General features: G+C 38.3%; 54 protein-coding genes and 3 riboswitches (2 of these 57 only partly in view). Of the genes, 11 read left to right on the top strand and 43 right to left on the bottom strand.

Annotation, left to right across the window (positions count from 1 at the left end; all coding sequences use genetic code 11):
• The 3 genes in view from BN6559_RS15055 to BN6559_RS15045 are tightly spaced (at most 18 nt apart) and all read right to left on the bottom strand, a layout consistent with a single transcriptional unit that may run on beyond the window.
• On the bottom strand, positions 1 to 134 hold the 5' end (the start) of the coding sequence (locus BN6559_RS15055) for an ExbD/TolR family protein (protein ID WP_110955487.1). The gene continues 271 nt to the left of window position 1, outside the view; the window shows 134 of its 405 coding nt (coding positions 1-134); its start codon is at positions 132 to 134; its stop codon lies off the left edge, out of view.
• Entirely contained in the window at positions 124 to 738 is a 615-nt protein-coding gene (locus tag BN6559_RS15050; protein ID WP_110955486.1) for a MotA/TolQ/ExbB proton channel family protein, read from the bottom strand. Before BN6559_RS15050 ends, BN6559_RS15055 begins: the two co-directional genes overlap by 11 nt.
• An 18-nt stretch (positions 739 to 756) precedes the next feature.
• On the bottom strand, positions 757 to 2883 hold the full coding sequence (locus tag BN6559_RS15045; RefSeq protein WP_110955485.1) for a TonB-dependent receptor: 2127 nt from the start codon (positions 2881 to 2883) through the stop codon (positions 757 to 759).
• A gap of 461 nt (positions 2884 to 3344) precedes the next feature.
• Here BN6559_RS15045 and BN6559_RS15040 point away from each other — a divergent pair, with 461 nt between their 5' ends.
• Positions 3345 to 3533, top strand: coding sequence for a hypothetical protein (locus tag BN6559_RS15040; RefSeq protein ID WP_110955484.1), 189 nt, complete (start codon positions 3345 to 3347; stop codon positions 3531 to 3533).
• Between the two features lie 90 nt (positions 3534 to 3623).
• Here BN6559_RS15040 and BN6559_RS15035 read toward each other — a convergent pair whose 3' ends face one another.
• From BN6559_RS15035 to BN6559_RS15020, 4 genes are all read right to left on the bottom strand, one after another.
• Complete coding sequence (locus BN6559_RS15035; RefSeq protein WP_199884048.1) at positions 3624 to 4895, bottom strand: MFS transporter; 1272 nt, start codon at positions 4893 to 4895, stop codon at positions 3624 to 3626.
• Between the two features lie 314 nt (positions 4896 to 5209).
• Entirely contained in the window at positions 5210 to 6196 is a 987-nt protein-coding gene (locus BN6559_RS15030) for a hydroxyacid dehydrogenase (RefSeq protein ID WP_110955483.1), read from the bottom strand.
• 47 nt (positions 6197 to 6243) lie between these two features.
• Positions 6244 to 7158 (bottom strand): dihydrodipicolinate synthase family protein, encoded by a 915-nt coding sequence (locus tag BN6559_RS15025; RefSeq protein WP_199884047.1) that lies wholly within the window; start codon positions 7156 to 7158, stop codon positions 6244 to 6246.
• Between the two features lie 19 nt (positions 7159 to 7177).
• Positions 7178 to 7564 carry a hypothetical protein gene (locus BN6559_RS15020; protein WP_110955481.1) on the bottom strand — a complete coding sequence of 129 codons (387 nt, stop codon included), beginning with the start codon at positions 7562 to 7564 and terminating at the stop codon, positions 7178 to 7180.
• A 383-nt stretch (positions 7565 to 7947) separates the two neighbouring features.
• Between BN6559_RS15020 and BN6559_RS15015 the strand changes: the two genes are divergently transcribed.
• Complete coding sequence (locus BN6559_RS15015; RefSeq protein WP_110955480.1) at positions 7948 to 8865, top strand: AraC family transcriptional regulator; 918 nt, start codon at positions 7948 to 7950, stop codon at positions 8863 to 8865.
• 346 nt (positions 8866 to 9211) lie between these two features.
• Here BN6559_RS15015 and BN6559_RS15010 read toward each other — a convergent pair whose 3' ends face one another.
• From BN6559_RS15010 to BN6559_RS14990, 5 genes are all read right to left on the bottom strand, one after another.
• Positions 9212 to 10183, bottom strand: a complete 972-nt coding sequence (locus BN6559_RS15010; RefSeq protein ID WP_110955479.1) for a D-2-hydroxyacid dehydrogenase — start codon at positions 10181 to 10183, stop codon at positions 9212 to 9214.
• A 125-nt stretch (positions 10184 to 10308) separates the two neighbouring features.
• Positions 10309 to 11058, bottom strand: coding sequence for a FadR/GntR family transcriptional regulator (locus BN6559_RS15005; RefSeq protein WP_110955478.1), 750 nt, complete (start codon positions 11056 to 11058; stop codon positions 10309 to 10311).
• Between the two features lie 124 nt (positions 11059 to 11182).
• Positions 11183 to 12037 carry a phosphogluconate dehydrogenase C-terminal domain-containing protein gene (locus tag BN6559_RS15000; RefSeq protein WP_110955477.1) on the bottom strand — a complete coding sequence of 285 codons (855 nt, stop codon included), beginning with the start codon at positions 12035 to 12037 and terminating at the stop codon, positions 11183 to 11185.
• Positions 12030 to 12986: a transketolase family protein gene (locus tag BN6559_RS14995; protein ID WP_110955476.1), complete on the bottom strand. Its 957-nt coding sequence runs from the start codon at positions 12984 to 12986 to the stop codon at positions 12030 to 12032. Before BN6559_RS14995 ends, BN6559_RS15000 begins: the two co-directional genes overlap by 8 nt.
• Before the next feature lies 1 nt (position 12987).
• Positions 12988 to 13815, bottom strand: coding sequence for a transketolase (locus tag BN6559_RS14990; protein WP_110955475.1), 828 nt, complete (start codon positions 13813 to 13815; stop codon positions 12988 to 12990).
• A gap of 310 nt (positions 13816 to 14125) precedes the next feature.
• Here BN6559_RS14990 and BN6559_RS14985 point away from each other — a divergent pair, with 310 nt between their 5' ends.
• Positions 14126 to 15481 (top strand): MFS transporter, encoded by a 1356-nt coding sequence (locus tag BN6559_RS14985; protein ID WP_110955474.1) that lies wholly within the window; start codon positions 14126 to 14128, stop codon positions 15479 to 15481.
• A gap of 348 nt (positions 15482 to 15829) precedes the next feature.
• On the opposite strand, the gene hcp is transcribed toward BN6559_RS14985, so the two are convergent.
• The 6 genes from hcp to BN6559_RS14955 form a co-directional block, all read right to left on the bottom strand.
• A complete protein-coding gene (gene hcp / locus BN6559_RS14980; RefSeq protein WP_110955473.1) occupies positions 15830 to 17548 on the bottom strand; it encodes a hydroxylamine reductase in 1719 nt (572 codons plus the stop codon).
• A 128-nt stretch (positions 17549 to 17676) separates the two neighbouring features.
• Entirely contained in the window at positions 17677 to 17868 is a 192-nt protein-coding gene (locus BN6559_RS14975; RefSeq protein WP_110955472.1) for a ferredoxin, read from the bottom strand.
• Positions 17869 to 17965: 97 nt separating this feature from the next.
• Positions 17966 to 18625, bottom strand: a complete 660-nt coding sequence (locus tag BN6559_RS14970; protein WP_110955471.1) for a hypothetical protein — start codon at positions 18623 to 18625, stop codon at positions 17966 to 17968.
• Positions 18622 to 19590, bottom strand: coding sequence for a DUF1858 domain-containing protein (locus BN6559_RS14965; RefSeq protein ID WP_110955470.1), 969 nt, complete (start codon positions 19588 to 19590; stop codon positions 18622 to 18624). Before BN6559_RS14965 ends, BN6559_RS14970 begins: the two co-directional genes overlap by 4 nt.
• A 184-nt stretch (positions 19591 to 19774) precedes the next feature.
• The gene (locus BN6559_RS14960) at positions 19775 to 20455 is read right to left on the bottom strand and encodes a Crp/Fnr family transcriptional regulator (protein WP_110955469.1); all 681 of its coding nucleotides are present in this window, start codon (positions 20453 to 20455) and stop codon (positions 19775 to 19777) included.
• Positions 20456 to 20613: 158 nt separating this feature from the next.
• Positions 20614 to 21837: a DUF438 domain-containing protein gene (locus tag BN6559_RS14955; protein ID WP_110955468.1), complete on the bottom strand. Its 1224-nt coding sequence runs from the start codon at positions 21835 to 21837 to the stop codon at positions 20614 to 20616.
• 242 nt (positions 21838 to 22079) lie between these two features.
• Here BN6559_RS14955 and BN6559_RS19680 point away from each other — a divergent pair, with 242 nt between their 5' ends.
• Positions 22080 to 22214, top strand: coding sequence for a hypothetical protein (locus BN6559_RS19680; protein WP_267886711.1), 135 nt, complete (start codon positions 22080 to 22082; stop codon positions 22212 to 22214).
• Positions 22215 to 22295: 81 nt separating this feature from the next.
• On the opposite strand, the gene BN6559_RS14950 is transcribed toward BN6559_RS19680, so the two are convergent.
• Positions 22296 to 23705 (bottom strand): DUF3748 domain-containing protein, encoded by a 1410-nt coding sequence (locus BN6559_RS14950; protein WP_110955467.1) that lies wholly within the window; start codon positions 23703 to 23705, stop codon positions 22296 to 22298.
• A 328-nt stretch (positions 23706 to 24033) separates the two neighbouring features.
• Positions 24034 to 24582 carry a site-specific integrase gene (locus BN6559_RS14945; protein ID WP_110955466.1) on the bottom strand — a complete coding sequence of 183 codons (549 nt, stop codon included), beginning with the start codon at positions 24580 to 24582 and terminating at the stop codon, positions 24034 to 24036.
• Positions 24583 to 24779: 197 nt separating this feature from the next.
• Between BN6559_RS14945 and BN6559_RS14940 the strand changes: the two genes are divergently transcribed.
• Positions 24780 to 25655: an HD-GYP domain-containing protein gene (locus BN6559_RS14940; protein WP_110955465.1), complete on the top strand. Its 876-nt coding sequence runs from the start codon at positions 24780 to 24782 to the stop codon at positions 25653 to 25655.
• A gap of 188 nt (positions 25656 to 25843) precedes the next feature.
• On the opposite strand, the gene BN6559_RS14935 is transcribed toward BN6559_RS14940, so the two are convergent.
• From BN6559_RS14935 to BN6559_RS14925, 3 genes are all read right to left on the bottom strand, one after another.
• Complete coding sequence (locus tag BN6559_RS14935) at positions 25844 to 26062, bottom strand: alpha/beta-type small acid-soluble spore protein (protein WP_110955464.1); 219 nt, start codon at positions 26060 to 26062, stop codon at positions 25844 to 25846.
• Positions 26063 to 26220: 158 nt separating this feature from the next.
• Positions 26221 to 27171 carry an alpha/beta hydrolase gene (locus BN6559_RS14930; protein ID WP_110955463.1) on the bottom strand — a complete coding sequence of 317 codons (951 nt, stop codon included), beginning with the start codon at positions 27169 to 27171 and terminating at the stop codon, positions 26221 to 26223.
• A 298-nt stretch (positions 27172 to 27469) separates the two neighbouring features.
• Positions 27470 to 28852, bottom strand: a complete 1383-nt coding sequence (locus tag BN6559_RS14925) for an amino acid permease (protein ID WP_110955462.1) — start codon at positions 28850 to 28852, stop codon at positions 27470 to 27472.
• A gap of 230 nt (positions 28853 to 29082) precedes the next feature.
• A riboswitch (glycine riboswitch) is annotated at positions 29083 to 29163 on the bottom strand.
• 3 nt (positions 29164 to 29166) lie between these two features.
• Positions 29167 to 29242, bottom strand: a riboswitch (glycine riboswitch).
• Between the two features lie 200 nt (positions 29243 to 29442).
• Here BN6559_RS14925 and BN6559_RS14920 point away from each other — a divergent pair.
• Positions 29443 to 30459: a methyltransferase gene (locus BN6559_RS14920; RefSeq protein ID WP_110955461.1), complete on the top strand. Its 1017-nt coding sequence runs from the start codon at positions 29443 to 29445 to the stop codon at positions 30457 to 30459.
• Positions 30456 to 30908 (top strand): MarR family winged helix-turn-helix transcriptional regulator, encoded by a 453-nt coding sequence (locus BN6559_RS14915; protein ID WP_110955460.1) that lies wholly within the window; start codon positions 30456 to 30458, stop codon positions 30906 to 30908. Before BN6559_RS14920 ends, BN6559_RS14915 begins: the two co-directional genes overlap by 4 nt.
• Before the next feature lie 43 nt (positions 30909 to 30951).
• Here BN6559_RS14915 and BN6559_RS14910 read toward each other — a convergent pair whose 3' ends face one another.
• The 14 genes from BN6559_RS14910 to BN6559_RS14845 form a co-directional block, all read right to left on the bottom strand.
• Positions 30952 to 32022, bottom strand: coding sequence for an HD-GYP domain-containing protein (locus BN6559_RS14910; protein WP_110955459.1), 1071 nt, complete (start codon positions 32020 to 32022; stop codon positions 30952 to 30954).
• 503 nt (positions 32023 to 32525) lie between these two features.
• Positions 32526 to 33140 (bottom strand): HAD family hydrolase, encoded by a 615-nt coding sequence (locus tag BN6559_RS14905; protein WP_456060969.1) that lies wholly within the window; start codon positions 33138 to 33140, stop codon positions 32526 to 32528.
• Positions 33141 to 33310: 170 nt separating this feature from the next.
• Complete coding sequence (locus BN6559_RS14900) at positions 33311 to 35413, bottom strand: amino acid permease (RefSeq protein ID WP_110955457.1); 2103 nt, start codon at positions 35411 to 35413, stop codon at positions 33311 to 33313.
• 544 nt (positions 35414 to 35957) lie between these two features.
• On the bottom strand, positions 35958 to 36185 hold the full coding sequence (locus BN6559_RS14895; protein ID WP_110955456.1) for an alpha/beta-type small acid-soluble spore protein: 228 nt from the start codon (positions 36183 to 36185) through the stop codon (positions 35958 to 35960).
• Positions 36186 to 36385: 200 nt separating this feature from the next.
• Entirely contained in the window at positions 36386 to 36811 is a 426-nt protein-coding gene (locus BN6559_RS14890) for a desulfoferrodoxin family protein (RefSeq protein ID WP_110955455.1), read from the bottom strand.
• 129 nt (positions 36812 to 36940) lie between these two features.
• Complete coding sequence (gene gpmA, locus BN6559_RS14885; protein WP_110955454.1) at positions 36941 to 37642, bottom strand: 2,3-diphosphoglycerate-dependent phosphoglycerate mutase; 702 nt, start codon at positions 37640 to 37642, stop codon at positions 36941 to 36943.
• Between the two features lie 246 nt (positions 37643 to 37888).
• Entirely contained in the window at positions 37889 to 38578 is a 690-nt protein-coding gene (locus BN6559_RS14880) for an ABC transporter ATP-binding protein (protein WP_110955453.1), read from the bottom strand.
• A complete protein-coding gene (locus tag BN6559_RS14875) occupies positions 38571 to 39518 on the bottom strand; it encodes an ABC transporter ATP-binding protein (RefSeq protein WP_110955452.1) in 948 nt (315 codons plus the stop codon). Before BN6559_RS14875 ends, BN6559_RS14880 begins: the two co-directional genes overlap by 8 nt.
• Complete coding sequence (locus tag BN6559_RS14870; protein ID WP_199884045.1) at positions 39512 to 40345, bottom strand: ABC transporter permease; 834 nt, start codon at positions 40343 to 40345, stop codon at positions 39512 to 39514. Before BN6559_RS14870 ends, BN6559_RS14875 begins: the two co-directional genes overlap by 7 nt.
• Positions 40342 to 41289: an ABC transporter permease gene (locus BN6559_RS14865; RefSeq protein ID WP_199884044.1), complete on the bottom strand. Its 948-nt coding sequence runs from the start codon at positions 41287 to 41289 to the stop codon at positions 40342 to 40344. Before BN6559_RS14865 ends, BN6559_RS14870 begins: the two co-directional genes overlap by 4 nt.
• Complete coding sequence (locus BN6559_RS14860; RefSeq protein ID WP_199884043.1) at positions 41286 to 42866, bottom strand: ABC transporter substrate-binding protein; 1581 nt, start codon at positions 42864 to 42866, stop codon at positions 41286 to 41288. The genes BN6559_RS14865 and BN6559_RS14860 overlap by 4 nt, the downstream gene beginning before the upstream one ends.
• Before the next feature lie 14 nt (positions 42867 to 42880).
• Entirely contained in the window at positions 42881 to 45070 is a 2190-nt protein-coding gene (locus tag BN6559_RS14855) for a TonB-dependent receptor (protein WP_199884042.1), read from the bottom strand.
• A 270-nt stretch (positions 45071 to 45340) separates the two neighbouring features.
• A riboswitch (cobalamin riboswitch) is annotated at positions 45341 to 45523 on the bottom strand.
• Positions 45524 to 45736: 213 nt separating this feature from the next.
• A complete protein-coding gene (gene yddG / locus BN6559_RS14850; protein WP_199884041.1) occupies positions 45737 to 46651 on the bottom strand; it encodes an aromatic amino acid DMT transporter YddG in 915 nt (304 codons plus the stop codon).
• Between the two features lie 156 nt (positions 46652 to 46807).
• Positions 46808 to 47734, bottom strand: coding sequence for a DMT family transporter (locus tag BN6559_RS14845; RefSeq protein ID WP_110955449.1), 927 nt, complete (start codon positions 47732 to 47734; stop codon positions 46808 to 46810).
• Between the two features lie 315 nt (positions 47735 to 48049).
• On the opposite strand from BN6559_RS14845, the gene BN6559_RS14840 reads away from it, so the two are divergent.
• A complete protein-coding gene (locus BN6559_RS14840) occupies positions 48050 to 48919 on the top strand; it encodes a LysR family transcriptional regulator (protein ID WP_110955448.1) in 870 nt (289 codons plus the stop codon).
• Positions 48920 to 49268: 349 nt separating this feature from the next.
• Here BN6559_RS14840 and BN6559_RS14835 read toward each other — a convergent pair whose 3' ends face one another.
• From BN6559_RS14835 to BN6559_RS14810, 6 genes are all read right to left on the bottom strand, one after another.
• The gene (locus tag BN6559_RS14835) at positions 49269 to 50033 is read right to left on the bottom strand and encodes a 4-hydroxy-tetrahydrodipicolinate reductase (RefSeq protein ID WP_110955447.1); all 765 of its coding nucleotides are present in this window, start codon (positions 50031 to 50033) and stop codon (positions 49269 to 49271) included.
• Positions 50034 to 50397: 364 nt separating this feature from the next.
• Entirely contained in the window at positions 50398 to 50787 is a 390-nt protein-coding gene (locus BN6559_RS14830; RefSeq protein ID WP_110955446.1) for a YybH family protein, read from the bottom strand.
• A gap of 227 nt (positions 50788 to 51014) precedes the next feature.
• Complete coding sequence (locus tag BN6559_RS14825; RefSeq protein WP_110955445.1) at positions 51015 to 51857, bottom strand: pirin family protein; 843 nt, start codon at positions 51855 to 51857, stop codon at positions 51015 to 51017.
• A gap of 53 nt (positions 51858 to 51910) precedes the next feature.
• Positions 51911 to 52708, bottom strand: a complete 798-nt coding sequence (locus BN6559_RS14820) for a C39 family peptidase (RefSeq protein WP_199884040.1) — start codon at positions 52706 to 52708, stop codon at positions 51911 to 51913.
• A gap of 551 nt (positions 52709 to 53259) precedes the next feature.
• Positions 53260 to 54210 carry a carbohydrate kinase family protein gene (locus BN6559_RS14815; RefSeq protein WP_110955444.1) on the bottom strand — a complete coding sequence of 317 codons (951 nt, stop codon included), beginning with the start codon at positions 54208 to 54210 and terminating at the stop codon, positions 53260 to 53262.
• A gap of 189 nt (positions 54211 to 54399) precedes the next feature.
• Complete coding sequence (locus tag BN6559_RS14810) at positions 54400 to 55011, bottom strand: TetR/AcrR family transcriptional regulator (protein WP_110955443.1); 612 nt, start codon at positions 55009 to 55011, stop codon at positions 54400 to 54402.
• Positions 55012 to 55166: 155 nt separating this feature from the next.
• Between BN6559_RS14810 and BN6559_RS14805 the strand changes: the two genes are divergently transcribed.
• The 3 genes from BN6559_RS14805 to BN6559_RS14795 all read left to right on the top strand — a co-directional run.
• Positions 55167 to 56555 (top strand): amidase, encoded by a 1389-nt coding sequence (locus tag BN6559_RS14805; RefSeq protein ID WP_110955442.1) that lies wholly within the window; start codon positions 55167 to 55169, stop codon positions 56553 to 56555.
• Positions 56556 to 56677: 122 nt separating this feature from the next.
• Positions 56678 to 57436 (top strand): quorum-quenching N-acyl homoserine lactonase AiiA, encoded by a 759-nt coding sequence (gene aiiA, locus BN6559_RS14800; RefSeq protein ID WP_110955441.1) that lies wholly within the window; start codon positions 56678 to 56680, stop codon positions 57434 to 57436.
• Positions 57437 to 57450: 14 nt separating this feature from the next.
• On the top strand, positions 57451 to 57671 hold the 5' end (the start) of the coding sequence (locus tag BN6559_RS14795) for an MFS transporter (RefSeq protein WP_110955440.1). 1084 nt of this gene lie beyond the right edge of the window; 221 of the gene's 1305 nt are visible here — the first part of the coding sequence; its start codon is at positions 57451 to 57453; its stop codon lies off the right edge, out of view.

The raw sequence follows: 57671 nt of genomic DNA, 5'->3' as shown, positions 1-57671 counted from the left end.
AAAGCAATACTTTTTTGCTCTACCATGGACAGCATACTCATCATAAAAAAGACCAAAAGGAAAAAAATGATGTCAATCATCGGGATAATCATTAAAGCGGGCTGTTCTTCGGATTGCAAAGACCTAATTTTCATCTTTTCCTCCATGAATCGCAGTCAAATAAATCGTTGAAGTATATTCAATATCGGCAATCAAAGCATTGGCTTTATGCGACAAATACGTATGCAGCGTTAGAGCAAAAATTGCCACTAAAAGTCCCGTTGCCGTTGCAATCAAAGCCTCTCCGACACCGCCCGTAATTGCAAAAGGTTGTCCCTCCGAAATAGCAAGTACACTAAAAGATTGAATCATCCCTGTTACCGTACCTAAAAGCCCAAGCAACGGTGACATCGTAACAATCACACTTAAATAACTCAAATATTGTCGCAATATAGAAGCCGCACGATTCGCTGTACCTTCCAAAATATCACGTTGTTTTCCCGGATACTTAATGTTTTTTAGCGCATGCAGCAAAACCGTCGCCGCGATACCACCCGCATTCTGACAGATTTGTTCCGCACCCTTAAAATCTTTTTGCATAAGTTTTTCCGGCAATTCCGCCGCGAGCAACTCTACATTGCTTTTTGATTTCTTATAATATAAATATCTTTCGATCGTTATCATCACGGTAATCACCGAAGCCAATACGATTGGATACATGACCAAGCCGCCCTTATGAAATAAAGTAATAATTTCCATTTTCAATCTCTACTTTCCTTAAAAATTATGTTTTACACCGAAATAATAAGTACGAGCGGAACCTGGAACAATTGAAGCTTTATATCCATAGTCATAATATCGCCGATTGAGGAGGTTTGTGACGCCACCGTACCATTCCATATCTTTATTTACTTTATACTTTAAGTCTAAATCGAGTAAAGAATGAGATTGCATCAAACCAGCGTCATCTCTATCCACAACTCTTGTAAAATTATTGTATTTTCCAACATAAGTATAGTTCAATCCCATACTGAATTGATCGTCAAATGCATAATTTGCATTCAAGTTTATTTTATGTTTAGGAACTTTCATAAGTCCATCTTGGGTCAATGCCAACATCTTTTCACCATATTTGTTTGCAAGTTCACGTCCAGCAGCAGTATAATTCTTCCTTCCTCGTAAGTATGCATATCCTTCTTCCATAGATAGTTTACCAATTTTTTGTGTGAAAGAAAGTTCTGCCCCTTTACGTTTACTTTGATACATATTGATGGTATTCTTATCAATATTTACTCGGGAGACCTGATTATCTGTATTAGAGCTAAATAACGTTAAATTCACTGTGGATATCCCCATCTTATCTCGTAACCCGATTTCAAAAAGATCAAATTTTTCATTTTCTGCTTGCGTCGGAACAAGTATCTTTTTCCCATTAACAGTTACTTTATCTGCTACTTCTGGACCATGTAGAGCAGTATATCCTCGTTCCCATCTCCCAAAAACTCGTCCTGTATCACTGTAATGATATGCCGTAGAAAGTTCTGCCGCTGTATTCCATTGTTTTTTAGTCCCATCCCCTGCAAACTGAGCCTCAATTTTATCAAAATCTAATTCGCTTTTCTCACGTCGTACCCCTTGTGTGAAAGTATACTTTCCATTTTTTATATTATTTAATAAATAAAGGGCAGTTGTATTGGTTCCATAATTTATTCTTATTGGCTTAACTTTAACAACGCCTCCTACATCACTACGACTATCATATGTATTTTCTGCTTTTTGCTTGTAATAATCTATCCCAATCAACAAATTATTCTCTTCACCATAAGCATGATCTAACTTGAATTTTACACCTTTTGTCTCTTGATCAACTTTGACATAGTCAAACCAAGAATTTCTATAAAATCCACTCGTATAAAAAAGATCACTGCTAAATCTCCATTTATCATTCAAATTTTTTTGATAGGTGATGTTATAGGAATCTAAATCTCGCTCACTATCTAAATATCTTTTTCTCGTTTCTTTTATCAGTTGTCCATTTTCATCTATTCCAACAATTTGGGTAAACTCCGCTGGTTCATAATCCCTTCCTACTTCATTCAACTTATCCAATTGCACGCTGTTGACAAATCGACCTGTTTCTTTCAAATTGCTTCCCCTAAAGGTCAGACGTTCACCTTGTCCAACATCATATCGAACTCCTACAGAAAGATATTCACTATCTCTATAGGTATTTTTAAAATATAAATCTCGATCCAACTTCGAGTAGCCAATTTCTGTCGTTATTTTATCGTTAACTTTTTCTCCGTAATTTAGATTAAGCCGATAACCATCTGAATTCCATTCTGTAGAAATTGAACTTTTCGGTTTATCCATACTACGCAGATTCGTTGTGATATTAATTACACCGCCAGCGGCACCTGAACCATACAGTACAGATCCACCACCAGGAATAATTTCGATCTTTTCGATTTGCTCTATTGGAACTACATCATAATTTGTTCTTGCTGGATGATCTGATATTGTAGTAATAGGAGAACCATCCAACAGTACTTGAATATTTCTTGTAGCCTGACCATCGCCTTGTCCTCGAATATCAATATCTCCCATAAAAGTTGCGCCAACACTAATACTAGGCACGTCTTGCAATACATCTGAAACAGTCCTATACCCCTTACCCTCAATATCCTCTTTTCTGATAACGATAATCTGTTTCGTGTCCCTTAATCGTTCGACTTCGACATAATCCGGATGAACATAAGAATCTTCCAATTCAATCGCAGATTCAGCTTTAGGCTCCGGTGCAGACTCCGCATACACGATTGATGCACCACCATAACTCCCCAATAGCACCCCAATAGAAAGCGCAGAACACAAAATTTTCTTCCTTGATACCTTATTATACATAAATACCTCCTAATATAATTTTAAATCATCGATAATGATTATCAGTATCATTATCGATGTTAACATTTTAAGCTTGTGATGTCAAAATTCTTTATGAATTTAATATAACCCCCTCAATCACACTCCTATTTCTTAATTTTTCCAATAAAAAAAGAGCCTCCTATGCAATAATTTTACATAATGAAGCTCCTGGCTTTCTTTCTTGCGCTCTGCACTAAAATATAAAACGCTTTAAATATTCTAGGAAAAGCAATGCTTTATTCTTTTAAGCTCAACATCATTCTTGCTTATAATATATTATAATTGATAATGATTGTCAATATCTTTTTTTATTATCTCTTCACCACCTGTTTTTTACTTACACTTGTATAAATACAACAAAACTATAAATACATTTCACAATAATTGGAACACTAAGCTATGTCATACAGCACCATCATTTCAAAGGAGGTTTTGTGACGATGAAAAAATCTAAAATTGGATATGGGCCGAATGATAGAGGATATTTTCTGCAAAAACCGCGGCGCTATAAGGCCTACTCTGCAAAAGATTATACTTTATTACCCGATCCAGTGAGAGATCCTATCGTGTCCAATAACATTTCCTCTGTCGAATTTGATTACACGTATGATAGAGGCTCTCTCATCTAGCGTCGCTTTATAAAAAAGAGATTTTCGCGTTTAACTGCGAAAATCTCTTTTTTGTTTCTAAATTTCAGATACAGTTCCCTTAGACTCCAATTATTTTCCCGCTGTTTTTGCCGGTAGAAAAATAACCAAAAAGGCACCCAAGAATAAAAAGCCGACTAGACTGTATAAGCCATACTGAATTCCATACGTACTCGTGATCAGTCCAACCATATATGGCCCGGCAAAACTGCCCAAGTTTCCAAGTGCATTAATAAAGCCTCTGATCGCGCCAATTGACCCCGGCGGGAACAACATTGGCACCATCGTCCAGAAAGAAGACGGCATCGACTTTATAAAGGTACCCGTCATGATGATGATAAAAAAAGATACCCAAGTATTATCAGAAAATATCGTGGACAACCATAACCCCACCCCAAAGCAAACGAGCGGCAGTGCTGTAAACAATTTACGATTTTGTGTTTTATCAGAAAAGTATCCGATCACATACAAACCAATAATTGAAGTTATATATGGCAGAACACTGAGTAATCCGACATTTGTCATCCCCATCTTCGTAAGGTTTTTCAAAATGGTTGGCAGCCAGAGATTAAATCCATATGCACCAATCATGCCGCAGTTGAAGATTAGGATAAGCAGCCACATATTTTTGTCTAACAGCAGCTCTTTCCAAGATACTTTTACATGATTTTTCTTCATTTCCTCAACAGCAAGCTCTTTTTCTTTCTTCAACGTAGAAACTAAATAATTTTTTTCTTCATCAGATAACCATTTTGCTTTTTCCGGTGTATCTTCAATCAATGGCAGCCAGATGAAAATCAAAAGTAAAGATACGACCCCTTCACCCCAAAATAACCATTGCCAATGATAGTTCTCTACGATCCATCCAGAAACAGGATTTGTAATAATTGCAGCAAGCGAAGTACTCGTCATAAACATTGCATTTGCTCGACCAATTTCATTTTCCGGGAACCAATTTCCTAAGATAACAAGTATGGCAGGGTAAACGCCACCTTCTACAAAGCCTAATAGGAATCGAATAACAAGTAATTCCCATTCCTCTGTGACAAATCCATTGATGATTGTCAGCGTACCCCAACCAATAATCGTAAACGTAATAAAATGTTTGGCGCTTTTATTTTCCGCAATATAACCGCCCGGAATTTGCAAAAATATATAACCAATAAAGAAAATTCCTGCTGCCAGGCCGGCGATTGTCATACTCAGCCCAAGTTCCTCACGCATTCCCCCGGCAATGGCAAAACTTATATTCATCCGATCCATAAAAGTCATGATATACAATATAATTGTAGCAGGTATAATATACATCCATCTTTTATTCGGAATTTTTACTTCCTGATCCACTATCTCATCTCCCTTAACTTTAATATAAAATTTAAATTATTCTCACAATTCAAACTTCAATTTTATTGCTAGTGACTTACGCTAGGCGGTGGTATTTGTGCGCCGCCTAAACCGCAGTCAAACCAAAGACTTACGCGCCCGTCACACACTCGATTACAAAAGCGCTCGAGCAAAAGCCTATTTATCGCATTTCTATATAGTATTTTTTTCTCTTTTATGCTAAACTTTAATTATTCGTTTTTACTTGTCTCCTATTGCATGATTTTGGCGATAAAGCCATTTTCCTGTTCAATGGGAGATCTTTTTTATTCTAATCACTTATTTTCTTGCCAGCGTTTATGCTGATACACTTCTTTATTCGCTACTTTATCCCATTTTTCGCCTCGCAGTACGGCTAAAGTACCCTCTACTGTCAATCTAGAGGTACGATCCGCACTCTCTTGTGTAAGTGCAGCCATATGCGGTGTAGCGATGAAATTAGGTAAACTAAAGAGTTTACTGGATGTATCCATAGGTTCGGAGCATAAAACATCTACTGCTGCACCAGCCACTTTGCCACTCTTTAAAGCGTCATATAAAGCATCTTCGTCAATGATATCGCCACGTGCGCAATTTACAATAAAAATACCGTCTTTCATCTGAGCAAAGCGTTCAGTGTTCAGCATATTGCGTGTTTCCGGCAAGGAAGGCATATGCAGAGATATCACATCACATACTTTCAGTAAATCTGCCAAATCTGCATGATAAACGTAGTGATATTCTTCCTCAACGACTTCTTTCGCTACAAACGGATCATAGACGTGCACCTGCATTTCATTATTAGCAAATATTTTTGCTGTCTCTCTGCCGATGTTACCAAAACCTACAATCCCCACATGATGCCGTTCAAGTTCAATTGCCATATATTTATTGCGTATGTTAAAATTTCCTTTGCTTGTTTCCGTGTGGCTTTCTACAATATTTTTCGTGATCGCATACGCCATCCCAACAGCATGTTCAGCAACGGATCGTTTATTCGTTCCCGGTGCAATGACTACTGGAATGCCAAGTTCTGTAGCCGCCTTCATATCTACATTATCTACGCCGACACCAGGGCGGGCAATTACCTTAAGATTCGGACATGCTTCCATAATTTCACGTGTGATTTTTCCAACACGGAGGATAAGGCCATCCGCTTTTTTTAAATCATCTAAAACCGCCTGCATATCACTGTTGTTAGCAACAATAACTTCGGCATTTTCTTTTAGTACAGCCATGCCCGTCTCATATAAAGCATGTGACATTAGCACTGTTTTTGCCATTGTATCTTCAAACCTTCTTTCTCTACTGAATTATCTTCTTATTACTTTTAATCAAGCAGATTTTGCGCAGCTAAATAAGTCTCAATTTCCGCTATTTTGCTGTCAATTGCTTTCATCTGATCCTCGGTGATCGGTTCCGATGGCTGAACTACACGATGATGGAATCCTAATTTACTCAATGCATATTTTGTTGATGCTGTTTGACTTTTTGCCATTGGCCAAATTGCGGAAGTCATACCAACGATTTGATCATAATACTTCGTTTTTTCTACATCGCCTTTTTGACCATATTCAAAAAGTTTAATGAAAGGTTTTGGATACAGTGGTGCCATAGATGGAATATAACCATCTGCTCCCATCAAAAGACTGACTGCAGCCAAATTCGTAGCACCTTGATGCAAAACGAAATCTGTGCCTTTAAAATGATCTAAACAAGCAAGGAAATCCGGTAGACGCCCAGTTGTATCTTTATAGCCAATTACTTTATCAATTTCAGCAATCTTAAAGATCGTTTGTGGGGTAAGCGTTTGCCCCGTAAAAGGTGGAATATTATAAATCATCAAATCGATTTCCGTATGACGTGCAATTTCTTCAAAATGACGGATTGTTTCATCCTGCGTTGCATGACGTGCATAGAAAACAGGAGTTACAACAGCAACTTTACCACCCATTTGTTCTAATTCTTTAATGTTTTCAATTACACGTCTTGTACTTGCATCCATTACACCACTAAGGACAGGTACTGCGTCTTTTGTTTCATCTAAGGTAATTTTAATCGCACGATTTCTTTCCTTTTGTGTAAGCGCCATCGTTTCTCCATTGGAGCCTGCTACGAAAATACCATGAATTCCTGTGTCAATACATCTGCGAATTAATAATCGTAATCCCTTTTCATCCACATTTTCCTTCTCATCTACTGGTGTGATAATTGGTGGAATTACACCGATAATTTCCTTTGCCATCTTCATCTCTCCTCAACCATTATTTTTGTGCTTTAATTTCTTCCGGACGAATATTATCTACTTGACCATAAATGCACAGTGCATCAATATAGCCGCCCTCACCATATTCAAATACATGCCATTCGAGTTCATCAAAATACATAACAGTACCTTTTTGAAGCATATGTTTTTCATTTAAATTCTCTTTGGATGGGCCTCTTCTTACCCAACCATTCTTACAATCAAGAACGACCACGGTTTCTTCCGCATGATTATGTGGCTCCATAGGCCCGCTTTCTGCAGAATACGTAGCAAAAGAAACTGTCATTTTTTTGCTGTCGAGCGCAGAATTCTTGCCTACCGCGCCTTGAATAATTCTTCCTGGAAGCATATTTTTATAAATCGCTTCTCTTTCAATAATTCTCATAACCAAATCCTCCCTCATCCATAATATCTTTTTGCAACTTCATTATATTGCAATTACAGTTGTTTGTATTTGCACAAAAATTCGAAATATTGTATCTTTTCTTTCTATTTTTAAATGCTAAATACGAAAACAATTTTACATGATCTAAATCAGCTACAGATTCTTCCCCTCACCTTTTTAAATTCATATATTCTGTATTTTCTGTACAAATTAATTATATTTGATCCTCTTGAAGTTGTATTTACACAAAAATTCGCAATTTTATATCTATTCTTTTTATTTTCGACAAAAATTGCCCCCTTTCTTGAAACTTCTGACTAAATACATTAGAATTAAAATTATATCAGTTCTCTCATGACTTTAGTGTGAGGAAGGTGTCTACTATGCTACAAACTATTATTGTCCATCGTATTGTAAAGCAAAAGAAATCCAAACTCGATTATATCGAACGCCATACACATACTTTTTTTCATTATATTTACGGTTTAAGTGGCACAGCGAAAGTTGTTATAGATCAAACGGAATGTATCGCAACTGCCAAAAGCCTTATTATGATTCCTCCGGAAACACCGCATGAAATATACGGTATTGATGAATTTCTAAGTTTTGATATAAAATTCCAATGCTGCGAAGAGCTTTCTGAAAAACTCAAATCTATTCAAGGGCCATTCAAACATAAAGTGAATGATTACATTGACTTTCAAATCAAAGAAATGTTTCATGAAGGTATCCAATCACAAAGTTTTTATCAAGATATCATCAATGCTAAAATGACCGAAGTTCTGCTTTATATTTTGCGTGCTTCACAAGAAACGCAAGAAGCTATCACACCAACAGAATATATAACCACTTCAATTCGGTACAAAAATTATCCGCAAATACAAACGATTATGCCGGCAATCAATTATATCAACGAGCACATCAACGAACCTTTACGAATTAAAGAATTAGCAAAACTCTGCAATTATACTGAGAACTATTTTTCTACGTATTTTAAAAATTGCATGGGAATCGCGCCTATTAAATACATTCATGCAAAAAAAATTGCGATGGCAAAATCCTTGCTCATCTCAACTGATTTAAAGATTACACAAATTTCAGAAAAATTAGGCTTCGAAAACATTCATTATTTCAGCCGTATATTCAAACAAATCATCGGAATCACACCCAAGGCATATCTTGATCGCACAAAAATGAAACTAGATACCAGCCTAAATATCGTAAATAGTGCCTATACGCCTTCCGGTGAATACGAAATTCCATTAAAAAGGAAACCGGAATCATCACATGCCAAATTGTAAATAGTCTATGGACAGACAGGCCGCTGGTAGGCGATAAGCACTCATCTGCGTCGTTGCAGAAAGGGGATACTCGTCGACGTACACAAGTACGACTCCTTTGCATCCCCTTTTTTGCGCCTAGCATCTGAGCACTTCTCACCTACCAGCAACCTATCTTCGTACTAGTTTATAATTGGGATGGGTTTAGTTATTTTCTAATATTAGGTTTAAATATTTATTTTGTCCACATTCTAGCTGCTTTTTAGAAAATATGTTCCGTATAAAAAAAAGACCGACTTACATTTACAAATCCGTTTTTATTTACGCGAAGTGCGTTCACGGATTGTTGTAAGTCGGTCATTTTCTTTTAACGTACTAGATTTTTTGGTGAACCAGCAATAAAACTCTTTAAATTATCAACGGCTATATCCATAAGTCTTTGCCTTGATTCTTTCGGTGCCCAAGAAATATGCGGTGTGATGATGCAATTTTTTAATCCAAGCAATGGATTGTCGCCTTGGATCGGTTCTGTCGATACGACATCCAAAGCCGCCATTGCTACTTTGCCGCTTTTCAGCGCTTCAGCTAAATCAGCTTCGACAATCAACGGGCCGCGTGAATTATTGATAATCATTACACCATCCTTCATTTTACTAATATTGGTGCGATTGATCATACCTTTCGTTTCTTCAAATAACGGACAATGTAAGCTAATCACATCTGCTGATTTAAAAATCTCATCCAGGTCTGCATACTGCAGTACAGCACTTTCTAGCTCTGCAATTTTGTGCTTATCAAATGCCAGTACTTTCATCCCTAAAGCTTGTGCAATTCTGCCTACAGCTTGACCAATTCGCCCAAAGCCAACAATGCCAATCGTCTTTCCAGCTAGCTCAATCAACGGATAATTCCAAAAACACCAATCTGCATTATGTTCCCAGTCACCTTTATGCACAGCACGATTATGTTCTCCGACATGGTGACACATTTCCAATAACAAAGCAATCGCCATCTGTGCTACTGAATCTGTTCCATATGTAGGAATATTGGTAACTGCAATATTTTTTGCCTTTGCCGCTTCTACATCTACAACATTGTATCCAGTTGCCAAAACACCAATAAACTTAAGGTTTGGTGCTGCATCAATCACCGCTTTAGGCAAAGGCGTTTTATTGGTGTACACGACCTCAGCATCCCCGATTCTTTGGGTAATCAGCTCTAAATTTGTGGTATCATATGCTGTTCGTTCATACACAACGGTTTCACATAATGCTTCCAGTGTCCCCCATGACAAATCCCCCGGATTCAATGCATATCCATCCAAAACAACCGCTTTCATCTTACTCCTCCTTTTAATATAATAGAATATTCAGATAAATAATGTTTCTACAAATTTTTTGTTCAGCTTACTACTTACGTTAAAGTAAACACTCTGTCATAAGTAGTAAGCAATTTTTATTTGCCCTATTTGAACATGAGTTTTCCCCAATCCTCAATAGAAGCCTCTACGGCTAATTCAGCCAGCGCACGATCATCTTTCTCCATCGCAGCCAATATTTTTTCATGCGATGAACTGGAAGTAAAGGTAAAATAAATTTGATTTTTCATACTCTCTTTAATATATGGTTTAAAATACTCTAAAACAAATAAGTAAATTTTCTCAATCAACCTATTTTTTGCTATTTTCGCGAGAATATAGTGAAACTTTAAATCACATTCCAATAACGCATTGAGATCTTCCTCACTCATGTTTTCCTGTGCATGTTTCAAGCTTCTTAATTCAAGGTTACATTCCTTTAATACTGCAATATCTTGCTCGGTTTGATTGCGTATCGCAAGGCGAACAATATACTTTTCCAGCATAAGTCTAAGTTCTTTTAACTCCTCGAATGCCGGCTGCGATAAAATAAAACTGAATAATAAAGGATCAAAAATAACCTTCCCCTCGAAGTCTTTTGTTACATACGTTCCATCTCCGCGTTTTATTTCTATAATGCCAAAGGCTGCTAAAATTTTCATAGCCTCACGAATAGAACCTCTGCTAACTGATAAGAGTTTCGCCAGTTCCATTTCCGAAGGCAGTTTCTCGCCCGGCATAATTTGCTGTGCCAATAATGAATCTTTTATGTTATTGATCACATAATTTACGGAAGACTCCCGTTCCTTTGGTTCAAATATGCTTGCCAAATTTCCCTTTCTATCCTTTTCTTCCATAGACAATGCTCCCTTACCAAATTTTCTGCATACCTAATAGTTCATTATAACATCAACATTTTTTGCATGCAATGAATCAAGCGTAAGGAAACACACGCAACGAGAAAAAACACTGCAAACTTTTCTACTTTTTATTTGGATGTAACATCGCTTGAATACTTGCATCCAAAACATCATCTTCCCAAATTTTCTTCCAATCTTCTCGAAGCACCAACTGATTTCCTAGTTCAATTGCCACCATACAGGCATCCGATACTTTTGCATTTAATTTTCCTAAGAAATTTGCACTTAAATTATAGATATGACCCGAAAGGAAGGATTCTGCAGCCGCCCTAGGTATTCCACGCCGTTCTGCCTCTTTTACTGTTTCAGCCATAGCATAAAGTGTCGTAGCACCTAAAATTTCCACAAGTGTCGGTTCTAAAAAAGCTATGTCTCTGACACTCATCACATAACTATGCAGGACTGGTGCAAACATAATCTCACCAATTTTTCTCGCTTTGGCAAAATTGTCATCATCGCCTTGGATTTTTGCCATAACGATATCTTGTTTTCCTGCAACTCCGCCAAAATAATCCTGTCGTGCTTCCGGTGTATCTTGATCGAGAAAATAAGATGGATGGCATGGATGCACCACAACAAATGTACAATCATCGCGCAAAGCCAATTCTTTCGCGACTGCAGCCGCTGGATCCAAAATCATTAACGTAGTATTTGGTGTCATTAATTCGACAATATCTTTTGAAACTACCTGAATCAAGGTATCTGGAACAGCTAAAATAATGACATCACTCTTTGGTACAGCTTCCTTACTATCCGTAACAGAAAAACCGCGTTCTTGAATGCCCTTCACACCTTGCGGAGAGTTTTCACATAAATGCATTGTAATCTCCGTTGCATGTTTCGCTAAATTATTACTCACCCGTGTTCCCATTTTTCCGCCTGCACCAATTACACTTACTACAATTTTTTCACACATGTTTTAGCCTCTTTTCCTTCATTTTTTTAACAGCACAAACGATATCTTGTACAGACATACCATATTGATCTAAAATTTCTTCGGCACCGCCACTGCTAGGGAAGATATCCTGCAGCCCCACTCTTTCAATCAATGCAGGATAATATGTACTGCTGACTTTTGAGATCGCATCAGCCAAACCGCCAATCACATTATGATCCTCTACGGTAACAGCTGTTTTACAATCTTCTAAAACTTTGGCAATCCCCTTTTCATCTAAAGGTTTTAAGGTTGGTACATCAACTAAAGTCACATTGATATCTTCTTCATGCAAAATGCGTGCAGCTTCTATCGCCCGATTTAAAATAAATCCATTAGCAAATAAAGCAACATCATTACCATATTTTTTTAACACGCGAATTTTGCCGACTTCAAATGGCGTTTCTGCATCATATACCGTATGCTCACGTCCACTGCCGCCACGAATATATACTGGGCCATCAATCTTCGCTGCCGCCTTAATCGCATGATACATTTGATGCGCATCTGCCGGAACTAGAACTGTAATATTCGGAATAGATCGCATAATCGCAAGATCTTCAAAAAATTGATGCGTTACCCCTTCTTTTTCTCCGGTAAAGATACCGCCATTTATCCCAACTATTTTTACATTCAAATTCGGATAAGCAACGAAAGTACGAACTTGTTCGCAAGCGCGCATCGTAAGAAATCCTGCATACGTACCGATAAAAGGCATAAGTCCGGCACTTGCTAATCCCGCTGATACACCGACTGCATTTTGTTCTGCAATTCCGACTTCAATATAGCGCTCCGGATATGTATCCGCAAAGGAAGTTGCACGCATCGCCTTAAGCGAATCCGCCGAAACAAATACTACTTTTTCACTCTCTTTTGCCAAATCTTCTATTGCCCGTGTGAAAGCCTCTCTGGTTCCTTTATATTCAGCCATATTATTGTCCCCCCAATACCTTGATCGCTTCTGACATCTGCTCATCTGTAGGCACTCTTTTATGCCAGGAATTATCATTTTCCATAAACGACAGTCCCTTGCCTTTGATCGTCTTTGCAATAATCATAGATGGCTTCTCTGTACTTTGTTTCGCTTTTTCAATCGCTTGCAGAATTTGCGAAAAATCATGTCCATCGATCACCTGACAATCCCAGTTAAACGCTTGCCATTTCGGCAAAATTGGTAATATTCCACTTACTTCTTCTAAGCTGCCGCCACTTTGCCAGCCATTATGATCAATAAAAGCAATCAGATTATTTAATTTATATCTGCTCGCACACATTGCAGCTTCCCATACCAAACCTTCTTGCAGTTCTCCATCTCCCATAGCGACATAAGTATAATAAGATTTTTTTTGATATTTGGCTGCAATTGCCATGCCCACCGCCATAGATAAACCATTTCCTAAAGAACCGGATGTGATATCAATTCCCGGCGTTTTATTCATATCCGGATGCCCCTGCAGCATACAACCAGTTTTTCGTAAACCGCTTAATTCATCAGTTGAAAAATATCCCAAATGCGCTAATACTGCATATAGCGCAGGACAGGCATGACCTTTTGATAGAATAAATCGATCCCGATCTTCCCACCTAGGACGCTTGGGGTCAATCTGCATTTCTTTAAAATACAATGCAGTCATAATATCTGTGATCGAGAAAGCGGGCCCCGGATGTCCATCTTTTGCTTCATAAACCATTTTCATCACATCGAGTCTGATTCGATTTGCGATGCCTTGCAATTCCTCTATACTTCTTTCTGCATGCATGAATTTACTCACTTCCTATTCTCTTATTTTCACAATCTTTTTGACCTTAAATCCTTTAAATCAGCCAAACATCTGATGTTTAATGTTTGATGTAATATTAGCATGAATTTTCTGACTATGCAATACTATTTCCTTAAAAACTTTATCGAAATATTCTAAAAATTCTATTGACTTTCACTTTGAGATAAAATATACTAGCTTTAGTTTAACATCCGATGTCTAATGTTTGATGGTTTTGTCTATTTGGTATCTCCCGTTCAAAATTTGATTTGTTTCCCAATCTTATTACAACAGTAAAGGAGACTATCCCATGCTAGAAAAAGAAAATTCCATTAACGAAAAACAGGTAATTCATAAATTACAACTACGGTTAATCCCTTTTCTCTTTATTCTCTATATCATATCCATGATGGACCGCGTCAATATCAGTTTCGCAGCCCTTGAAATGAACCATGCACTCAACATATCCTCCACAGCTTTCGGCGTCATTGCCGGGATTTTTTTTATTGCGTATTTCTTTTTTGAAGTTCCCAGTAATGTAATGATGCATAAAATAGGCTGTCGCGTCTGGATCGCACGTATTTTAATTACGTGGGGACTTGTTACGATTGGAACCGGATTTATACATACCGCAACACAGTTAGGCATTATGCGCGTCTTGCTCGGTATTGCTGAAGCCGGCTTTTATCCAGGTATGATCTTATATATGACACTTTGGTTTCCTTCCAAGTATATGGGCAAAACACTGGCCTTCTTTATGACCGGTATGGCGCTAAACAATATCATTACAGCACCACTGTCGACTTGGATTATGGATAATGTTCAACTTTGGGGACTTGAAGGCTGGCGCTGGATGTTTATTGTCGAGGGTATACCTGCAGTTGCCTTTGGGATTATAACATTATTTTATCTTGTAGACCGCCCTGAGCAGGCTAAATTTTTAACACCCGAAGAAAAATCTTGGCTAATTGGCCAGCTAGAACTGGAACGCCAAGCGAAAGAGAAAAAAACCAATGCTTCGATGTGGGAAATATTGAAAAATGGACGTGTCTGGCATTTGTCCATCATATGGTTTGGTTATGTCTGCGCAATGTATGGACTCAGCATGTGGATGCCGCAGTTAATCAAATCACTTGGGCAAACTTTATCCAATACAAGCGTGGGATTAATATCAACCATTCCTTATTTTATCGGTGTAATTGCAATGATTACTGTTGCCAGAAGTTCGGATAAAACCATGGAACGCCGTTATCACATTGGTTTGCCGATCGCGATTTCAGCAATTGGTCTCTTTGCTTTAACAATGACACAAGATATTGTATGGAGTCTATTTTGGATTACATTCAGTACTGCCGGAATTTATGGATTCGCCGGAAGCTATTGGACTTTACCAAGTTCATTTTTGTCTGAAGCCACAGCTGCCGTGGGCATTGCTTTAATCAATTCTATCGGAAATCTTGGCGGCTTTGTTGGACCTTATGCGGTTGGCTATTTAAAAGATTTAACCGGATCGATCAATTACAGCATGTATGTCTTAGCTGGATTTGCAATTCTAGCCGGTGTATTAACGATATTAATTCCTAAGAAATTGATTAAAATTGATGCAATTGAAGAATCGCCAAACAATTTAGATACTACAAGCTCCGTTCATAGTTCGTATAATTAAATTGCCGTAAATAGATACTGCAATTTATAAAAACTCTGAATGCGCCATGCGCCCTATAGGTGTCCTTTTGTCATTGCCACAAACGGACCAAAAAGGCTAGGCCACAAACCTCGAAAATACTTGAAAAATAACCGACTTACTAAAATCCGTAAACTCACTTTCGTTCAGACAAACGGATTTCTTAACGTAAGTCGGTTATTTTTCATCCTTCGGAACGTATTTTTCCGGAAAAGGCCAGGCACGAACAAAGGCTGCCGCATTTTCAATGCGACAGCCCCTTATAATTTATAGAATATCCTTATTTTAAAGTAAGACTAAGTCAATGATGATAATCGAACTGAATTTTTACTACTTCATAAACATTTTAATATCTTCATCTGGAGTGGTGATACCGCCGATTCCAAAATTCTCAACGAGAACTTTTGCAACGTTTGGTGATAGGAATCCAGGTAAAGTTGGCCCAAGATGAATATTTTTTACACCGAGATACAATAACGCTAAGAGAACGATAACTGCTTTTTGTTCATACCAAGCAATATTATAGGAAATTGGCAGATCATTTACATCCTCTAGACCAAATACTTCTTTTAATTTTAGTGCAATTACAGCTAAGGAGTAAGAGTCATTACATTGTCCGGCATCTAATACGCGAGGAATTCCGCCAATATCGCCTAATTCGAGTTTATTGTAACGATATTTTGCACAGCCTGCGGTCAAGATTACTGTATCTTTCGGTAATTTTTGTGCAAATTCCGCATAATAATCTCTGCTCTTCATTCGTCCATCACAGCCAGCCATGACGAAGAAACGTTTAATCGCACCACTTTTCACTGCATCTACTACTTTATCAGCAAGTGCCAATACTTGATTGTGGGCAAAACCACCGACAATTTCACCTTCTTCTAAACTGCTAGGTGGTGGACATTGTTTTGCATGCGCAATGATTGCAGAAAAATCCTTTGGTTTGCCATTTTTACGTTCATCAATTTTTTTAAGGCCTGTGAACCCAACGACACCGGTTACATACACACGATCTTTATAGCTGTCCTTCGGTGGCACCAGACAATTTGTCGTCATAAGAATTGGACCATTAAAGGTTGCAAATTCTTTATCTTGCAGCCACCAAGCATTTCCGTAATTGCCGGCAAAATGCGAATACTTTTTGAATGCCGGATAATAATGTGCCGGCAGCATTTCACCATGCGTATACACGTCTACACCAGTATCTTTTGTTTGTTCAAGTAATTCTTCTAGATCTTTTAAATCGTGACCGCTAATTAGAATACCAGGATTATTTCTTACGCCGATATTCACTTTGGTAATTTCGGGATTTCCATAAGTTGTTGTATTTGCTTTATCGAGTAAAGCCATAACATCAACACCATATTTACCGCATTCTAGCACAAGTGCTGTAAGTTCTTCGGCACTCAATTGATCATCAAGTGTAGCTGCAAGTGCTTTTTGCATAAACGCAAAAAGAGCATCTTCTTTATAGCCTAGTGTAAACGCATGTTCAGCATAAGCAGCCATTCCTTTCACCCCATAGGTAAGCAATTCACGCAGTGAACGAACATCCTCATTTTCTGTTGCTAAAATACCAACCACAGCAGCCTTTTCTTCAAAAGCAGCTTCCGTATTTGCAAACCATTGTGTACTGTCATGCGCAGGCGTTTGCTCATTTCCGCTTGCACCAAGCCAGCCAGTTAATTTCTGCCATACAGATTTTGTATTTTCATCGGCACTATCCATCTTTCTTCCAGCTTGAATTAATGCAGCTTTCACTTCTTCTCTTATTTCCAATGCTTCTTGAATTAATCCCACAAAATATGCTTTATCAAAATTCGCATTGGTAATTGTAGCAAATAAACCTTCCATAATAAATTTATCTGCCTTTGGTGTTGCAATTCCAGCTTGACGTGCTTCCATTGTATATACTGAAATTCCCTTAAGGGTATAAATGAGTAAATCTTGAAGATTTGCTACATCAGCAGTTTTTCCGCATACACCACGCATCGTACAGCCAGTACCTTTCGCAGTTTCTTGACATTGATAACAAAACATTGACATATTCAAGAGCCCTCCTATTGCTAAAATCATTTGATTGTATTTTAACAGAAAGGAGGGCTCTTGCCTGTGACCGGCATCACATCACAATATTTTCTTTGTTTTTGTACATTTGTTCATTTAATTCTTGTCTATTCCAAGCTTATTGCACTAACAGGACATTGATCTCTTGCATCTTCCGCACTTTCAAACAAGTCATTTGTAATCTCTTTATCTAGACCAATCGCTTTTCCATCATCATCATCCATTGCAAAAATCTCCGGACAAATACCCGGACACATCCCACAACCAATACAAATTTCCTTATCAACAAAACCTTTCATATACTTTTCCTCCAAAATTATATTTTCTTTAGCATTTAGAACTGTTCATCATAAATCAAACTACTAAGAAAATTTTTATCTGCTCACTTTATTAAAATTAGCATATTTTGTAGATTTTATACCTAAAAACACTTTCATTTTCTTGTTGTATTCGTTCAAAATTATATGCAGGATTTACTTCATGAATAAAAGCTTGTATCCAATTTTGATAAAATTCCATCATCAAGGCAGAATCCGCACCAGCACGTTTCCAGTTTGGTGCTTGCAGACAAGTATCACTCTCCCAAATAAGTTCTTCCTCGGTCGAGGACACGATCATATCACCTTGATCACAAGGCATTCCATTTAAGTAAAAATCATTGAGTATTTTATATAGTCCTGATGCATTGCTTACATCTTGCTTACCAGCATCTTTTGCCGCCTTGCCAATCATTTTTCCATGCTGAATAAAGCTTTCCTTTATTAAATCCTGCGCAGCGCACGTTGCAAGCAATTCTTTGATAAATGCAGCTTCCCTAGATTCAGCCAGTTGAATCTGCCGATGCAGCCAACCATGAATATTATCATGATCAATTAAATCGCTAAGCTCCGTATCTGGTAATGGCGCACCATAGGTTTGCCATACGGTTTCTCTGAGTTCCTCAGCTGTAGAACCGCATAATTCCGATGCCTTCTCAAAAATATAGGCTTCTCTTTGGTTGACGATTTTAATTTTTCCATATAACCAATAATGAATTGGACCAATAAATGCACTCATGCTCTTTCTCCTTCTTGACACGTTTTATTTAATTCACTTACTAACTCTTTTACGTCGATTCCATGAATATCCGCAGCTTTTTTTAGTGCTTCACCTGTAGCGGATGGACAGCCTAGACATCCCATCCCAAAATTACGAAGTATAGGAATCGTTTGCGGATATACGCGAATAATATCCGCAACAATACTCTCATCATCAATTTGATCACCAACGGCCAATTTGCATTCTGCATCATTGCTAGCTTGTAAATGCGTCGCTTCTTGCTTAATGAAAGCAGCTGCTGGGGTTTCGACGATTGTTTCATTGTTGAATTCTGTCATAATATCCTGTTTAAATTTATCAAAACCAATCCGTTCTATAAACTGACCGATTCGTTCTATCTCGGCATTTTTTTGATAGTATTTTACAATGATATCTACCACTTTCAGTACATCATCACTCGTTAAGCCTGTAATTAATTGATCCGCAATCCGAGGATGAGAACCAGCACTGCCGCCAACATAGACATCCCATCCTTCATCGGTACCAACGACCCCAATATCTTTAATCACACTTTCTGAGCAGGAATTTGGACATCCCGAAACACCTATTTTCATCCGGGATGGCATTTCTTTTTTTATGTATCTGCGATCAAGCTCCAACCCCAATTTAACGCTGTCTTGCTTGCCACGTTTGCAGAAAGCAATACCCGGACAAATTTTCACACTGCGTACGCAGTTGGCAAAACCGATGGCTGGTTTCATTCCAAGTTCGTCCCAGATCGATTCAATATCTTCTGCATTTAGCCCGGTAATCATAATACGCTGGGCTGAAGTCAACTTTAAGATTCCATTATATTTCCGAGCAATATAAGCATATTTCTCCAAAACTTCCGGTTTAACAAATCCACCAGGCAGATGCGGCGTAACTGCATATGTTCTTCTTCCATTATGAATTTTTTGTAAATTAGCGCCTTTAGGTAACATGCGTTTTCCTCCTATCACGTACACTGTTCAACTTTTAATCTTATATTACACTTTTTTTTATTGCACGACTATGATCTACATCACGCTAAATAAAAAAACTGGGGATCGCATTTTAATGCGGCAACCCCAGCGTTTTAGCACCTGACTTTTCCGAAAAAAGATGTTCCAGAGTATCCACAAAGAATTAAATTTCATAATATTGACGTAAACTCTGCAAATCAAGAATGATCAATCTTCGCTCATCCCAATCCAAAATCTTTTCTTTCTTCATTGCACTAAAGATCCGACTGACGGTTTCCCTTGTCGTGCCAGCGAGATTTGCAACATCCTGCCGCGTAAAATCAAGGTCAATTTCCATCCCCAGATCACTTTTCTTTCCATATCGATAAGCCAAAGTTTCCACTGCTTGCGCAACCTTTGCATAACTATCAGAAAAAGCTAAAGACTTGACTTTCTGCTGAATAAACAACAACTTTTTACTCATCGCCTGAATGATATTCATTGCAACATTCGGGTGATTGATAATGACATGCTCCAATTCACTATTACGTATCATACCTACACAGGATTCTTCCATCGCAATTGCAGTAGCTGGATAGGGCCCTTGATTAAACAACAGCACTTCAGCAAAAATATCACTTGGCCCCAAAATATTAATGATATGTTCTCGCCCATCTGCCGCTAATTTAATCACTTTAATTTTTCCGGTTTTGACATAATGGAACCCTGCACCAGCGTCTCCTTCCCGAAAAATCGCTTCATTTTTTTTATACTTCCGTTCAAGGGTTACCTGATTAATGATTGCTAGGTCTTCCGGCGGCAACTCTTCAAATACTGGAACATTTCTCAAATACGCAAAATTCAATGTGCAACCCTCCTCTAAATTATTTTTATTATAACAAAATATCAAAAAAACTTCTATGTACCTTCAAAGCATGAATTTATTCTGCTTGAAAATAAAACATGGTATGACCCTCGCTGAAAAGGTCATACCATGTTTTATTTTTATTACAGCATATCAAGTTAATCCATAATTCGCTTTTCGCCTGTAATCTCTTGTATCGGTTTGATATCTTGTGTTACCTCTAACACGCCAGCAAAATTTCCAGCCTTGTCTTTTACTGCGAAATAACGAATATATACATATTTATTCCCCATTTTAATCCAAAAGTCTTCATGATCTTTTTTGCCGTTTTTGAAATCTTCTACAATCTTTTCTACTACATGAACACTTGCCGGCGGATGACAATTTTCAACCTTTCGACCAATGATTGTCCGCGTCCGAGGAAAGATTCTTTCTTTTGTGGCAGAGAAAAATTTTACTACCCCATGTTTATCAACATAAGTAATATCCACAGGGAGATGTCGATAAATCAACTCAATCTCTTCGGGAGACAAAATACCCGTATCAAATTTAATATTCCCCGTTTTATGTTCATCAGTCGTATTTACAATATCTTTATTTACATTTACTCTTGACGGCTTCCAACTTTGCTTTGGTTCAACCAAGCAAAATCCGATTTCATCACTATCTGATAAAACTTGATACCACTCATCTTCCGAAAGCGTTTCCATTGCCATTGGTAAAAATATTTTTTCTTCTTTGAAAATCATTTCTTCGATTTGCTTTGATGCTTCTTCTAATTTTTCTACAAACTTCTGTTTCGTTGTGGGCTGATAACTTACTGCCATATTTTTTGCCTCTTTTAAGAGCTTTCTGATTTCGTCATCCACCCCCCACATTACTTTAGGCGGACCGGTAATCTCATACTTTTCTAAAAACGGAAAAATTAAATCTTCTTTGCGGCGATAATGCTTATCCACATCCCACAATAAATTTAATTTTTCAGCAAGCTGCAAAACAATGGATTTTTCATCGCTGTCTGTTGCTTGTTGCAGCTGCTTGATCAGCGGCTTGACTTCCTCTATTAACGCCTGTAAAGCCTCATTTTCCGCCATAAAAATTTCCACTGGATGTCCCGGTTCTGCAGATAACGCAGGATTTTGTTCCAATGCATCGCGAAAAACCTCTGCATGCACATCGCATAATCGCTGGACTTCTTCCACCGGTAAACCGTCATGAATTAATCCCTGTTCAACAAGTGACAGTTCTGCAGGATCCAAATCTTTTGCAATCGCATTAAATTTTGCCTTAACATCTTGTACCGATTTTCCCTCGTGCAACTCTAAAATAATTTGTTTCAAAGCTTTTTGCCGATATTCCCGATTATTAATTAATTCACTCATATGTACCTCCTCAATCCAAACGATAAAATTTTGTCTTATACTATAGTTATCGTAATTATTGTGGATCTGACTAAAGGATTTTATTCTAAACTTTTATGAAAAATTAGACTTATTTTAAATAGATCCTCTATTCCTTTCTTTTTAACTTGTAAATTGTCATAAAATATTTACCATACATCATCTTCTGCTTTATTACATATCTCAATTCTCAGCCGTAAACACTATATCTGGGAGGTGTTTTTATGAAACAAGCACAATCTAAAAATGCATCGCAAAAACAAAATAAAAAACAACGAAGCGACAAAGAAAAGAAGCAAGATGTTAAAAATGCCGCATTTATTGCTGGCATGGATCAACCAAATCATCCAAACACTTAAAAAACAGGAGTACTTTGCTCATGGTGAGCAAAGTACTCCTGTTTTTTATGCATCGCTAGAACTTTCATTTTTGAAAATCTTCTACTTTTCAAATTGAAAACAAAAGATTTGGGAATAAGACTCTTTAGCATCAGCACCACAACGTACATTTTTTAAGTAAGCAATATTTTTTCCATCCGGAGAATAACTCACACAATAAGGTAAAATAGCCTCATGATCATTTGCCCTCGTCGTCAACCGCGTAGATATCCCATCAGAAATGCTCGTTACAAAAAGGCTGTTGTCTGCACCATAGGCAAAATATTCACCATCCGGACTCCAAGAAAAACCGGTCTGAATAGAAAACGGATGATGCGTTACCTGCGCGGGCGTCCCCCCAGTCGTTGGCACGGTCCAAATCTGCACGACCCCTTGATCATCTTTTGCCATATAAGCAATTTTTGATCCGTCTGGATTTGTCCTAAGCCAGTGGCGAGGCCCTTGAATACCTGGATACTTACGATCCGTTGTAAAAGTAAGTCTCGTCTGCACAACGCCTTCCGGCGGCTGTGGACGCTTTGACACAGTACCTTGAATCGGTCCTGAATCTCCAGAGATCGTGAGATCATCCGGCAAATCTACCCGATATACTTCAGGAACTTGCATTCCATCTTTCCCAATAACAAACCCTTGAAAAGCCAATGCTTTCTTCTGCCTGTTTCCATCTTTTTTTACGTACCCATTTTTCCCGATCCACCCCTCTTCCAGGGCTTTCACAATATCATCTGAATCCGGCTGCGCGTTGGCATTCGTTTTTGTCACAAGTACGCTGAAATAACCGTCAAAATTTCTTTTCCCGGGATGAACGGCTATGTGCTTGTTAAAAACCGTAACACCTACATTACGAATATTCATATCCTGCTCAGCTGATTCTTGCATTACATCGGCTAAAATTTCATCTTCATATGTATAGCTCATCATACTGCTATCTGAATGCCAAATATGAACATGCGTCCCACCGCGCAGTGCGCCCGGTGTAAATGGTATCGTCACATCACGCGCATCAATGTTTTCAGCATGCATAAGGTTTTTCTCGTCAACCATAGCTCCATAACGATGAACCGCACTATACGAATATTCCTCCGTTGGAAATTCCGGACCATGGATAAAGGCGACTTTATTTTCAAACGGATGGTAACTGGCAACCCCAACTTTTGCCTGATTCGAAGCCTTGTATAAAACAACACGCTCTTTCGTATGAATATTAACCTTTTCAATACATTCACTGTCAAAAATATGATCTTGTGAACGTACATCATATACGATCCAACTGCTATCCGGAGAAAAAATATTTTTATTTACAAGCTGATGTCCATTGGGACTTTTCGTAAGCTGTACTTCTTTACCTCTCAAAGATTGTGTATTTACCATAGTTGTTCCACATCCACCAAATGCAGTTAACGCAAGTAAATTAGAACAAATTGAGTAAACCAACTTTTTAAATTTTTTCATCTACGATCATCTCCTTCAAACAATTCAACCATTTCATTATAGCCGTTTTATTAGCTTTCATCTATTCTTTTAGCAACTTTTTACATAGTCATCTCTAACGATCGCATAAATCATAAGATTTTTATAACATTCTCTATGTAGCTTCATAATTTCGATTTCCGATCATGAAAACACTAAAAGGCGTTAAGATTCTACAATCCCAACACCAATATCGCCCTAATTTGGGCATTGAATACATATCAAGTAAATTCTTTAAAACAAAAAAAGTAACAAAATCTTATTATGTTACTTGCTATTATACTATAGTTCTTCATAAAAATCGCAATTTTCATAAATTTAAATTAATGTAAACATCATCAAGCTCATCTTTTGTAATCCCTATGTACGCCAATGTAATTTCCGGTGATGAGTGATTTAATAGTTTTTGTATCCGCGTTACATCCGTTCCAGTTTTATAGGCCCAATAGCCAAACGTTTTACGTAAAGTATGTGTTCCGATCGCTTCTGTTATTCCTACTTGCCGTGCCGCACGATTGATAATTCTATAGGCTTGTATACGACTGATCGGATTGTTCCCTCTTCTGCTGACAAAGAGCCAGCCGCTTTTCCTCATGCTTTGCAGTAAGTAGTCATTAATAGCATTCTTGCAGTTTTTTGATATGGGGAAATCTTTTGTCTTTCCAGTCTTTTTTTCTTTTAAAATGATCCTATCCTTATTCATCACATCCTCTATTTTCAAGCATAATAAATCTGAAATTCTTAAGCCACTATTAATCCCTAAAACAAATAATAGAAAATCGCGTAAATTATTTTTTCTTAAATATGCTTTAATTTCTACTATTTTTGTTCTTTCTCGAATCGGTTCAACATTGTTCATTCTTTATCACCAATTACAGCATCCTATCACTTGTTTTTTCTATAATATGATACTTTACATACAAATAGCAAGTAACATAATAAGATTTTGTTACATTCATATTTTCAAGGATATATTTACTTTTCTTAACAATCCTTCTAGCAAAAAAGCGCAAACACACTTTATATTTAGAAATTATTTTATTTGGAGGAAAAATTATGAAACTAGAAAAAGAAATTGATATTATTGGCTATTTAACGAAAAATGCCACTGACAAATTTGGACGTGTTCTATTAACTAAAGGCATGCCCCTTAATGTTTTATTAAAAGAAAAACTTGAAGGTCTCCACATTTGCTGTGAGTATACTCCCGTAGAAAAAAAGAAAAGTGCCGTTTTACTTCCACCGAAACTATCCGCAAAAAAATTATTTAAAAATCAGAAAAATATTTTTAAAGTTCCGGACACACTCGATCCGAAATTTGATTCTTTAAAATCAGAAATTGTTTCAGCAGCTTCAGATTATTTACAAAATACGTTATCTACCATTCGAAAAGATAATTTTTTTAGTAATTCTTTAAAAACCTTATCATCAAATAACATGACGCTTTCTCATTCGATTAACGTCGCAATCTTATCATTAAGCTTTGGGAGTCTTCTTAACTACGATCAACAACAATTGCAAGATTTATCTATTGCTGCTTTATTTCATGATATAGGTGCAATATTGCTTCCACCGGAAATTTTAAAATCGGTTTCTAGAATTGATGATCAGCAGGAGCTTTTATATCGACAACATCCTCGACTAGGATCTGATCTTCTAAAAGGAGATAAATTGCCAAAAGAAATTTATATTCCAATCTTACAGCATCATGAAAAGTTTGATGGCAGAGGCTATCCTGCAGGTTTAAAAGAAAATGAAATAACCAAAAATGCTTCCATTATAAATATTTGCGATACTTTTGATTATTTAACTACATCTATTTATCAAAGTAATGTTCGACCTCCTAAAGAAGCTGTAGAGCGAATTAAATTTTCCAGCGGAAAGGACTTCAATCCACAAATTGTCGATACATTTATAAATCTTTTTAAATAATATATAAATAAAGCCTATATCCTGCAAACGACACGCATGATATAGGCTTTATTCTATTTCATGATTAAACCGCAGCGTATTCTCGGCTCTCATTCCATCATGCTATCCAGATTCTCGAAGATCTCTTTACATGTTCCACAAATAGCATACAACTTTTATGATCTATAGGCAAAACAGATTTTGGTCATTTAAAAACTATCATCTTTTTTTGCCATTGCGGCTTCAGCTGCCTGTATCATTTTTTTCACCTTTTGTCCGCCGATTCTGCCACCGATTTTGCCGACTTCTTCCGTTGTTAATTTACTGTTATCCCCTTTATCCAATGGTATTCCAAGTTCTTCGGCAACAGCATGCTTATCCGGAAGGGATGCATCTAACGCTTCCATTGAATCATAATTTTCCGTCATCTTAAAACCACCTCCAATTGAACAATATTTATACAAACATAGTATTTCCAAAAAAAAATGCGTTATGAAATCATTTATCATCATTTCATAACGACAGACTGTAAACAACATAAATATTTATGTTGAACATTAGAAAATAGATTGCTCTACAGGTTCCTCTATTTTGTATTTTTTTCTATAAAGGCACGAATCGTTTCGGCGTAAGTGGCTTTATCATGATAAACAGCACTCGCATGTGGAGTATCCGCAAAAAAGTGCAGTTCCTTTGCACTCGCCGTATCATTGTAAAGATCCTGTGACATTTGTGGCGGTATCAGGGTATCCTTCTCTCCATGAAGGTAAAGAATAGGCGTTGTTGATTGCTCGACGGCCAATCGCGGTGAAATTTGATCAAACGTAAATTTGTCATGATAATACGCCGCAATCTGCGTATAAAATAAAACAATGTCCAAGGCATATGTATCCTTTGGTAATCCGGCAATTGTCGTTAGCTGTTTTACGAGCAACGCTTTGAAATCATCATAAGAACTATCGGCGATATAAAAGCTAACACGATGCGTACTTTCATTAAGTGCACTATGCAAGAGTGCGGTTGCTGCCCCCATTGAAATTCCATGAACCCCGATAATTCCCTGCGGCGTTTTTCGCTCTAGCCAATCTAACCAAACATTGATATCATCTTTTTCAAAATAGCCCCAGGAAATAGAGACGCCGCCACTATCACCATGCCCACGCGCATCAACAATCAGTACATTATAGCCCAGTTTTTGATAAATATCTAAATAATCAAGTCCTGCTGAGCGGTTTTGGAAAAGTCCGTGCAAAAAAAGAATCGTTTGCTTTGATGGTCGTTTTGCTGGAATATACGTACCACGTATTGCATAACCATGCGGTGAAGTCAAACTGACCTTTTCCCATTCATACTTTTTTTCTGCATTGGCAATTTTTTCGATATTCTTAGAATTATCCTGTAAATTAAATAAGTTTTGATATAAATGCGGCGATGTTAATTCGCGATAAATAAATTCGCCCATCATCAGACCAAGTACATTGACCGCAACAAATATACCAATGGTAATTCCCATACAAAAAATTAATAGTTTTCTCATTCAGTCTCTTTCTTTCCTGATATAAAATTATAAATGCTTCCACACTTTTTGTAAGAAGCATTTAAGCATAAATATAGTATATATCTAAAAACGCACACTAACAATAAGAGACTCTATAAAAAATGTTTGTTTTTGTAGTAAATTTTTACCAATTTAATTTACGAATCTAACTTTTTATTAACCACCTATCGATTCATATTTTCGCTACAAAATAAGCTAGCTATGCCCATATCAAGCCTACTCGCAAGCAGGTTGAAATGAATTAAAGCCAATACTAATTTTGAACAAAGCTATTATATTATCTTGTAATAAAACTAGTCTTAACTTCCTCTTTCGCTCTTGCTTTAAAAACCTTGTAAATCACCCCAAGCATGATAAACCAGACTGGCGTTACAAACAAAGCAATACGAGTTTCTTCATTCAATGCTAACGTCACTAAAACGAAAGCAAAAAATGCTAAAATTACATAATTCATGAGTGGATACAACGGCATTTTGAATTTACTTCTTGCGGCAAGTTCAGGATTCTGCTTGCGATATTTTAGATGGCAAACCGTAATAATACCCCAAATAAAAATGAAGCAAAACGTTGATATACTCGTAATGAGTACAAACACACCTTCCGGCATAATATATTGCAAAATAACCGCAATCAAAACAACAATTGTTGAAAATATTGTTGCATTTGCCGGGACTTGGTTCGCAGTTAATTTTTTCATGGACGCTGGTGCATTGTCTTCTTTCGACAGAGAATACACTAAACGACCTGTACTGAAAATTCCACTATTACAAGCAGATGCAGCTGAAGTTAATACAACGAAATTTACAATCGTTGCGGCTGCCGCGATTCCTACTGCAGAAAAGACCTGCACAAATGGGCTCTTATCCGGACTAATTGAAGTCCATGGATAGATACTCATAATAACGAGAAGTGCTCCGATATAAAAGATAATGATTCTAATTGGTATATTGTTGATTGCCTTTGGAATTACACGTTCTGGATTTTCAGTTTCACCAGCAGTTAAGCCGACCAATTCAATCCCTGTAAATGCAAATACAACCATTTGGAAAGAGAGAATAAATCCGCTGATTCCATTTGGAATCCACCCGCCATAACTCCAGAGATTTGTAAAGCTGGATACACCTGCATCCGTAGAAAATCCTTTGATAATCATAAATGTCCCGATGACAATCAATGACATAATCGCTACCACTTTAATTAAAGCAAACCAAAATTCCATCTCACCGAATAACTTTACTGCCGTAAGATTCATAATCAGTAAAATCATGAGAATGATCAAACTCGGAACCCACTGTGCGATATTGGGAAACCAATACTCTATATAGAGTCCGGCAGCAGTTACATCAGCCATCGCCAATGAAATCCAACAAAACCAATAGGTCCATCCTGTAATAAATGCCGCTCCATTTCCCATATACTCACGAACAAAATCGACAAAAGAATGATACTTCAAATTAGAAAGCAATAATTCCCCAAGCGCCCGCATTACAAAAAAACAAATAACACCAGTAATCATATAGGCAAATAAAATAGAGGGCCCCGCCAAGTGTATGGATCTGCCCGATCCTAAGAACAATCCTGTACCGATTGCTCCACCAATCGCCAACAATTGCACATGGCGATTTTTTAATCCTCTCGATAAATTTTGGTTTTCCGACATATCGACTCCACCTTTCCAATTCTTACGATTTCCCCCGTATGTGCCAGGTCCAAGCTGTACATTCACTCTGTAACGTTATACGATAACACATTGCACAATCAGCAGATCGTACAAAATACTAAAAACTTTCTCTAAAAATACAGAAAGAGGCCAAATATAAAAATCTGGCCTCAAAAAATGCATAAAGAGGTCAAATATAAAATTTGACCTCAAAATAAACAGTTTGTCTGCTCTGTCCTTTTACCTGAGAGATTCACTAATTTAAATTAAATCAGCTTGCTCCTTCGGTGCTCAATTGAGGCTCTCCAGAGTTTCGTCCAATAACGGTCCTTTTGCCTGAAAGCATAACATCTTCGGCGGATTATAAAATCTCTCTCCCATTATCTTCATACGAAGTTCAATATGAAATTAATAACATACGATATGTATTTTAACACCTATTTTTCTAAATAGCAATCATTAAATATTTTCCAATACGAATCATCGCCATCTACTTTTTAAGAAAAATTTCACCATGTATGCTTGACATACATAATAATCACATTGTATACTTGGCATACATAAATAGAACAAAATAAAGGAGTGAAAAAATGATACATCCTCAAGGAAATCCGCAAATTTATTACAAAATGCTGCATCAAAAGCGTGCAACAGAACTTTTTTTATCTGCGCTTCGGCTTCGCATTTTCTCCGCACTCGAGAACTTAGAAACAGCAAATTCACTGGCAAAAAAGACAAACCTGAACGAACGCAACCTTTCCTTCTATCTAAACGCCTTAGCTTGCATTGGTCTGCTGGAAAAGCATGAAAATAAATACCGCAATACGAAGGAAAGCAACGAATTTCTGAATGAAAATAGTCCGCTCTATCTCGGTGAACATCTTTTATTCCGAGAAAAAATGATGTCGCTTGCCAACCTAGACGATCGAATACAAACCGGAGCAGATGCGCAAATCATTACGGACAATAGCGGCGTAAACGTCTATGACTTTTATGAATCAGCACGCGTCAGTATTCCTGAAATGTATACAGGACGCGTACAAGCACTACTTGCTGCACTTTCCGAACTATACAAAGACGGTGCTCCAAAAAAAATTTTAGATCTTGGCGGCGGAAACGGTATTTTAGCAATAGAGACTGTTTCAGCGTTTCCCGGATGCCAGGGGGTGATATTCGAGCATCCCAGTGTAGCCAAATTGCCCCAAACCCTGATTGAACAACACAATCTCACAGAATCTATCAAGGTCATTGCCGGCGATTTTAATGTAGATGAACTCGGCGGTGAATATGACCTTATCATTGCATCCGGTATTTTAGATTTTTCGGGCGGTGATCCAGATAAACTATTAAATAAACTTTATCACGCGCTGTCACCTAACGGATATCTATACCTTGTATCACATACGGTAAGTGCGGATTATCAATCTCCGCCGGAAGTCATTTTAGGCTGGCTCTCCAGTCACCTGGACGGTTTGGATATCTTACTGACAAGACCGACGATTGAATCGGCCCTCTTACGTCAAGGTTTCACCTGTGTACAAAACGGAACCACAGGCGGCATATTCAAAGACATGCCCGGAAAATTTTACAGAAGGAGTCTAGCATGAGCGACAAAAGAAATCAAGTGATCCATCATTTCATCCAACTAACTGAACAAATTGCGAATGGTAAGACGCACGTATTAAATTTTGGTTCAGAAGATATGACTTTTTACCGCGGTGAAATTCATATGCTTAAACTGGTAGGCGATGATCCGGGTATTTTCATTTCTGAAATGGCTAGAAAATTCAATATCACCCGTGCCGTTGTCGCAAAAACAATCCGTAAATTAGAAGAACGAGGCTTTTTAACAAAAGAAGAAGACATTGCCCATAAAAAACGCCTGCGCCTCTTTTTAACAGAAAAAGGAGCGCAAGCGTATAAACTACACGATGCATACCATAAAAAATATGATCGCCCGTTATTCGATTATATCGATGGTCTCAATGACCATGAATTACAAGTCCTGCATGATTTCTTTCAACATGCTGAAAATTTGATTGAACGACATTTTTAATAAAGATTCATCCATCAATTGTAGATTTTCAAGATGTTTGTATTCACTTCACAACATGATGAATACAAACATCTTCTTTCTCTGCTAAATTGATTACCGTACCATCATCCTGCTGTATGATGGAATGAGACGGTTTATCTTTATTGACAAAAACGACGCGTCCCTCCTGATGATTACTAAGTACAACTCGATTTCCCGAGAGAAAATTCATCATATTATCCATAAAGATAATCCCAGCTTTTGCATCGATTCTATGTATTTCCTCGCGTATTTTACTTAAGCTTGCATACGGACTAACCACACCAGGTGTATCACAATTAATGGTCAGAGCTTCATCAAACATATCCGCCACAGCGATAATTTTCGCATAAGGATGGATGTCATCGGCTTTCAAGCCCTTTGGATACCCCGATCCATCTTCCCGTTCATGATGGTCCAAGATGCCTGCTAGAATACTTTGCGCTACATTGGGTATTTTACTTGCCAAATCATAGCCAATTGCTGTATGGGTCTGGTATAAAGCATAATCCTGCGGAGGAAGTTTATACGGTTTATTCAAAATTTCCGTCGGCAGCTGAGATTTTCCTACATCGTGCAAAAGTCCAGCCAACGCAATCGCACTGATACTTTCCTGTGGGTACTTCAGCCATGTAGCAATTAGTGCTGCAATGGCACTGACATTGACACTATGTCGAAACGTATAATCATCACATTTAGGCAAGTTATACATCTGATCAACAAGGCTGCTGTTATCCGATATATTATCCACAATTTCATCTGCAGTTTGTGCAAATGCCTCAATTGGAACTTCTTTTGTTTGACGGATATTATCAAAGGCCTGCTGTACAACGGTCACGGATTGATTATAGCTATTTAAAAATTGCTCAACTTCAAGGTCAGCCAATGGATTCTCTGTCATTTCTGCAACGATAGCTACTTTTTCAATATCCCAATTTTGTAGTTTTTCAATAAGAGATTTATTAATAATTGTATTCTCACTGGCTAGTATGGATCCATTCGTTGCACATATATCCTGCGCCAGTTCCATTCCAGGTACTAAATATTCTATTTTTTGTTCAACTATTTTTTTATTTATCGATTGATTAGAAGTCATTTTGCACCACCTATCTATATTTTATCTGATGACTCGTCATCCATTAGAACAAAATTTCAAAAAATACACCACAGTCTATCCTGGCAAGTTAGCAACTTTTTCATTTATACAATTTATGGAAATAAGCAAATATTATAACTTAATTCGACATAGTCAGCCAATTTTCCTGTATTTTTTTTAATTCATCATGATAACCAAATGCAAAACATTATTTTATGATAAACGGCATAGAATTCTTTTACATGTTATTTGTCACCGTTTACTGTACTCTTTAGTCCGCCAAACTAGCATAAAATAAAAACGAAAAGAGCGGATATGGAAACTCTAATTAAAGCATCCATATCCGCTCTTTTTATATAAATTTCTACTATGCATCTTTTTACAATTACAAGATATTTGCAAAAATTCATAGAATGCCCTATATCATTAAAATTATTGCCGAGATTAATTTAACTCAACTCTCAAAGACAAGTTACAAATCAAATTCTAAATCAGATTTATTATCATTCTGCCAAAGATAATAAATCTGTGATTGTATCGATAGACCTTTCACAATCTTTCACATGCCCGAAGCCATACTTTACAAAGATAAATGGAATTTGCGCTATTTGCGTCGCTTCATAATCTCCCTGCGTATCACCAACATATACAGCATCGGTTAACTTATTCCTTTTCATCAAACACGTAATATTATCGCCTTTTCCCTTACCTGTATTACCAAAGCATTCCCAGTCTTCAATATAGTCTTCAATTCCTGCCTTTTTCATGAACAGTTCAATATAGCCAGCCTGACAATTACTCACAATGAATAAACGATGAGTTTCAGAAAGTTTTTTTATCGTTTCTACTACATCTGAGAACAAAAGATTTGCCGTATTTTCTTCTATAAATTCATGTTCATGGATACAGCATTTTTCCATTAACAGTTTTTTCGTTGTTTCATCAGCATCATAAAATAAGTTATCGGCAATCACCCTCATCGTCTTGCCAAATTCTTTCTTCAATACAGCAGCACTTACAACTGCCTTCGTACCGCCAACTTCTGAAATTGCTTTATTCCAAGCCCCTGCCACAACTTCTGTCGTGTCCCATAAAGTGCCATCCACATCAAATATAATACTACGTATGATAAAAACCTTCTTTCTGCCTCATATTATGAAGTACAAACAGTTGCATAACTTCATTGTATAATCTTTTTATCATTATAACATTATACAGACCATAAAAAAAACTCCAACTGCATTTCAATAGCAGTTGGAGTAAGTTTTTAGTCAACCTATGGATGTCATTATCCTTCTATCCATTTTTGATATAAAGCATCCAATTCCCCGTTTTTCTTCATTTCTTCCAAAGCTTCATTCATCTTGTCCCCGATTGATTTATACTTTTTCGTCAAAGCAATCGCATAATCTTCCTGATTGAGCATTTCTACGATAGCACCATCCTCAATGATCCCCTTCGCCATAAAATGTTCTAATATCAACCGATCAAAAATGATCGCATCGATTTGCCCTTGATTAAAAGCAGTACTCATATCGATATTGGAATTGAAAAATTGTACTTTGAAATTATGATATCGCTGCACAAAAATTTCACTTGTTGAACCGCGCTGTACACCAACCGTCTTGCCTCTTAAATCTTGGATATTATGCAGATTGGATTCTTTTTTTACCAACAAACCAAATCCACTTTTCTCTATGTATGGATTCGTAAAAATAACATCCTCTTTGCGCTCCGGCGTAATCGTTAAAGAAGATATAGCCAAATCAGCATATCCATTCCGCATCGTATTAAAAATATTATTGAATGGCGTAACTTGATAAGTTACCTTAACGCCCACCTTATCTGCCAATTTGTTCATAAGCTCAATATCGAAGCCCGCCATCCGTCCGCTATTTTCTTCATAAGCAAACGGAGCAAACGTAGGATCTACTGCAACACGCAATTCTTCCCGCGTATCAATAAATCGAGTTGACACCGTCAGCAATCCCAATATACAGATCACACTTGCACCGACAATATAACAAGTTTTCCATTTTTCCAAAAACGAACTCGCTCTATTTTTATTTTTTAAATAATAATACATCGGTAAACCAGATAAAGTTAAAACAATCGAGATGATCCCATTCCAAAAATGTGCACTCAACATACCATAGATTACATAAACAGCTCCAGCCGAGGCAATCAATGGAGTGATAGGATACAGCGGCACTTTATAAGAACGCGGTGCATCGGGAAATTTTTTACGCGCAATAAACACACCCAAAAAGGTTAATAAATAAAAAATCCAAATTGAAAACATCGCAATATCTGAAAGCTTATCCGCATCCAGCATCCGATAATAAATGAACGAGCAGAAAACCAGCACAAGCATCGCATTTACCGGTGCCTTGCTATCCGCATCAATTTTGCGTAAAAAACCTGATCCCAAAACCAGACCCCGTTCTCCCATTACATAAATATTACGGGAGATCGTCATGATATAACCATTGAGCCCACCCAAAATAGAAACCATGATGCCTACAGCAATCAAGTTGCCGCCAAAAACACCAAACATCTGCTGTGCAGCTACGGCAGAAGCATCATGCCCTAATGCGATCATCTGCTCAACCCCAAAAATTTTGAAGAAGGCTGTATTGATACTTAAATATACAATGAGTAAAAAGGTTAATCCGCCAATAATGGCTCTAGGCAGTACTTTCCCAGGGTTCTTCATTTCTCCAGCAACGGATGCGACCTGCGCCCAGCCATCATAAGCGAACAAGGTAGCTAATACTGCAACGGAAAATGGTGCTGTCGCAGCTACTCCTGATGCAGCAGAACTGAATAACGCGACCTGCCCATTTCCTTTAAGCAATCCAAAAGTTATTAATAATAAAACAGGAAGTAGCTTACAAAAAGTAGCCGTTGTCTGCAAATATCCAGATGCTTTCACATTAATTGAATTTACGAAAGCAATAAATCCCAGTGCTCCAGCACCAACAACTGGTGCATACTGCGTGGAAACATTAAATAACAAACAAAAAACCGAGCTAAAATATCCGGTTAATGCGCCTACAAGTGCTGGTCCAAAAATAATACTTAACATCCAGCCAAATAAAAACGCAACCTTAGCTCCGTACAATTCTTCCAAATAAACAAAAACACCGCCCGTCCGAGGAAACAAAACACCCAATTCACATAAAGATAAACCACCAGCCATTGACAATAAACCACCAACAGCCCAAGCCGCCAACGCTAAATTTGTATCGCCTGTCACTGCAAGTACAGCAGGAGGCTTCATAAATGCCCCAGCGCCTAAAACCATACCTACAACCAATGATAATGCGGTAACTAACCCTAAATCTGCACTTAAATGACTATCTGTCTTTTGCGTAGTTTTTAGACTCATATAAAAATACCTCCATGTTCTTTTGCTGATCATAAACACTCGAAGATATAAACCGATTTATTTTGTGAATTTTTTGAATTCTTATTTTAAAAACTAAAACTGAATATTTTTACGATCTTATTTGATAAAATACTTTCTTCCTGATTAAGCTAAACCAATACACATCATTCTTCATTTCTTTCACTAAGCCAATATGCATGAAACAAACCTCCGCATCAATTCAATTTTATAGCTTTTATCTATCCTATAATTAACGCAAATTATGTGCCAACCTTTAAAAGCAATAAAAACATAATAGACTTACATCACTGGAAATAAAACGTTCCATATAATGGAATAGCATCTTTCCAAGCGTAAACAAAACATTCCAAATTTACACCTATTCTTATCGTAGACTTTAAGATGTTTATGTCTTGTCCATCTCTATTATGAATCAACCATAAAAAAAAAACTAGAGTATGCGCATTCCAAGTTGTTCTTGCATCATGCACATGCCCTAGTTTTTATAATGAACGTATCAAACAAAGTAAACCGCATCCAAATTCTAATGCATATCCTCTTTTGCCATCTCGGCTTCTGCTGCTTGGATCATCTTTCTTACCTTTTGTCCGCCAATCTTGCCGCCCATTCTACCGCCAATTCGCCCCACATCTTTGGTCGTCAAATCTCCATTATAGCCTTGATCGAGTGGTATTCCCAGCTCTTTAGCAACCTCATGTTTATCCGGCATTGATGAATCTAAGCCATCCGCTGCTTGATATTTCTCATTCATTTTTCATTCCTCCAATCGGTTGATATCTATAGTTTTACCAAACCTATTTTAGATATGTGAGCTGTACTAAAAATAAACAAATAGAGCATATACAATTCAAGTCATTCTCGAATTTTGTACATGCTCTATGATCAGATAACCCTATCTAAATTATAATTCGTTCTTTTAACGCTCTAGTTACGAACGACCTATATTTTCTACTATTTTTTAATGGTGCTTTTCCAAAGACCGTGCAGATTGCAATATTCATATATATCTACCTCATTCACGTCGCCTACACTGAAAGTTGCCTCTGGCGCTTGACCAGCTTCAAGCTTAATTCTTTGTGTAGTTTCACCATAAACAAGACAAACCCATTGAATATAATGTTCAGCAATCATTGGGTGCGGAACACTGCCAACTTTCACAACCAATTTATGGTCTTCCTCAAAAGCAGCCACAGGCAGATGTTTTTCTGCTGAAGCCTCTACAGTATTGGCTTCCAACAATTCCATTGCTTTCCCACAACAACTTATCGCGTCATCACACGTATGCGTATGAGATTCGGCATTCTTTTTCCTCGAATCAACAACCTCTAACATATACCCACAATCAGAACATCTGTAAATCTCCAAATTTTTAGCCATAATAACGCCTCCTTTTCATAGAACATGAGAAATATAATGCTAGTCTGCATAATTTAAATCTAATATATTCTATACATATTTGTCAATCTATTTATTTTTAAGACGAACTTTATGCTAGATTTTGCTCGTCTATTGAACACTGTTTTGCAGATAATAATGTTTCAATGGCTGCAATTCATCATCAAATTCATAAACCAAGGGAACGCCTGTCGGTATCTCCAAGTTGACAATCTCGTCATCCGGTACCTTATCAATATATTTCACTAAAGCTCGCAGACTATTGCCGTGCGCAGCAATAATAATCTTTTTATCTTGCTGCAGCAAGGGAACAATCGTATCCTGCCAAAACGGAACAACACGCGTCACTGTTTCTTTGAGATTTTCCCCTCTTGGCAATAATGCAGGAGAAACGTTTCTATATTTTTCTTCTTGCGCCTGTTCTTGTGCTTTTTCCTCATCTAATTGCGGCGGTTTCACATCATAGCTTCTACGCCAGATTTTCACCTGATCAGCACCATATTTCTCAGCAGTTTCCGCCTTATTCAGCCCCTGTAAAGCACCATAATGCCGTTCATTGAGTACCCACGTTTTATACTCAGTAATCCATAACAAATCCATTGTATCCAAAACATGATGTAAGGTTTTAATCGCCCGTTTTAGTGAAGATGTATATGCTATGTAAAATAAAAACCCTCCCTGCCGTAAAATCTTGCCGGCATTTCTGGCATCAGCAACTCCTTTTTCTGTCAGATCAACATCGGTCCAGCCAGTAAATAAATTTTTCTTATTCCAGACACTTTCGCCGTGTCTGATAAAAACTATTTTTTTCATCTTTTCATCTTCCCTCTATTTTAAGATTCGTTTTATTATAACCCCTCAATTCAAATAAAAAACTTTCTTCCTTATCACTACGCTTCATAAATTTTCAAATAGATTTCTCTATCTTTACATTTCCCCACAAGATCAAAAACCCCTGCCAAAATCATACATGATAAAACAAATTTATAAAATAAAACTCCAACTGACGATCACCATCAATTGAAGTTTTCTCTTTTTCTTTTTTTATCTTTATATTCTTCAAATGGATGGACAAATTCTCCCATCCTCCAAATACTCTATCTCATCACAAATCCATTCAAGAACGGCCTGATCATGTGAAATAAACAGACAGGTTAGTTTCCTTTCTTTAAACAGATCTCTTAGCAACTGTAAAATCTGCGCTTGTACAGATAGATCCAGCATGGAGGTTGGTTCATCCAATATCAAAACCTCCGGCTCCAATAAAAGTGCCCGACAAATACTTAAGCGTTGAATTTCACCGCCGCTGAGCTGATGTGGATAACGTTCCAGCACTGTTTCATGAAGTTTAACAAGCGACAAATAGTATGCAATACTTTCATTCCATACTTCCCTTTGCTTCAATCCATGCACAATAAACGGTTCCCGCAGGCTAGTTTCCAAAGTAAGTCGCGGGTCAAAAAAAGTCTCTGGCGATTGGGATATAAACTGCACTTTTTTTCTAAAGTTTTTCCACTGTGCACGATGAAACGTCCGATAGGAGACTCCATCAAAAAGAACGTCTCCTGTATCCACAGCAAGCAAACCCAACAAAATTTTCGCTAAAGTGCTTTTTCCACAGCCACTTTTCCCCATAAGCCCCAAAGCTCGTCCTTCTCTTAATTTTAAACTGCATTGATCCAATATTTTGATTCGTTTATTTTCCGCCCGATCCAAACGATACTTTGTAATACACCTAGCTTCAAGCATATAAGAAGCACCTCACCTTATTGACTGCATCAATTTCGTATAGCTCCGGATGTTCTTCCTGGCATCGTTTGCTAGCAGCCGCACATCTTGCAGCGAATTTACAGCCAATGATATGCTCATTTAATTCCGGGCTCCTACCATGCATCGGTTGGAAACCATTTTCAGGTAAAGCCTTTAAAAAAGCTTGTGTATACGGATGCAACGGGTTTCTTAATAAAGTATCGTTTATTTCAACAATTTCACCCGCGTACATGACAACGACTTCATCGCATAAAACCTTTACCAAGTCCAAATCATGGGTAATGATCATCATACTTTTGGTTTTTAAGGTTTTCAATTTTTGTAAATTTTGATAAACAGCAGCAAAGGATTCCCGATCTAACCCCTTCGTCGGTTCATCCGCAAGCACCCAGGCTGGATTACAACATACTGCCATTGCACACAAAACACGCTGCAACATCCCTCCGCTTAATTCATGCGGATATGCCTTCAGTATGCGCGCACCATCCTGCAGCCCAAACAAACCTAAAATATCACATACTTCCTGTTTAGAAAAAGTCCCATGCCCTGCATTTTGACCAATATCATCAAACTGTTTTTTTATATTTCGCACGGGATTCAAGGCTTCCGTTGGCGATTGTGGGATCACGCCCCATTCTCTGCCTAGATAAGATTGTACTTTGCTAAAAGGAGCAGATAACACATCTAACCCTTCGTAATAGATATGCCCTTTTACTTTTGCATACTGCGGCAATAGGCCAAACAGAGCCAAACCTACGACAGATTTTCCACAGCCGCTTTCGCCGATAATCCCCGTTGTTTTTCCATACTTAAAACATATACTTAAATCCTCAATTACTTGCACAATCCCTGCCTGTACATGAAATGCCACATGCAGCTGCTCCACCTTAAAATCGGCTGGATTCGAAACTGTTACCATTTCCTCACCTCATTTGCTCGAACATCCAACCTATTTCGCAAGGCTTCACCAATCACATTAATAGAATAGACAAGTAAAAAAATGCAGCATCCCGGTATCAGAATTAAATGCGGATAACTCCGATAATATAAAATAGCATCGCTAACCATGACACTCCAATCTGGCGTGGGCGGCTGAACACCTAACCCCAAAAAGCTCAACCCCGCCAAAGATAAAACGCTTCTGCCAAGACGCAGGGTTCCCAAAATCAACAAACTATGAAAAATGTTAGGCAATATATGAAAAAATAAGATGCGAAAATCACTACACCCGATGCAAATCAACCCTTCAATAAAAGCTTCTTCTTTCATCTTCACCACTTCTACCCTGACAATACGTGATAAGCTTACCCATGAAGTAAGCACGAAAGCCAGTAGTAAACTCCCCAAACTCGGTCCTAGAAAGCCCACAATTGCAACCATAAAACAGGTAGAAGGAATCCCCTGAAAAATATTGCTGCATAGCATCACCAAAGCATCTACCTTTTTGCCATAATATCCGGCAAGTGTTCCCAACAATGTCCCTACTATCAAAGGCAGCAAACTTAGCAGCAGTGCCAACGAAATCGTATAACGACTTCCATACAAAATTCTGCTAAACAAATCCCGACCTAATACATCAGTCCCAAACCAGTGATTCATATTCGGCGGCTGAAGTCGTTGTAATAGATCCGGCTGAAATGGATTATACGGCGCAATCCATGGTGCCATTATCCCTGACACTAGAATTAACGCCAAAATAAAGACTGCAAATCTAAGCGTCCCATCATAAGTTTTCTTCATTTTCATCCTACATGATCCTCAAATTTCACTTTTGGATTCAGACAATATAACAACAAATCAATACCTAAGGATACAAAAACAAAGGTACAGCCCGTAAACAAAACATAGCCTTGCAACAGTGGATAATCCCTAAATTTAATCGCTTCTAAAGCCAGCGAACCAATGCCATGCAGAGAAAAAATCGTTTCAATCACGACTGTACCGCCCAAAACACCGCCGAAGAAATTCCCCAAAAGTGCCAATACCGGAAAAATCGCATTAGGCAAAGCATAAAAAAAGATGATACGCCTTGTGCTGATCCCATGCGCCAATGCAACCAGACAATACGTCTTCCCTAATTCCTCTAGCAGCTTATTTTTTGTAAGACGCGCCACCATAGCCAATGTAGAAAAGGATAGGGATACCGCCGGTAAAAAATATCCGTCAAATCCTTCGACTCCGTTTGTTGGTAAAATTCGCAGAAATTCACCAACAACTAAAATAAAAAGCAATGCCATCAAAAAACTAGGCATCGATAACAAAAAATCAAGACCGCTTTGCAGCATTTTATCTAATAAGGTTCCTCTTTTCACAACACTGAAAAATCCCAGTCCAATACCACCAGCACCGGATAAAATAAGCGCCATAAACGCCAAAACCAAGGTAATCGGCAAACGCCCCTGCAACTCTGCAAGCACTTCATTTCCCGTTCGGTAAGACGTTCCCAGATTCCCGTGCATTGCCTGCTGCAGCCAATGAAAATACTGCACATACCAAGGTTTATCTAAACCTAGTTCTATCCTTAACGCCTCCACTTGTTCTGCACTAGGAAAATAAATTTCACTTTGATCTAGTACCAATTCCGCAGGATCTCCGGGTGCCAAGAAAGTCATTCCAAATGCGATAAAACTAATCCCCAATAAAACAGGGAGCACTGACAAAATTCTTTTTATAATAAATCCAACCATCATTCTCCTCTTTTTACTTCAATATCAGACAATGTAATTCCATAGGTCTGCGCTCTATAACCTTGCAAGCGTTTATGATAGGCCACAATATTCATATCTTGAAAAAGCGGCACAATCGGCAGCTCCTCGGCAGAAATCTCCTGTAACCGATCAAAGATTTTCTGGCGCTTAGACTCTGAAACACATTGTTTGACTTCATCCATCAGGTCTATTACTTCCTGATTTTTATACCCTAGTGAACTCCCCACATTGCGAGCACCCTGCGGCATCATAAAAGCATTGAAGATAAAATATGGATTTCCATTCGGTAACCCTTGCTGCGACCTTGCGATATCATATTCCCCCCGCCGCAATTTCGCCTGCATTGTCGAATATTCTAACGCCTGAATCTTTACATCCAGACCAATCTGATCAAGCCAATAGGCAATTAATTCCGCTTCACCCTTTTGCAGTGGATCGGCTCCATCAATACAATACAGCAATGTATACCTTTTCCCTTTCAACACCTGCTCCACTAAAGCTCTTGCTTGCTCAAGATCATGCTCCACACGAAGTTCCTTATAAAAAGGACTTGTATAGTTAATCATGTTTACGGTTGGCTTGGCATAGTTCAAATACAAAGAACTAACCAATGCCTGCCGATCGATTGCTAAACTAAGCGCTCTGCGCATCCTTACATCCTGAAAAGGAAACTTTGACCCATTCACTAACAGAAATCGTGTCATCATCGACTTACTGACAGAAACAGCAAACCGATCATCTTGACGGATTTCTTCAGCTAAAACGGGGGGAATTGCATTCAAATCCAAAACGCCCATAATTTCTTCCGCCTTCAACGCAGAATACCGCACCTCGGGACTTGGAATGTTTTTAATTAAAATCTGTTTCGACTTCGCCAAGGTTCCGTAATACTGTTCATTTCGTTCAAGCAAAACATATTGATGCGCCACATTTTCCTTTATTTTAAACGGCCCTGTCCCTATCGCCGGTTCACGGAAATTCCCCTGTTCATCAAAGCAGGCCGGGCTGTACATCGCACTGCCAAAATTCATCATATGATATAATTGATCCACATTTTGCGTGCTAAAGGTCAACTGAATTGTATATTCATCTATTTTTTCGTATTTTACCAGGCCCGGATAAAAAGTATTGATGTCCATTGCATAGAAATTCGATTTTTTGAGACCTTTTTGCATCCGTTCAAAATTTTTAAGCACTGCATCGGCATTAAATTTTGTTCCATCATGAAAATAAACATCTTTTCGTAGACTAAACTGCCAAACCTTGCCCGCTTCTTTCATTTCCCAACGTTCCGCTAAACCCGGTTCTGGTTTACCGGTCACTTCATGATTGGTAATAAGAGGCTCCCAAACCTGCAGAATTTTACTGCAGTAATAGCCATCCTTCTCCCCTGGGGCAAGATGACGATTTGCGGCCAACACCACAACATCCCCATCAACTAAAATCTCGTTTGCCCCATTCCTATTTTGATCGCATCCACTGTTAAACATCATGCTGACCAAGATCAGTAAGCCCACCAAAAATTTATCTGTTCGCATTGTCATCTGTGCAACCCACATTCAATTTATTTACCTCATAAATCAAGTGTCATACTTAAAGAAACTGTCCTAGGGGTAGATAAATAAAGATTATCACCGCGCGCAATCATCCAATATTCTTTATTAAATAAGTTATAGCACATCAGATTAATTTTCGCCGGCGATCCCATAACCTTGGTTTTGTAACCAACGCCAAGATCAAAAACGGTATAAGACGGTGCCCAAAGACGTTCATACATCACCGGACTTTTTCCTGTATACATCACCCTGCCAATCACATCGACCGTATCGCTGGCAGCGTATTTTAAGACGCCCACAGCACTCCATTTTCCTCTGCCGGATTCTTGTATTCCATCATATTGGCCTTTTGCAGTCTGGACATATTTAGCATCCAAGTAAGAAAGTCCGCCCATTACACTCCATTTCGGTGCAAAATCATGACTGACTGTCATTTCTACCCCTTTATGACGAACTTCCCCATCCTGTTCATAATACGTTGCGCCGTTTTTCGTGACATCAATATTATTTGTCTGTTTAATATCAAAAGCACTCAACGTCGTTAAAGTACTCTTATTCAAATATTTGATACCAACCTCATTTTGTTTGGTTTTATTCGGAGATAAAATTTCCCCAGCATTCTTATAAGTAGAACCAACAACCGTACCCGCATCAAAATTTTCTGAGTGACTTGCATAAAAAGATACATGATCAATCGGTTGATACGATATCGCATACGTTGGAGAATACGCATCACTTTCTACACGAGAAGACAACTTTCCTGTCGCTGTGTTATAGGCATTCACCTCAGCATCATGTCTATGTAAACCTACTAACACATTCATCTTTTTATAATCCATGGAATCCACGACTGACCAGCCCTTGATTCTTGTCTTATTTGAAAGCGCACTTTCATACGCTACATTCACATCCTGTGTTTGGTCTAAACCTGTATAAATATTACCTTTACCAATGGTATAGGTTTTAACATTTTTTGCTGCATCACGATTGCGCCATGCTTGATCGGCTGCAATGGTCAATGTATGATCCACCTCACCGGTTTTGAAATTCCCCATGACACCCGTTTGTAAATAATAAGCTTTCTGCGGCGTAGTTGTACTCTGTGTATTAATAGAAAAATCCCCTAAATCATTGATCAAGGTCACTGCACTGTTCTGATACATAACATTTTTATTTAATTTATTACGCATCACGCCGCCATTTAAAAATGCTTTCCAATGCGCATTTAAAATTTGTTCATGATTCAGCGTAGCACTCCAGCCATAGGACGCTTTCGCCATACCATCAAACGAATAATTTTTACTCGCATCAGGAACGCTCGGCATTTTCGTTACATTGGACCCCAGCTTAAACCATCTCTGTCCATTTAAAATATCGATATCCCGATAACCGGCAAATAAATTTGTTTTGCTTTTTTCATCGACATGATCAAGATCAAGATAGATACTCTTGGCTTTAATCCGTTCATTACTGATACTTGTCTGTCCATTCAAGTTCTCAGTGTTGACACGAATTCCCCATTCTTTATCTTTTCCGAACCTGCGGCCAAAATCATAATATTCACCGAAGAGACCTTTTCCAGAGAAAGTTTGTGTATAACGATTGAGCGGTTCATCACCAGCTTTTTTCGTAACAAAATTAACAAGTCCGCCAGCCGTATCCGATTCATATTGCGTGCCAGTGCCGCTAATTCCACTGTTGGGGCCAGAAACAATTTCAACTTTTTCAGCTACATGCGTCGGTGCATTAAACTGTGTCCAAATACCGGGAACGCCATTGACGTAGGTGCTTGTTCCATTCGCTCGAAATCCACGAAATGTGAAATCATTATGCAGCACACTACCCGACTGCCGAATCGATGGTGTATTAGCCAATACACTATCTAAAGGCTGGGTTGGATCGCCAAAAGTTTCGATGGTCTTTTCTGATAAAAAGGCAACCGTAAACGGTGTATCCATGACATCTTTTTCGCCAAGGAATCCCACTGAACCAGTTTTAGCAAGAAAGCCTCCTGCATAAGTTTCCCTTTCTCCCGTTACAACAATTTCATCAAAATCATACTCCGGCATTGCCTTGTTTTCCTCTGTTGAACTTTCTTCTTGTACAACTGCCTCCGCAGCCAAACCAACTGGTAAATTCACTCCGTTTGCCATAAAAATAAATCCTGAAAGGACTCCCCAAGTAGCTTTTTTTGTTAATTTTCTCATTTTTCCTCCTTGATTTGTCCCTTCATTCATATAAACAAAGAGCACAATATCTCCACACCAATCTTTATCTAACTTTTCTTCGATACGAAAAAAATCTGCCTGCAAAGCGCAGGCAGATTTTGCACACTCATATAAAAATTTTTCAGCAAATAAATAAAAAATCGGCTTATAAAACAAGCCGAAGAAAATCTACTCCACCAAAACAAATCTAGATGGTATCAAATCTCCTCCCCATCGCTCGCAGGTACAAGCATCCATACATGAATGCTAACGGTGATTGCTAAACAGGCAGTTCTCCTGGCTCCAGTTCATCGTTTCTCCGCACCTTCCCAAAGCTTTTGCTCCAGTGGCATTTTTACGGATTCACTCCCTGTTACAGTGGCGGGACCGCGCTGACCTTACATCAGACTTCCCTATTAAGTCCTTTCGGACACCTGCTTCAACTCATATAATCTTTTCCATATTTCGATATTATGATAGCATTGACAAATTTTATTGTCAATGATTTTCGCTAAAAATTTCCCTGATCCGACATGTAGGCGCATTCATTATGCATTTTTATCAAAAAACATACTTCAGCAATATAATTAACTCAAAATAAAAAACCCAACTGCATCTTAAAAGAAATTAGAGTTTTGTCTTCTTTATGAATTAAATGATAAATCATTATGAAGAACAAACTTTATCTTTTGCTATCTGCTCTTTCGTCGCCTGCCAGCACAAAACGGAGCCCAAACATACCATCACCACACCTTGCCAAAAAGAAAAAGAAAGTGGTGCATGCAATAGCACTGAAGATAATAACGATGATACGATCGGTGTGAAGTATGATGCACTCGCAAGTATTGTAATATCGCCATATAAAATACCAAAATTCCAGGCAGCATACCCAAATCCTACTGCACAGCCTGCCATCAATGCATAAAATATTGCATGCATGCTAAGGTTAAGTGAAACTCCACTCATAAAGAACTTCCCCCATAAAACAACAGTAATAAGGATAAAGAACACTACAATTTCGTTTTTTCCCTCCGACAACCTATTTGTTACAGTACAGTATCCAGCCCAAATAAAAGCGCCTGCAAACGCTAAAACGTAGCTAAACGGGTTACTTTTTATATTGCTCATCATCACACTTAAATCTAAGCCTTTCTCGCCTCCCAAGGTCCAACAAACACCAAGAAAAGAAAGAAGCAGTCCGGGAATAAGCAAAAATGTGAATTTCTGCTTGTTAAAAATGATAGCGAATACGATTGTAAGGCAAGGCCACAAATAATTTATAATATTGACTTCAATTGCCTGCGTCCCTGTATTTGCATACCCAATCGCCAGCGCAAACGATATCTCATACGCCATAAATAAAAAACCGCCAAACAACAAATAGCTCCGAGAAAAAGTTTTTATTTTGGGCACGCCTAAGGTAACGAGAAGAAGAGCCGAAGCAAATGTATAAATCAGCGCAATACCGCCAAGTGGATCAAGCATCTCACTTATGCTATGAATTAAACCAACCATTGTGCTCCAAAGCACGATCGCAATTAACCCAATAGCGGTGGCATTATTTTTAGCTCCTATGTTCATCCATATAATCCCCTTTTTGTTCATGTGTAAAAAATAATACCATTCCAGCTTCAATGCATACTCCGACAATCTATGGACGAATTCCAATAAAAGGTACTTGTAGTTTAATCAATATGAGACTGACTTGCAACACCACTTTATTAAAATGACTGTGATTTACATATCTGCCTTGATATCATTGTTTATTTGCGGACGAATTCTATAATTCATCAATATGATAGAACCTATTACCAGAAAAATACCGATGATATTCGCTGCATTTAACTGCTCCTTAAAAATCGCAACCCCAAGTACTGCCGCAGCAACGGCTTCAACGGACGCGATTACAGGCACCTTGCTGCTCTCTGTAATTTTTTGCAACCCTTGATAATAGATAAGATATGCAATCGCTGTTGGTATCAAAGCATAGAAAAAACCTAACCAAAGTACACTCTTATTCAAAACAGCGGGATTTTCTAAAGGATTCATAAAAATAACGAGGAAGACCGCGGCAAACAAATAGCTATACGTGCTGATAACATAGGCATTGCATTTCTCCCCAGCAAATTTTCCGATAATTGCCGTCATTCCATAACAAAAGCCAGATCCTATCCCACACAAAACTCCGAACAGCGATAAAAGCATAAGATCAAACTTTCCGCCAGTCGCAGCAAACGTACACCCGACAATATTTACAATCATCGCCGCAAATTTTATCCATGTGATTTTTTCACGGAATAAAAAGTAAGAAGCCACCGTTGTAAATACCGGGGCACTATTCATCAAAACAGCACTCACCGTCACACCAGTTAAGATAACGGCTTTACTATAAATTATATTACAGATTCCATGGCAAACAAGACCTAACAGTGCACAAAATAAAAGAGTCCGCCTACTCACCCGAAATGAATCAAAGCCAAATTTTGCAATCGTAATGACCGCGAGAATAAGAAAAGAAAAAGCCATACGTAAAAAGCTTGTAAATTCCAGTGATGAACCCTGTTGCTCCATCAACTGGATAAAAGGACCGATGCAGCCCCATAATACACCGGCAATAAAAACTTGTAAATATCCCTTAAATTCCGTGTTTTGTAATACTTTCATAAAAATAATTCCTTCCGATTATGCCTACTTCCACTCATCTTTATAGATATTAGAAACGACTATTATAATCCATCTTTTAATTTTTGACTCCACAGACTACAATCTTACAATGCGAAAAGATTGAAATTGTATTTCACGCTCGCTATAAAATTCATTCAAATAATTTTGCAAATTCAGCAGCAAAGTCTTTCCTATTTCTATGCACTACAGTAAATGAATTGTATTTTATACTACCTTAGTATAAAATAAGCCTATCATAAAGTAAAACTAAGAATTATATAAGTTATACATAGTATAACTTAAAAGGAGAAACTTATGGAAAGTGCGAGATGCAAAGCGTTTTTAGCTGCTGTAGAGGCCGGAAGTTTTTCAAAGGCGGCGGAAGTTCTAAATTATACCCCGTCTGGTGTGAGTCAACTCGTCAGTGCTTTTGAAAATGAACTAGGTTTTTCTTTGTTACGACGAAATAAAAAAGGGGTGATCCCAACTGAAAATGGAGAAAAACTTTTACCTGTTGTACGAGAATTTCTTTTGCAGGAAAATCGTATCTATCAGCTTGCAGCAGAAATGAATGGTCTTCTAATAGGCAGCATTACAATCGCTGCCTACTCTAGTATTGCAACACACTGGCTGCCAAGCGTTATCCGCAAATTTCAAGAGGATTATCCGCAAATTAAAATCAAACTGATGGAAGGAATACGACAGGAAGTGACGAAATGGCTGGATGAAAAAATTGCCGATGTAGCCTTTCTGAGTTACAAAGACCCAATGCCTTACGATTGGCTACCACTTGCTGAAGATCAAATGCTAGCCGTATTGCCGAAAACACATCCTCTCGCCGCAGAATCGGCATACCCGCTTCAAAATTGCGAGTATGAACGTTTTATCATGCCAGCACTCGGACGTGATATTGACGTCGTCTCATTATTTGAAAATAACAATTTAAATCCAAGCATTCAATTTTCTACGTTAGAAAATTTTGCTGCTATGGCAATGATTGAACAAGGATTAGGGATGAGTATTATGAATGAACTAATCACGCGCAATTGGCAATGTGATGTTGTAAAATTACCGCTGATTCCTCCACAGAAGATTACATTAGGCATTGCACTTCCATCATTAGAAAATGCAACTCCGGCAGTTAAACGATTTATCAAGTTCGCTACAGATCAATTAACTCGTTGAAAAGTCAGCTACAAAGGGACAACACTATTTCATCAGCCCTCCCCATAGAGATAATTGGCAGCTACTTTCATTTCATATATCAAACAATCGTATTACAAAATCAAAATTATAGGTGAAAAATATAAAGCGTAACATATGAATTTATATGTTACGCTCTTCTAATTACAGACTAAGCGAAAGAGAGCTTCCCCCAGTCTAACATTTTAATTTAACACCGCGTCAGTCTCCATGTTAAAGTTTGCATAATTAGCTGAACTACTACATAAATTATTGCATCGGCAGAGCATACAAACCAAGCTTAAAGAAATACGGCATGCACAATAGCCATTTTTAAAACACGCAGTTTAAATTAATATACCGGAATGTTTTGTCTAAACATTTCCGCAATTATTGTTTCCATGGTATACATGCCCGCCGATTTATCGATAAGAAAATTTGCTGCAAAAATAGCACCCTGTCCAAAAGCCGCCCTGTTCGTACTTTGATGTGATAAGCGTATCACCTGATTCGGTAATCCGAAAATGATTTCATGGTGGCCTATAATTCCCCCGACCCGAATTGAGTTTATGTGCTCTGCTTCGAGATCTAAGACTTTTGCTATTTTTTGAGCTGTACCCGATATTTCCGTTTTTCCTTTAAAATGTTCTTCGACAACCTCGATATCTGCATGAGGCGTTATTTTCTGTAAAATCTGAGCCGCGACCATAAGAACATTAATCCCCAAAGTAATATTCGGAGAATACAGTACTGCGGTAAACTCAGCCAGTGATTCTAATCGTTCTAAATCTTCCTGTTCATATTTCGAAATCGCAGATATAACAGGGATTCCTGTTTTTGCTGCCTTTTCGTATAAACGAACACCTGAAGAATCAGAAAAATCAACAATAATATCGACTGGATTGTCTAAGAAAAAACCATCCTTTATATCATCCCCGGAAAAAATTTTTCCTGCATCAAATTCATGTCCCAACATCCGACTAGCATATTTATGACGATCCCCATTCCCGTTCCGCACGACCCAACTTAACGCAAATAAAGGATTACCTAAAAATTCATTGACAACAACTTTACCCGTTTTGCCAAAACCAAAAAATCCAACTTTAATTTTCACCATATACTTAGCAAACCTCCTTCAAACTGTAACTGGTCAGCTTCTTGTTACCTTCAATCTGCATAAAGATGAAAAGCCTTACACACTCAGTCTTCGAGAAGAAATATTATTCAACAACCGCTCAACTGGTTCCTGAATGCTTGGCAGAACAAAACCCCTTCTCTTTCAACGACTACGATCTTATAACACGGTTTAAACGACCTTTCCCGCACCGTGCAAGCTTCATCTAAATTGGGTTCCATAGTTCCAGAAATAGATTTGATGCTTGTCTTATGATTATAGAAATTGAGTTACCGATAACTATATTATATCATTATTTTTATAATTATGATTTTTTACACTTCATAGTTCATAAATTCCACATTCGCTAATTATTAATTAATTCTGTGCCATAAGAATTATCAATTGCACAAAGCCATTGATTATTTGAACGCTTCTTAAACACATAGGTTGCCCTTCTATCCATTGAAAATTCAGAGTCCTTTATATCTGCATTAAGTATCGTCTGTGAAATAACTAATGCAGTATCCCCTGCTTCTAAAATAACCATCTCTCCTTGCGTCGGAACAATGCTATTATTAAAGTATTTTGCAATCTTAATAAATGCTCTTTTTATCTCATCTTTTCCCTTTGCAATCATGCCAGGCTTTACAACTAGAATTGCATCATCAGTATAGTAATTAATCAAAGTGTCAAAATCCTCATTCTTTATTGCCTCATCGCACTTTTTTATAAGTTTTCTTAAGTCTTGCTCCATACGCTTCACTCCTTTAATTTGATCTTGCAAACTACATTCGATTTTACATCTGTATTTTTCCTTAAATATCCAAACTCTATACAAAACGATTATACAGCAAATAGTCACACTCAAACCGAGTATGACTATTTGCTGTATTTTTACATGCATAACGAAAATGGTCAATGATTACAGTCTAATCAAATTTTATTACTTTTGATTAATACTTCATCCGTTTACTCCAATGATTAAGCCTTTTTAATAAATTTGTCTTCCCTTAATTCCTGAAATGCAAGTTCCAATTCTTCCTGCGTATTCATAACGATTGGGCCACCCCAGGCAATAGATTCTTTTAAAGGTTCTCCTGCCATCAGGAAAAGCCGTATCCCTTGATCAGAAGCTTTGACCGAGAATGTACCCGATTCGTCAAATAGCACAGCATGCTTAGCGGAAATTAACTTATCGTTGCTAAAGGTTCCTGCTCCCTGAAAAATATAAACAAACAGCGTTGTATTATCTGCAATATCCAGTGACCACTCTGCCTCAGGTGCTATCTCTACATCCAGCAGCAACGGCTTACGATAGTCACCTTCCAAAGCTCCATGTTTTCCATTGTACGCTCCGGCAAGGATATGGATCTGTCGCTCTCCTTCATCTATCACCGGAATGTCCGCTTGACGTATTCCATGATATTTGGGCGGCACCATTTTATCTTTAGCCGGCAGATTCAGCCAGAGCTGAACTCCAAGCATCCTTTCACTCGGTTTTGGCATCTCCTGATGAAGAATACCAGAACCAGCCGTCATCCACTGGCATTCTCCGGTTAAAATCTTGTCCGTATTTCCGAGGCTGTCTCCATGCTCAATCTCACCTTCAATGAGATATGTAATTGTCTCAATACCGCGGTGCGGATGCCACGGAAAACCTTTGATATAGTCTTGGGGATCTAACGAATCAAAAGCATCTAACATGAGAAAGGGATCAAAGTCCTTCGTATCATCGTGCCCGATTACTCTCACCAATTTTACGCCGGCGCCATCCTCTGTTTGTTGACCTGTCACAACTTTACGAATATTTCTCAATTTATTCATCATAAAACCCTCCTTTATTTACGACAATGCATTTCTTTATCACAGATCCCTTGTTAATTCGACTGTGGTTTTGCTATAATCCATTGCTGATTTTGCTGACCCTCAGGAAGCATATGTGCATCAAACCACATAAAATAAAACCGTTCTACCGAATTTACATTATACCCATCTTGAGAATGATCAGATGTATCATACGGATCTGCTAAAATCAAAACATCATCAGCAGTTGTTTCGGTTCCCATAGTATCATACCCAATAATGACGCGCCAATGTCCGCCCCAATCAATATTTTCTACCAGTATAGGCGTATTATTTTTTAGATTTGCGATTACAAACTCTTTAAAATCTTTCACACTAGCAAATGAGGTACCGTTTTCATCCGCGCTGTTTAAACTAGATGTAACATCCCAACCAATTTTTTTGAAGTACTTAACCATTCCTGCTGTATCTGTACCCACCGCAGGTTTTGTATCCATGATTTTCGCTATTTCTTTTTCAGTCCAGCTTGTATTCCCATAGTGAACAAGAACTGTTAAAGCAGCCGCAGGCCCACAGGTTATTTCTGTTGTCTGCTGATATGTCTTATAATGAGGGAGAATCGTTAATGAATCTGTTGACTGCAAATTATAAAAATCTTGCACAGCAAAATAAAGCGATTGCTTAATATTGCCTAATCCATTATAAGCAGATGCGCCTTCCGAACGCGTGTCATAATCAGCAGGATACGCAATCACATGACTTTCTTCTGTAGAATTAATCTGTTCTAAACTATTTGCAAATGCTTGATTTACAGTGCAAAAACTCATCCCTAAAGCTAAACAAATAAAGATTTTCTGTAACTTTTTTTTCATACTATCCCTCTTCCCTTTTTTATTTTCACGACCACACGAAACCTATTTCCAACATTATACCTAAACATGTATACTTCATAATTTTCTTCCGCACATGTACTTTTTCCTGCAAAAATATCTCCAAACCTAAATCTTCTTGAGGGTATACTTTGCCTGTTATAAGATAAGCGAAATCACAAATAAAGTTTTTCTTTTGTCATTGACACAAAAGAAACAAAAAGTCTAGTCCTAAATCCTCCAAAACACTTGAAAAATGAGCAGCTTACTAAAATCCTTAACTCGCTTCGCTCAGACAAACGGATTTCTTTACGTAAGCTACTCATTTTTCATCCTTCGGAACGTATTTTTCTGGAAAAGGCCGAAGAAACGAATAAAAAGTGTGTGTCGCATTAAAATGCGGCACACACTTTTTATTATTATAAATTAGAATTCCTATTCACGTTTTCCATAATCATACAAATATCATTAGAAAACCCTTGCGCTACTCTATGTCCATTTGACTACTTACTATATGATTATATTCATCATATTTACCGATTTTAGTCGTTGTTTCAGGCTCGCAATTTCTTGAAAATTTGCTCCGTCTGCATGCGCGCTTTGAGATCGCGGCAATTGCTTTCCCGGCTTTCAATCGTCCATGCGGCAACCTTTGAGCCGTAGATTACGCTTTCAGCTAGAGGCAGTTTGCGAATTAAGCCCATGACCGTACCGGAGAAAAATGCGTCACCGGCGCCGGAAGAATCCACCATCTTAACCTGAAACACGCCCTGGTGTCCCACTGCCTTAGAAGAAGCATCATAGTAGACAGATCCCCTGCTGCCGAGTGTAATAACCATGGATTTCAACTTGGTCTCTGTGACGAAACGGACAATTTCTCGTTCGACCATCGCAACGTCAATCTTCGAAAAATTTACGTCCAGTAAACGTCCAGCCTCGATATCATTGCAGATAAAACAGTCCATATCCGCTAAAATATCGAGGTTTTTACGAATAACTTCAAGGTTGCCCGGAATGCCATAAATCGGCTTTTTATTCTCTTTAGCCAAAGCTAACGCTTTTCTCGTAATCGTTTCGTTTAAATCGAGTTCCAGCACGACATGCGAAGCTTCACCGATAAAGCGCTCACCGTTCGCCGTGATGATTTCATCGAGCACATCGAGCCGTGGCATCTGCGAAATGGAGCCTGCCAGATCCCCTTTTTCGTCTAGAACAACAAGCCACATGCCCATCCCCCGTGATGCTACACTACTGATATATTTGGTATTGATCCCCGCCACTTCAAGACGCTGCAAGATTTCTTCACCGACTCCAGTCTCGTCGACCGAGGAAATAAACGTTGTCGGCAGAGCAAGACCCGCAAGATTTTCCGCCACATTACGAGCAACACCACCATGAACAAATTCTATACTGCCAACATTGCGCCCAACCGGATTATAACCGATCTCAGCACTCCCCTTGCAGTCCATAAATACCGTACCGATAACGGTAACATTAAGATCCATCTGACAAACTCCACCTTACTTTTTAAAAATACAAGCATAACCTACAGTATAGCAGAAAAACACCATCTGATAAATACGTTCAATGTCCTTAAATCGACTTCATTTTGCAAAAAAAGCGCCTAAGTGGACCATTTGAATCTCTCCTGCCATCCCCTTTTAACTTTCATTTTAGGCAAAGAGAACCGCTACTCAGTCTAATTTCTTTAATCCTTCAATGAAAATCCGCCGTAAGCCTTGTAGAATTCTCTCTGTCCCATAGTTTTGGTCCTGTGCATGAAAATCAATGTTTTGGAGTGCAGACAGTAAGATTTCAACGGTATATAAAACGTCCGTCTCTTCTATTTCCTTCTCTTGGATGGCTTCATTCAATAAATTTCTGCATGTGTCACGCATCCAATTAAATAACGGTGATTGCAGAGGGCGATATCCAGGTGTAGCTCGGTTAGTTGCACAAAGCCATGGAGACTTTTTCTCCAAAAAAGCAACAAATATAACAATTACCTGATAGAAACGCTCCAAAGAAGAGACATCAGCAGCTTGGACCAGATATGCTTTTCCTTCATCAAATAACGGTTGGCACTCTTCGCGTACAATATCCATACAAACATCGCCTTTTTCTTTATACCGGCGATATAAGCTGGCTTGCCCAACTCCAGCCATTTTCGCAATCTGATGCATGTTGATATTTTCAACACCTTGTTCGATGAAGAGTGCTTTAGCTGATTCCAAAATGCGCCGTCGCAATAATTCGTCCTTAGGATTTTTCGAATATTCTTGTTCTTGTATTTTAACTTTATTCATTGTATTCCACCCTCTTTGAAATGAAAAATTTATAAATTATCTATTGACATCCGGACAACTTGTCCCCTATAATTTATCGCAGGACAAATTGTCCGGATTAAAATTATAGCAAATTTCTCATGAGAAAGCAATTTGATTCGAGGAGGCAGTTACAAATGAAAGAATTAGATTCTCAGTTTTCCTTCGCCACGATCTATGATTTGGCGAAAATGATCCAGACACGCGAATTATCCCCAGTTGAACTTACTGCGCTCGCACTGGCACGCAGTAAACGGCTGAACCCAAAGTTAAACGCATTCGTTACCCAAACAGTCGATCTTGCGATAAAACAGGCAAAGCAGGCAGAAAAAGAAATTATGCAGGGACAATATAAGAGCCCCCTGCACGGTATACCAATCGTACATAAAGACCTTTACTACACCAAAGGTATCCGGACAACAGCTGGTTCTAAAATACTGAAAGATTTCGTCCCCGATTACGACGCGACTGTCGTAGTCAAATTACAAGAAGCCGGAGCTGTGCTACTCGGTAAAGTTCAGACGCACGAGTTCGCTGCGGGGATGACGACAAGCAGTGAACACTTTGGTCCTTGCCACAATCCATGGAACCTTGACCTGGCTCCTGGAGGATCAAGCGGAGGCTCAGGAGCCGCCGTGGCAGCAGGACTTGCTTATTTGGGCACAGGAACAGATACAGGCGGATCGATCCGTATTCCGGCCGCCTGCTGCGGAGTTGTCGGGATGAAACCAACCTATGGCCGGGTTAGCCGCTACGGTATCATTGAAATGGCATGGTCGCTCGACCACGCCGGACCTTTAACCCGCAGCGTAATGGATGCCTCTTTGTGCTTGGATATCATGTCTGGTCGCGATTCGAAGGACAAAGAGACGGCTGATCTCCCTGCTCCCGGGATTCGGATATATCCGAATGAACTGAATGGTATACGTATTGGTCTGCCAATACAACATTACTACGAAAATTTGGGCCCTGATGTAGAAACGATTATGCAAGCGGCGATACATAAACTCCGTGAGCTTGGCGCAGACATCGTCGAAGTCGATCTACCATTCATTAAGCATATGCAAAGTGCAACCATGGACATCATGATGGGTGAAATGTTTGCGGTCCACAAGCATTGGTTTGAAACGTGTCCGAATGATTATGGTTCTGATGTGCGGATGTTTCTCGATAGCAGCAAGCAACTCCAGTTATCTGCTTACCTGCAGGCACAACGGGCTCGTCAAGCATTTGTGGACGACTTTCTTAACGCATTATCCGGAGTCGATGTACTGCTTACACCAGCAACACCACTGACCGCACCACGTGCCGACAATTACGAGGACGCGCTCCGGTTGACAAACTTTACTGCGCAGACCAATCTGACAGGCATGCCTAGCTTATCTATACCTTGTGGCTTTTCTCCCGCCGGGATGCCTGTTAATATGCAATTGATCGGCCGGCCTTTCGACGAGGCGACCGTACTCGGTATCGGATACGTTTATGAATTAAACACGAACTGGCATACAAGACACCCCGATTTGTAGTCTGCATAAGATTCCGTGAAACCTACATAGATTTTATAAGGCGGCTAACAAAAGCTGCACCAACTTGTTTAAAATAACTTTTTCTAAAAAATAAATAATCTAATAATGGAGGGTGATAACCCATGACAGTAAAAAAAATGTATTTGTTACCTGCTGGTTCTTGTTATCTTGATCAATCCTTAGTCAATCAAAAACTTGAATCCGGCAAATTATTAGAAATGCCGGTGTGGTCTTTCCTGATAGAAACAAGTGATGGTCCCTTGTTAATTGATACCGGAATGCCCGATAGCTTTGTCAATAATCCTGATTATTACAAAGGTACTCGCAGAGAAGGACGCTGTGTTCCCAATATGCGGGAAAAAGATAGAATTGTAAATATTCTAAAACACGTTGGTTACCAGCCTGATGATATACAGGCAGTTATCAGCTCTCATTTACACCTAGATCATGCAGGCGGAAACGGCCATTTTCGCAATACGCCAATTATGATTCAGCGTGCGGAGTATGATGCCGTCATGAAAAATGCAGATTACGCACCGCCTGAGTGCAGGACTCCTGATTTAAAATACCAAATCATTGCAGGCGACCATGAGATTGCACCCGGAATTAAAATTCTATTTACACCGGGACACTCTCCAGGGCATCAATCTGTGCTTGTAACAACCCCACAGTCTGGACCCATATTACTGACAATTGATGCAGCCTACAACAAAAATATCTTTGAACATAATATACCGTTTTTGGCATTTGATTCTGCTCAAGCTTCAAAATCTAATCAACATCTGCATGAAATAGTTCAGGATGTCCAGCCTTCCATCATTTTCTTCGGTCATGATAAATCGCAAGCAGAAAACTTGCGTACATTCCCCGAATTCTTCTAAGGTAAATCATTTTTATGGACAGGATATCTAACTCTTTAACCAGAAGTGACCGCAAACTAATTGGCATACTTTGCTTGCTTTTCTTATTTGGAAATATGAATATAACAATGTTCAATTTGGCTATCCCCTCCATTGCCGCGTCCTTCACACTCACTTCTTCGCAGGTGAGCTGGGTAATGGTCGGCTATAGTATTTTGATGGCAATTGGAGCCGGAACCTATGGAAAATTAACAGA

It is taken from the genome of Massilibacillus massiliensis, from assembly GCF_900086705.1.
GTDB classification, from domain to species: Bacteria; Bacillota; Negativicutes; order FLKF01; family FLKF01; genus Massilibacillus; species Massilibacillus massiliensis.
Note: the sequence above shows the minus strand (reverse complement) of the source record. Positions and strands in the feature narration are given on the sequence as shown.

Coding starts and splice junctions, on each gene's coding strand:
- BN6559_RS15000 (WP_110955477.1), bottom strand. CDS start 12,037: ATGTGTGAAAAAATTGTAGTAAGTGTAATTGGTGCAGGCGGAAAAATG.
- BN6559_RS15030 (WP_110955483.1), bottom strand. CDS start 6,196: ATGGCAAAAACAGTGCTAATGTCACATGCTTTATATGAGACGGGCATG.
- BN6559_RS15010 (WP_110955479.1), bottom strand. CDS start 10,183: ATGAAAGCGGTTGTTTTGGATGGATATGCATTGAATCCGGGGGATTTG.
- BN6559_RS14935 (WP_110955464.1), bottom strand. CDS start 26,062: ATGACGGAAAATTATGATTCAATGGAAGCGTTAGATGCATCCCTTCCG.
- BN6559_RS14835 (WP_110955447.1), bottom strand. CDS start 50,033: ATGGTGAAAATTAAAGTTGGATTTTTTGGTTTTGGCAAAACGGGTAAA.
- BN6559_RS15005 (WP_110955478.1), bottom strand. CDS start 11,058: ATGGAAGAAAAGGATAGAAAGGGAAATTTGGCAAGCATATTTGAACCA.
- BN6559_RS15040 (WP_110955484.1), top strand. CDS start 3,345: ATGAAAAAATCTAAAATTGGATATGGGCCGAATGATAGAGGATATTTT.
- BN6559_RS14990 (WP_110955475.1), bottom strand. CDS start 13,815: ATGCATGCAGAAAGAAGTATAGAGGAATTGCAAGGCATCGCAAATCGA.
- BN6559_RS14880 (WP_110955453.1), bottom strand. CDS start 38,578: ATGCTTGAAGCTAGGTGTATTACAAAGTATCGTTTGGATCGGGCGGAA.
- BN6559_RS14965 (WP_110955470.1), bottom strand. CDS start 19,590: ATGTTACCTAAAGGCGCTAATTTACAAAAAATTCATAATGGAAGAAGA.
- BN6559_RS14830 (WP_110955446.1), bottom strand. CDS start 50,787: ATGGAGCAAGACTTAAGAAAACTTATAAAAAAGTGCGATGAGGCAATA.
- BN6559_RS19680 (WP_267886711.1), top strand. CDS start 22,080: ATGAAACAAGCACAATCTAAAAATGCATCGCAAAAACAAAATAAAAAA.
- BN6559_RS14955 (WP_110955468.1), bottom strand. CDS start 21,837: ATGAGTGAATTAATTAATAATCGGGAATATCGGCAAAAAGCTTTGAAA.
- gpmA (WP_110955454.1), bottom strand. CDS start 37,642: ATGAAAAAAATAGTTTTTATCAGACACGGCGAAAGTGTCTGGAATAAG.
- BN6559_RS14920 (WP_110955461.1), top strand. CDS start 29,443: ATGATACATCCTCAAGGAAATCCGCAAATTTATTACAAAATGCTGCAT.
- BN6559_RS14860 (WP_199884043.1), bottom strand. CDS start 42,866: ATGTGGGTTGCACAGATGACAATGCGAACAGATAAATTTTTGGTGGGC.
- BN6559_RS14840 (WP_110955448.1), top strand. CDS start 48,050: ATGGAAAGTGCGAGATGCAAAGCGTTTTTAGCTGCTGTAGAGGCCGGA.
- BN6559_RS14945 (WP_110955466.1), bottom strand. CDS start 24,582: ATGAACAATGTTGAACCGATTCGAGAAAGAACAAAAATAGTAGAAATT.
- BN6559_RS14930 (WP_110955463.1), bottom strand. CDS start 27,171: ATGAGAAAACTATTAATTTTTTGTATGGGAATTACCATTGGTATATTT.
- BN6559_RS14875 (WP_110955452.1), bottom strand. CDS start 39,518: ATGGTAACAGTTTCGAATCCAGCCGATTTTAAGGTGGAGCAGCTGCAT.
- BN6559_RS14915 (WP_110955460.1), top strand. CDS start 30,456: ATGAGCGACAAAAGAAATCAAGTGATCCATCATTTCATCCAACTAACT.
- BN6559_RS14865 (WP_199884044.1), bottom strand. CDS start 41,289: ATGATGGTTGGATTTATTATAAAAAGAATTTTGTCAGTGCTCCCTGTT.
- BN6559_RS15050 (WP_110955486.1), bottom strand. CDS start 738: ATGGAAATTATTACTTTATTTCATAAGGGCGGCTTGGTCATGTATCCA.
- BN6559_RS14845 (WP_110955449.1), bottom strand. CDS start 47,734: ATGAAAGTATTACAAAACACGGAATTTAAGGGATATTTACAAGTTTTT.
- BN6559_RS14925 (WP_110955462.1), bottom strand. CDS start 28,852: ATGTCGGAAAACCAAAATTTATCGAGAGGATTAAAAAATCGCCATGTG.
- BN6559_RS15015 (WP_110955480.1), top strand. CDS start 7,948: ATGCTACAAACTATTATTGTCCATCGTATTGTAAAGCAAAAGAAATCC.
- BN6559_RS14910 (WP_110955459.1), bottom strand. CDS start 32,022: ATGACTTCTAATCAATCGATAAATAAAAAAATAGTTGAACAAAAAATA.
- BN6559_RS14890 (WP_110955455.1), bottom strand. CDS start 36,811: ATGGCTAAAAATTTGGAGATTTACAGATGTTCTGATTGTGGGTATATG.
- BN6559_RS15045 (WP_110955485.1), bottom strand. CDS start 2,883: ATGTATAATAAGGTATCAAGGAAGAAAATTTTGTGTTCTGCGCTTTCT.
- aiiA (WP_110955441.1), top strand. CDS start 56,678: ATGACAGTAAAAAAAATGTATTTGTTACCTGCTGGTTCTTGTTATCTT.
- BN6559_RS14995 (WP_110955476.1), bottom strand. CDS start 12,986: ATGGCTGAATATAAAGGAACCAGAGAGGCTTTCACACGGGCAATAGAA.
- yddG (WP_199884041.1), bottom strand. CDS start 46,651: ATGAACATAGGAGCTAAAAATAATGCCACCGCTATTGGGTTAATTGCG.
- BN6559_RS14950 (WP_110955467.1), bottom strand. CDS start 23,705: ATGAAAAAATTTAAAAAGTTGGTTTACTCAATTTGTTCTAATTTACTT.
- hcp (WP_110955473.1), bottom strand. CDS start 17,548: ATGTCAATGTTTTGTTATCAATGTCAAGAAACTGCGAAAGGTACTGGC.
- BN6559_RS14895 (WP_110955456.1), bottom strand. CDS start 36,185: ATGAATGAGAAATATCAAGCAGCGGATGGCTTAGATTCATCAATGCCG.
- BN6559_RS14855 (WP_199884042.1), bottom strand. CDS start 45,070: ATGAGAAAATTAACAAAAAAAGCTACTTGGGGAGTCCTTTCAGGATTT.
- BN6559_RS15025 (WP_199884047.1), bottom strand. CDS start 7,158: ATGGCAAAGGAAATTATCGGTGTAATTCCACCAATTATCACACCAGTA.
- BN6559_RS14975 (WP_110955472.1), bottom strand. CDS start 17,868: ATGAAAGGTTTTGTTGATAAGGAAATTTGTATTGGTTGTGGGATGTGT.
- BN6559_RS14900 (WP_110955457.1), bottom strand. CDS start 35,413: ATGAGTCTAAAAACTACGCAAAAGACAGATAGTCATTTAAGTGCAGAT.
- BN6559_RS15020 (WP_110955481.1), bottom strand. CDS start 7,564: ATGAGAATTATTGAAAGAGAAGCGATTTATAAAAATATGCTTCCAGGA.
- BN6559_RS14825 (WP_110955445.1), bottom strand. CDS start 51,857: ATGAATAAATTGAGAAATATTCGTAAAGTTGTGACAGGTCAACAAACA.
- BN6559_RS14970 (WP_110955471.1), bottom strand. CDS start 18,625: ATGAGTGCATTTATTGGTCCAATTCATTATTGGTTATATGGAAAAATT.
- BN6559_RS14805 (WP_110955442.1), top strand. CDS start 55,167: ATGAAAGAATTAGATTCTCAGTTTTCCTTCGCCACGATCTATGATTTG.
- BN6559_RS14940 (WP_110955465.1), top strand. CDS start 24,780: ATGAAACTAGAAAAAGAAATTGATATTATTGGCTATTTAACGAAAAAT.
- BN6559_RS14985 (WP_110955474.1), top strand. CDS start 14,126: ATGCTAGAAAAAGAAAATTCCATTAACGAAAAACAGGTAATTCATAAA.
- BN6559_RS14820 (WP_199884040.1), bottom strand. CDS start 52,708: ATGAAAAAAAAGTTACAGAAAATCTTTATTTGTTTAGCTTTAGGGATG.
- BN6559_RS14810 (WP_110955443.1), bottom strand. CDS start 55,011: ATGAATAAAGTTAAAATACAAGAACAAGAATATTCGAAAAATCCTAAG.
- BN6559_RS14815 (WP_110955444.1), bottom strand. CDS start 54,210: ATGGATCTTAATGTTACCGTTATCGGTACGGTATTTATGGACTGCAAG.
- BN6559_RS14870 (WP_199884045.1), bottom strand. CDS start 40,345: ATGAAAATGAAGAAAACTTATGATGGGACGCTTAGATTTGCAGTCTTT.